The sequence below is a fragment of the Rossellomorea aquimaris genome, from assembly GCF_003315075.1.
In the GTDB taxonomy this organism is placed as follows: domain Bacteria; phylum Bacillota; class Bacilli; order Bacillales; family Bacillaceae_B; genus Rossellomorea; species Rossellomorea aquimaris_C.
Window position 1 is genome coordinate 57,672 of sequence record NZ_QNRJ01000007.1, and the last position, 57,671, is coordinate 115,342.

Sequence of the window (57,671 nt, forward strand, 5' to 3'; positions counted from 1 at the left end):
GTAGCGTTTCTTGAACAAACTTCATGTTTAAAGGCTTCTCGGTCAAGCTGGCATTCACTTGCTCGATCTTCCGGTGGACCTCATCGAGGAGATCCTTGTAATCAGCCGGTAAGCCCGGTACATTACTCTTTGAAATCATGCGGCTCGCTTCAGCCACCTTTTTCTTAAGCTCCTGGATTTTCTCCCGGGTTGCCAGTTCATCCTTACGCAGGTTTTGTAAGTAGATGGAGAACTCACTCTGGTCCCGATTCAGTTCTTCCAGGCCGTTTCTGATTTCTTTCAGCTCATCACTTAGTGAGGAGTACGCCGTTCCATTCGATTCTTCTTTATTCATCAACATTTCGTGACGCTTTGAAAGCTGAATGATCTTCGTCTCAATTTCATACGGTGTATCAAGGTCCGCATCTTGAAGATGGTAGCCTTGTTTCACAAGCGTTACTTCAGATTGTATATCTTCATTATCTTCCTTGGCCTTGATCAATCCTTCAGTCGTTTGATCTTTATACTGTTGGACAAAATGTTTGGCATGTACTTCTTTCTCCAGCAGATCATAAAGGTTCTCGACCTTTACTTTAATTTCCTGAATTCCTTCTTCTACCTCTTCTACCTTCAGCTCTTCAAGGTTTTTATTAAAGTGGAGCAGGGTTTCCTTTAGGGATGCAACCTCTTTCTCTACTTCAATATGATCAAGCATATATCCTTGACCTTTCATTTCCACGTAACCCGCTTCAAGCTCGGACAACTGTGCAGGCAAAAGGTTTTCGCAATCGGTGATCAGTTTCGGAACCGTCTCCATTTTGTAGGAAACATCCTTCATTTCCTGTGCCAGACTAAGGACGATTTCTCTTGCATCCAGATAATTCCCCTGCTCTGTTAAGTCGTTGAATTGAACCATTTGTTCAGAGAGCTTATCCAGGATGTTTTCTATGTACTTAGCGGTTTGACCATATGTATGACGATACGCAAGTAACTGCTTTTTACTGTTCCGATATTCTTCTTGAAGAGATTGAATTTCTTCACGATTCTTCTCTTCACTGCCGATCAGTTCATTTAACTCTGTCAGAATTTGCTCGATCTTCTGTTCTGTTTCAGTCAGAACCTTGTCGATTCGGGACAGGGTCTCTTTTGTTTTCGTAAAACGAAATTTATCGGTGTACTCTTCTGCATCAAACAGTAGTTCTTCAACATCAGGAAGCTGCACAGCAACAATCTCATCCCATCCTTGTCTCCAACCGTCAAACAATTCTTCTGTTTGCCCCGTCATATTCAGTTGTTTCACTTTGGAGAGTTCGTCTGAAACCGGCTTGTTCATAATATCTATTTTCCAAGCTTCATAGCGATCAATTTCAGCGTAATATTTTTTTCTAGAGATAAATCCGATAAGGAATACGATTAAGATAAGTATTATTCCAGCGATGACGTATTGCATCTTAAGCCCCCTGTTCAACTATTCAGTAGACATCTATATCAATTTGAATGTTCATTGTTTCATTAATAAATTCTCATTGTTATAATGATACCATGTTAACGACAATTTTTGACTATTAATTTCTAATTTTTCAGTGATAAAAAGTCATTTTCAGCAAATTCAAGGGGAAATTGACTTTTTTATATGTATTTTTAATATTAGTTTTAATTATTATGGCTAATTTCGTAAAGATTGTTGTTGTTAAACTGAAGCGAGTAGTAGTTGATTTCCGCTACAGGGTGCTCGCTTTCCGCGGGGCGGGCGGTGAGCCTCCTCGGCTTCGCCTGTGGGGTCTCACCTGTCCCGCTTCTCCCGCAGGAGTCGAGCACCCTTCCGCTCCAATCAACTTGACCTTTTATTAACAGAACTTTTTCATACTAATAAAACAAGGAAGTGAAGTCTTTTGGTGAAGGTGGACGGACATATTCATACTCCTTTTTGTCCTCATGGGAGTGATGATACATTTGAGATGTATATCGAGAGAGCGCTCTCCCTGAATTATTCTGATATAACATTTACGGAGCATGCGCCACTTCCGCAGGGATTTGAAGATACAACCCCGGACAAGGATAGCGGAATGGATCCATCGCATCTTTTAAAATATTTTCAAACTCTGGATATCCTTAAGGAGAAATATAAAGATAAAATCACGATTAAGTCAGGGTTAGAGGTCGATTACATTGCAGGCTTTGAAAAAGAGACAGCCGAATTTTTAAATGCTTACGGAGCCCGATTGGATGATAGTATTCTTTCCGTCCATTTTTTACAATATGAGGGTAAATGGGATTGCCTGGACTTCAGTCCTGATGTATTCCAATCTATGATTGATTATTACGGATCCGTCGATGCGATTTACGAACGCTATTATGATACGGTAATAAAGTCGATCAGAGCTGATTTGGGTCCCTTTAAGCCTAAGCGTATCGGTCATATGACCCTCGTGAAGAAATTCCAGCAGCTGTATCCTGCCTCCCATGCTTTTTCTGATAAAACCTCTTTGATTTTAAAAGAGATGGCAGCGAGGAATTTGGAGTTGGATTATAACGGGGCAGGCCTGGTGAAGCCATACTGTGGTGAACCCTATCCGCCAACTGATATCATTCAACAAGCCCTTTCCTTAGGAATCAAAACCGTGTATGGGTCCGATGCCCATACAGCCGCAGGGATCGGTCAAGGCAGAGCAGAGATGCAAGGATAAAAACAAAGAACTCTTCTATTAACTGCGAAGAGTTCTTTTACGGTTTTTCCCTGCTTAGATAATCAGTTCTTTCTTCATGATTTCCTTCGCTTCGGAAACGAGGAGTAAATCAATCCACTGATCAATATTTTTATAGTATTGATCGATAAAATAATATTCCTGTGGGAACATTTGCCACACTTCCCTTAGCTGCTGGCTATTGAGAAACGGCATTGTCAGCATGGATTTAAGCTGAATCACCAAAAAGCTTACAGGCTGTTTCTTCAGAGCATGATCTTTCATCCCCTGTTCAAATAATCGCTTCATATAATGTCTTTCTTTCATTAAGTAGGAAGAAATGATTTCACGCACAACCTGCGAATCAATCGAAACTTCCCTCCAGATGAACCTGGATAATTGGTGATGTTCACTTTGGAATTTCAAGATTTTGTACACTGCCCTCTTCAAGCATAAATCTGCACTAACATAGTTCAAGGCTTCCACTTCTTCCTGAAGAAAGCGCAGATACTGTTCAAAGAAATGAGTGAAGCATGCTTCCAGCACACCCTGCTTCCCTTTAAAATAGTAGGAAATGGTAGCCGGATTGACATTCGCTCTTTTTGCTATATCCCGGACAGAGGTCCCATCAAAGCCATGATCATAAAACAAATACACGGCTGCTTGAAAAATGGCTTCTTTCGTCGTAATGGAAGTATCTAGTTTTTTCATATTTCCCCTTCTTTCAAATATGATAGGCGTATGAAAAAAACAGTGACGAGGATTCACTATATTAAAAATCTTTTGATAAAAAAATCTTAATCATTGAAGGTTTGGGTGAATTATGCTAAAAATGGTTCAATAGATGTTTCTATTATAGTTTGTTTACTCAAAGAATTCGTGTTTTCATGTGGATTTCCTTTAAGTATTTCTCGACAGTATTTGTTGTTTAGAGGGCTCAGGGGAACAACCGGACGTGAAATAACGCACATTTTGTAGAATTGGGGGAGTTGTTGGTGTTTAAAGCAGAAAAATATCAAGGTACAAAGGAACAGGGCTTTGGTCTTGTGACGAAACAACTAAAAGCTCTATTAGAAGGCGAACCAAATCAAATGGCGAATTTAAGCAATGCTTCTGCCCTTTTAAATCAATTTATGGACCGTATTAACTGGGTAGGCTTTTATTTATATGAAGAAGAAAGCAATCAATTGGTGTTAGGACCATTCCAGGGACTGCCTGCATGCGTAAGGATCCCCTTGGGAAGAGGCGTTTGCGGTACATCGGCAAGTGAACAAAAAACACTTCGGATCGAGGACGTCCACCAATTCCCGGGACACATCGCATGTGATGCAGCTTCTCAATCAGAGATTGTCATTCCCCTGGTGAAAGAGGGAAAACTAATCGGGGTACTCGATATCGATAGTCCTGAAAAATCCCGATTTGATGAAGAAGATCAGAAGTATTTGGAACTCTTTGTGGATGAGCTTTTAAAACATCTTTAATACGGAAGCATTAAGATAAGCACCCTGCCGGAAATATGATTTTTCATATTTCCGGCAGGGTCTTTTTTTGGGGGGAATAGGAGGAAAGTTTGAGTTGGTAAAAATTTTACGTTTTTCTTTTGTGCTAAAAGGGAAAAGAGTACCGTAAATGAGAACGTTAAACTGGTACATTCCATACAATATCCAGGATGAATTCCAGCTAAGAAGGGGTGTAAGATGAGAGACAAGAAGAAAGACTTACCCTATTTATTATGTTTACTAGTGATGCCGGTTTTAGGGTTGTTATATAAACTTTTAAATACGGATACCCGTGAAGCGGTCATCCTTTCTACAGATATGGATGCATTGATCCCGTTCGTGCCGGTGTTTATTGTGCCATATATAATCTGGTACGCCTTTATTCTAGGATACCTTTTTTACTTTTGGTATAAAGACATCCCTATATTTATTAAAACCCTGAGTGTGATTGTTATTGGTGAGTTGGTTTGCTTCATAATTTACTTTTATTTCCAGACAACAGTCCCCCGTCCCGACCTTGCAGGAGACGGCGTGTTTGTCAATCTTGTTCGAATGATCTATAGTCATGATCAGCCGTATAATGCTTTTCCAAGCATCCATGTTTTAACGACATTTTCAATCATTCTTGCCAATATCAACATTAAGAATAAACACTCGTTCCACTCTGCCTTTGTGCCATTAATGGGTTCGTTGATTATCGTCTCAACCCTTTTTGTTAAGCAACACTACATTCTCGACATGGTTGGCTCGATTTTTTTAACGGCGTTCATTTATGGCATTATTTTTGAGCTTTATGGAGTAAGTACAAAGAAATCAAATCAAGCCTATTTGAAAGAGTAATAGATCCTCCACACAGAAACAGGAAGGAGCCACTATTCAGGTTCCTTCCTGTTTCTCTTTATGCCTTATTCAACGCCTGTGATAAATCATTCCATATATCCTCCGGTGCTTCCAATCCTACGGAAAGCCTTAGGAGCGTGTCACTGATCCCCATGCTTTTTCTCGACTCTTCTGGTACGACTGCATGAGTCATGGTCGCCGGATGCTGGATTAATGTTTCTGCATCCCCCAGACTTACGGCGATCTTGATCATCTCCAGATCATCCATAAGCTTCTGGGCCTCTTCTTTCGAACCTTTTATCGTAAAGGAAATCATTCCTCCGGCTTTTTTCATTTGTTTCTTCATGACCTTATGCTGCGGGTGATTGGAATGCCCCGGGTAGATGACGGTTTCTACTGCCGGATGCTCGGCTAATAGACCTGCAATCTTCTCAGCACTTTCACAGTGACGATCCATTCGGACGGCCAATGTTTTTAACCCTCGCAATAATAACCATGCATCAAAGGGAGAAATGATTCCTCCAATATCCTTCTGAGTCGTCATGCGAATTTCAGCCATCTTCTCCTCTGATCCCACAACGAGGCCCGCGACCACATCTCCATGACCTCCGATGTACTTCGTCGCGCTATGGATGACAATATCGCATCCCAGTTCCAATGGCCGTTGTAAGTATGGAGAGCAGAATGTATTATCGACCACTACAGGAATCCCTTTTTCACGGGCGACCTTCACGACCAGCTCAAGATCAATTAACTGCATAGTTGGATTGATTGGTGTCTCTACATAAATACAGCTCGTTTGTTCAGTGATTTTCCCCCGGATTTCCTCTTCTGTACTCATGGAAGAAAAGTCATGTTGAATGGCAAATTTCTCTTGAAGCAGTTGAAGTAAACCGAACGTACAGCCATACACCCCTTGAGAGCATAGGATATGATCTCCTGATTTGGTCAAGGAGAATAAGACGGCAGATACAGCTGCCATCCCGGAACCAAAGGCAAGGGCAGACCCGCCTCCCTCTAACGATGCCATTCTGTCTTCCAAAATCGATACCGTCGGATTTCCAAGTCTTGAATATATATATCCTTCCTCTTCACCGGCAAATCGATTTTCCCCTTGTTTCGCATTTGCAAAGGTATAAGTAGAAGTTTGATATAAAGGTGGCGCTAAACTATCAAAATGCTGAGATGATGCATACCCCTCATGAATCACCCTTGTTTCAAAACGCTTCTCTTCTTTCATACAGTATTCCTCCCAGTATTCCCTTTAAGTCTAAGTAACTACTATTCTAGAATATGATAACCACGACAAAAAAGAAAGCGGTTACACTAAAGTGGTAAAGGGAAATGGCCAATAAAGAAGAACCCGGGAGACTCATGTCGGCTCCGGGTTCCTGAACACTATCATTCCATGATGATTCCATCACAATCTTTCACAACCTGATTCTTACCATTATCTTTCGCATGATAGAGTGCTTCATCTGCTTTCTTCACTAATTCCTTTACAGACTTAGGGCACTGGTCGTCCCCTACTCTCCAAGTGGATAAGCCACAGGACAGCGTCACTGAAGGATCTGTATTCACAGGAATCTCTTCGATAATGCGTTGAGCAATTTCATTGCCAGCCTCATGATCAAGAGAAGGCAGATAGACCGCTAATTCTTCCCCTCCCCATCTGGCAACAAATCCATGATGGCTGACGATTCCTTTAATCAGGTTCGCCACCCCGATAATGACTTCATCCCCAATTTGATGACCGTAATTATCATTAATCGCCTTGAAATCATCTATATCGATCAACAGCAAGGTGCCCATTGAATCCTTATTCATCGAGGATTCCATTTCTTCATCAAGATAATTCCGTGCGAATAATTTGGTCATATGATCGGTAATGACCATATGCTCGAGTTTCTCACGAAGGGTTGCATTGGTTATCGCCAGGGTCGAATGATGGATAAACGACTGAAGCAACTTGTACATATCAAATGAAAACATGTACGGTTCTTTATGTAACACTATGCAAAACCCTAGCAGGGCTTCATTTTGAATCATTGGCACAGCCATGACGGAAGGAAAGACCACTCCCATATCGAATCGATCGCTTACATCACCTAAAAAGATGGCATCCCGTTCCTTCTCGATTCTCATCCTTACATAAGAGATATACTTTTCACCTTCTTGTTCAAAAAAAACAGAAGAGCTTTCTTCCAGGATTCTGTATTCCCCTTTTTGAACCAGAACAAATCCGATGGCTGATGCTTGAAAGGATCGTTGAATCTGTTTCTTTAAAAACAGGACCGTATCCGTTAATCGTAAATTCAAATTTAACTGATGGGACGTTTCATTAATAAGCTGCAAATCGGTAATGAGTCTTTTGGATTGTTCATAAAGTTTGGCATTTTCAAGGGCATTCCCTGCCGTATAGGCAAGTAAGCGAATGAATTCGATCTTCTGTTCCGTAAAGGTAAAATGGGCCTTTGACTTCACTTCAAGAACACCATAGATCCCCTGTTTTCCTTTTAAAGGGGCATACAGGACATCCTTTTCCTTCACTTCGATACTCCCATTGACAAATGCCTGCATGGCAGACTCATTGGCACGATCAAAATCAAAGTTTTTAATGGGGAGTGTCCCGAATTCATACCGGTCGTTAGACAATAACAAGTGGAATTCATCGATTGGAAACACCTGCTTCAACGTTTCAATGATCTGCACAAGAAGCGTATGAACATCCCTGGTCGAGTGAAAGATCTCCGTTACTTTAAATAATTCCCTGTACCGTTTTTCATCATCGAGTACGGTCTGGATTCCATCTGTATGCTGTAAAAATTGATTGCTGGCTTCCCAAAAGGACTGGAGCCAGCCAGCGTCTGCCTCTTCTTTGCGATCATCCCTCTTTACTAACAGAATCGCCAGAGGACTTCCATCTTTATTCGTAAAGTGAAAACGGATGGTGAAATCATCCTCTTCCTCAACCATAACAGGACGAACCATGTATTTCTCCTTTGATTCAGCAATCGTCAGGGGAACATCCTCATTGTCACTGGGGTGATATAAGAAATAGGCAGACTCGCTATAAAAATATAAAAATGCCCGATCGATATCAAGGCAGTCTTTAATCATGGTCAGCCACTTTTGCAAATGAGCAGATTGCCCCAATTCAACTGACATTTCTTCATAGATTAAATCAAACAGCTTTGACTTATATTCAAGCAAAGAATTATGAACAACGTACATTTTTCTCACCCACACCTGAAAGGTTTGTGAAACTATTAACATCATTGTCCTTGAGCCAGCACCATATCTTCTTGTAATACCACGAGCCATAAGGACTTATCTGCTGATAATGAATGGACTTCCAAAGGATCAGCTTTTTGACCTGACCAATCCAGTGAAATCGGGTCTTTGTTCTCTTTAAAGGAAACATCTATCACACGCTTATGATCCTCATATTTAAAAGGTTGTTTACTGGAGATCACCGAAGAAGGAGCATCCTTCTTCTCTTGTAAAACCTCTAAAGAGTTCGAAAATAACACCCATTGCTTCTTATCTAATTGGACCCAAATTCCATCTTTATCTTTGGTGAGCCCTATCTTTTTCACTTTTTTCTTTAACGACACACTATGTAATACCTTGAAATAATACTGATTGCTTCTTTCAATTTCATATATAATAAGGACAGGCTGATCTTGAGCCATCTTAGCTACAGCGATGACGGGGTTCTGCTCTCTATTTCCTGCAGTTAATACCTCCGCATGAATCGATTGCCCGGACTCATCCACTCTTTCCGGGGAATCGGAAGAATAAACAAACCCTCCGAAAACAACCAGGACGCACAGACCGATCAATACAAATCGAAGGGTCTTTTCTCTTTTTGATTCTTTCAACGACATTCACCTATTCAACATATTTTCCAACTTTTATTATATCACAAGAAATGACTTTTGGACTATTTTGTTTAGAGAACAACACTTGCAAGAATCTATGAAATCCGTTCATCTTAAAATCCTTCCTTGACTTCTAGTCTCTCCCGTCATATAATATTCTTTGTGTAAAATAATGCAGCTTCAGTGAAGTCCTTTATGTCCGTATTTTGTTCCTCTACATATTGAGGTGTATCTTGTAACCCTCTGCTGCTAGGGCGAAGGTACATGAAAACAAAATGCACATAATTGTTTATTCACAGGTGTTTTTATTTTACAACAAAATAAAAACAATAAAGGAGGAGTCATTCATGGCTCGATATACTGGCCCAAGCTGGAAATTATCTCGTCGTCTTGGAATCTCTCTAAGCGGAACGGGTAAAGAATTAGAAAAGCGTCCTTACGCTCCTGGACAACATGGTCCTAACCAACGTAAAAAAATCTCTGAGTACGGTTTACAACTTCAAGAGAAGCAAAAACTTCGTCACATGTACGGAGTAACTGAGCGTCAATTCCGTAACCTATTTGACCAAGCTGGCAAATTACAAGGTAAACACGGTGAAAACTTCATGGCGCTACTTGAGTGCCGCCTGGATAACGTTGTTTATCGTTTAGGTCTTGCTCGTACTCGTCGTCAAGCACGTCAACTTGTTAACCACGGTCACGTTACAGTGAACGGATCTCGTGTAGACATCCCTTCATTCCGCGTACTTCCTGGTCAAACAATCTCAGTTCGTGAAAAATCACGTAACTTTGACATCATCAAAGAAGCGATGGAAGTGAACAGCTTTGTTCCTGAATTCCTAACTTTCGATGCTGACAAATTAGAAGGTACTTTCACACGCGTTCCTGAACGTTCTGAATTACCTGCTGAAATCAATGAAGCTCTTATCGTTGAGTTCTACTCTCGTTAATCTTTGTAAGAAAAACACTGTCCATTCTATGGGCAGTGTTTTTTTGTGTTCAAATCCGGTACCACAGAAAAAAGCACGGTACCCGCTCCAATAAGAGAAACGGATACCGCACTGTCAGATTCAATACTAGTATTATACGTACTGAATTCTAAAATATTTCTTCTTTCCGCGGCGAATGATGGTAAATTGTCCTTCGATCATATCTTTTTCATCCATCACATGTTGAAGGTCCGTTACACGTTCACCGTTAAGGTATACTGCACCATTTCCGACATCTTCACGCGCTTGTCGCTTGGATGGTGAGATTTTTGCATTTACGAGAAGGTCGATCAATCCGATCTCTTCTCCTTTAGCCTGTTCGAATGATGGAACATCTTTGAATCCTTCCAGTATTTCAGAAGCCGATAAAGATTTGATCTCACCACTGAATAATGCTTGTGTGATGCGGATGGCTTGATCAAGAGCTTCTTCACCATGAATCAGTTTTGTCATTTCTTCAGCCAGTGCCTTTTGCGCCTTGCGAAGGTGAGGTTCCGTTTCAACTGACTGTGCCAGAGCATCGATTTCTTCGTGGGAAAGGAATGTAAAGTATTTCAAGTATTTCACGACATCTGCATCAGCCGCATTGATCCAGAACTGATAGAACTCGTAAGGAGACGTCTTCTTCGGATCCAACCAAATTGCTCCACTTTCGGTTTTACCGAATTTACTTCCATCTGCTTTTGTTACAAGTGGAATCGTGAAACCGAATGCCTTCGTTTCTTCCTCATGGGTACGTCTGATCAGCTCAAGGCCAGTCGTGATATTCCCCCACTGATCACTGCCCCCGATTTGAAGTTTACAATTGTAGTTGTCGTATAAATGATTGAAGTCCAGTGCCTGCAGAATGGTGTACGTAAATTCAGTGAACGAAATACCTGATTCCAGGCGTGACGCGATTGTATCTTTTGCCAGCATGTAATTCACACCCACATGCTTACCGAAATCACGAAGGAAAGTAACGACATCCATCGCTCCGATCCAGTCATAGTTATTCACCATCACTGCACCATTTTCCCCTTCGAAATCAAAGATGCTTTCCAGCTGCACTTTAATGCTCGCCACATTCCCCTGAATCGCTTCAATTGTCTGCAGTTTACGCTCTTCATTTTTACCGCTCGGGTCACCGATCAGGCCGGTTGCCCCTCCCACTAGTACAAGTGGACGATGCCCTTGATTCTGGAAGCGTCTCAATGTTAAAAATGGAAGGAGATGCCCGATATGCATACTGTCTGCTGTCGGATCGATCCCGCAGTAAATGGAGATACTCTCTTTATTCAACAGGTCCTTCAACCCTTCAGCGTCCGTTTGTTGATACGTGATTCCACGCCATTCCAAGTCCTTTATCAAATCCATGTTTTTTCCTCCTTTTTTGTAAAACAAGACAACAAAAAAGTCCCTGCATAAATGCAGGGACGCTGTCGCGCGGTACCACCCAAATTAAGGAATTACATCCTTCACTCATTAAAGATAACGGCTTTAACCGTTTGCTGCTACTAAAGGTTCACAGCAAAAGCTCCAGGATGTAATTCATCTGCCATTTGTGTCAGTTCACAGCAACCACTGACTCTCTTTATAACAGGGAAGGCAGACTACTTGTTCCTCTCATTGCGATCACACGTTCATTTTTTTGTAAGTAAATCCGACTGTAAGTCAGATTGTCATTCTATTCGTTATATAAGGTTTTTACCATATTCTCAAATAATAGTCAACTAAATGCCTGATAAAAGACCTTTTTCTTTGACTTTTTACGACAGCCTTCCTGTAAATATGCTATAATGGGAATGTTCTGGGGGGAATGATTATATGAAGGAAAAATGGAACATATTACTGAAAAAACTAGACCCTGCAATCAGGTTCTTTTCAAATACTGGAGTTCAGAAACGAGCAAGAATTACATACGGAGTATTTTGGAACCTATCCTTGATCCTTATGGTACTATTTGTATTAGGTTTTGTATTTGCAGGAGGAGTTGGAGCGGGATATTTCGCTTCTCTCGTGAAGGAAGAACCGATACGTCCTTATGACCAAATGAAAAAGGACATTTACAACTACGAAGAAACGTCGAAGCTTTACTTCGCCAATGATGTCTATCTGGGGAAATTCCGAACAGACTTAGAACGCGAAGAAGTGAAGCTTGATGATGTTTCAGAAGATCTGCGAAATGCTGTTATTGCCACGGAAGATGAATACTTCAAAGAACATAACGGTGTCGTACCGAAAGCGATCATGCGTGCCGTACTTCAGGAATTCACCAATTCCTCCACTCAATCAGGTGGAAGTACACTTACACAACAGCTCATCAAAAACCAAATATTGACGAATGAAGTATCATTTGAAAGAAAAGCAAAGGAAATACTCCTCGCCCTTCGCTTGGAGCGTTTCTTTGAAAAGGACGAAATCCTGGAAGCGTACTTGAATGTAGCGACACTTGGACGTAATTCTTCCGGTCGGAATATCGCCGGGGTCCAATCTGCTGCCCAAGGGATATTCGGAGTGGACGCCAAGGACTTAACCTTGCCTCAATCTGCGTTCATTGCAGGACTTCCACAAGCTCCATTCTCTTACACTCCCTTTACGAATAGTGGGGAAATGAAAGAGAACCTGGAAGCCGGAATGAGCCGTAAAGATACTGTACTCTACAGAATGCACCGAGAAGGATATATTACAAAGAAAGAGTACGATGAAGCCGTTGCTTATGACCTATCGAAAGATTTCATCAAGCCTAAACCGTCACCGAGTGAACAGTACCCTTGGCTGACTGCCGAACTTGAAAGCAGGGCAGTGGATATCATGACGGATGTACTTGCCGAAAGAGACGGCTATTCAAAACAGGATCTTGAAAATAATGATGAACTTGAAGAAAAGTACCGAACGCTAGCGGACCGCAATGTCCGTCAAAGCGGCTATCAGATTCACTCAACCATCAATAAAAAAATCTATGATCAAATGCAAAAGACTAAAGATGCTTACGAAATGTATGGACCTTCCAAATATGTATCGGCAACTGACCCTGAAACAGGAGAAGAAGTGGAAGTACAGGAACCGGTTCAGGTCGGAGCGATCATGATTGAAAATAAAACGGGACGCATCATCAGTTTCATCGGCGGACGTGACTTTAAAACAGAACAAATCAACCACGCCACCCAGTCCCTGAGATCGAACGGTTCTACCATGAAGCCATTACTTGCTTATGCACCGGCACTGGAATACGGATACATTTCACCTGGATCCCCTATTCCTGACGTTGGTGTAAACATCAATGGCTGGACGCCTGAAAACTACTCGCTTAATGAACGTGGACTTTTCCCTGCAAGATATGCACTGGCAGAATCATTGAACTTACCTGCTGTAAGAACATATGCCAACATCTATAACCGAAATCCATTTAAAGAATTCCTTCTGAAAATGGGCTTTTCATCACTAACCAGCCGGTATGACAATAACCTGTCACTTGCACTTGGAGCCACTACAAGTGGTGTAACAGTCGAAGAAAATGTAAATGCCTATACTACTTTTGCAAATGGCGGGAAATTCATAGATGCCTATATGATCGATAAAATTGTCGATCAAGATGGCAATGTGGTCTTCGAACATAAAGTAGAACCGGTGGATGTATTCAGTCCGCAGACTGCTTACCTTGCCATTGATATGATGAGAGATACCCTGGATCATTCACTGGGTACGGGACGTTATGCGAAGAAATTCCTGAACTTCGGTTCTGACTGGGCCGGGAAATCCGGAACGAGTCAGGAATACAAGGATCACTGGTTTGTCGCATCCAATCCGAGCATTACATTCGGAACCTGGTTCGGATATGACACACCTTCTTCCTTAAATACACCGGGATCCCGGGCACAGTATGGACATTATGGATTACGTAATATCCGTTTATGGTCATACTTATTGAATGACACGAGGGACTTGGCTCCTGAACTGATTGATCCTGATGCACAATTCCAGCAGCCGGAAGGTGTTGTAAGAAGATCCTTCTGCTCGATTTCGGGATTGCTGCCATCAGAAGCATGCAGTCAGGCCGGGTTAGTAAAAAGTGACTTATTCAACGCTAAATATGTACCGACCAAAACCGATGACAGCTTACTCATGAGCCGCTACGTCATGGTAAACGGAAAGAAATATTTAGCTCTGCCTAATACGCCGGAAGAATTTTCACAGCCGGGAGTGATCTTGAACCCTGACTTTGTGAAGAATGTATTTGGATCTGTACCTGGAGATCCAAACAAACTCATTCCGGAAGGTGACAATCGATTCAAAAATGTTCTGATTGCAGAAAACAAAATTTCAGACGATGGAGCAGCTCCAGGAACGGTAAGAGCAAGTGCCAATGGTAATACCATCACTTGGACCCCTTCTGCAAGCGGAGATGTCGTTGGATACCGTGTATATAGTAAATCCGGCGGCAAAGTCGGAAGTGTCAAGTCTGGCGGGAGTTATTCAGTTTCCGTTGGAAATGGTGATTTCTATGTGGTTGCCGTTGATGTAGCCGGAAAACAATCGGCATCTTCCAACACTGTACAAATCGGTAAACCAGAGCCAAAACCGGAACCGAAGCCTGAGAAGCCGGCAACGGATCCGAAACCGCCTGGTGATAAACCGGCCGATCCTCCCCCTAAACCAGACAAGCCTGAGCCACCACCGCCACCACCAGCTGATGATGGCGGTGGCGACGGCGGCGGGGACGATGGAGGAACCGAGCCACCAACTGAACCTGAACCACCTGCTGAGCAGAATTAGATCGCACTATAAAAAACGAGCAAAAGTATTTACTTTTTGCTCGTTTTTTTTGTTGAATGAGGGGTGATGGAGTGGATGGTGACTGCTGGTATGGTGGTTTGGACTCCTTATCTGCCATATAATGATTTCATCTGCCGTTTTTTCAGTTTATCTGCCACTTCTCATTAATCGATAAATTCCGCCCTTCTCCCCAACCACAAAAAAAACCCCACTCACCAAGAGCAGGGGTTCTTCCACCTATTAATCTTCCATTGTACTTAAATCACCAGTAGGAAGGTCTAGTTCCCATGCCTTCAACACGCGACGCATGATTTTTCCGCTTCGTGTTTTCGGCAGCTTGTCCCTGAATTCGATTTCTCTTGGAGCCGCGTGGGCAGCCAGTCCTTTTTTCACGAATTGACGAATCTCTTCTTTCAGCTCATCTGTCACTTCGTAGCCGTCGCGAAGAGCGATGAACGCTTTGATGATTTCGCCGCGAACCGGATCGGGTTTTCCAATGACACCTGCTTCGGCGACTGCCGGATGTTCTACAAGCTTGCTTTCTACTTCAAAAGGACCTACTCGTTCCCCGGACGTCATGATGACATCATCAATCCGGCCCTGGAACCAGAAATAACCGTCTTCATCCATATAAGCTGAATCTCCTGAAACATACCAGTCACCAGGCATGAAGTATGAGTCATACTTCTGTGGATTATTCCAGATCTGGTTCATCATGGACGGCCAGCCTTTTTTGATCGCTAAGTTCCCCATACGGTAAGGAGGCACTTCGTTTCCTTGATCATCCACAATCGCCGCTTTCACTCCAGGGAATGGTTTCCCCATGGATCCCGGCTTGATTTCCATGCTCGGATAGTTACAGATCAATTGACCTCCTGTTTCAGTCATCCACCAAGTATCATGGATGCGCAGGTTGAATACTTTCATTCCCCAGCGGACAACCTCAGGGTTTAAAGGCTCTCCTACGCTCAGGATATGACGGAGGGAGCTTAAGTCGAATTGTTTCACCACTTCATCACCGGCACCCATCAACATCCTGAAGGCCGTTGGAGCACTGTACCAGACCGTCACTCCATAATCTTCAATCGTTTGATACCAGTTCTCCGGCTTGAAGCGTCCCCCAACAATGACGTTCGAGGCACCTGTCAGCCACGGACCGAAGATTCCATACGAAGTACCTGTGACCCACCCCGGGTCCGCTGTGCACCAATACACATCCTCTTCCTGTAGGTCGAGCACCCACTTGGAAGTTTGATAATGTTGGATCATAGCGTTATGGACATGAAGGACCCCCTTGGGTTTTCCGGTGGACCCTGATGTATAGTGAAGGATCAACCCATCGTTCCGGTCTACCCATTCTACTTGCAGTTTATTGCTCGCTTCAGCGAATTTACTCATAAAGTCTACATGTACATCGTCCTCCTGTACATCTTCCCCAATTAAGAAAACATGCTTTAGGTTCGGAAGTTCACTTACGGGAACCCTCTTCAATAGCTCGGGAGTTGTGATCAGTACCTTTGCTTCACTATCCTCTAAACGATCACGAACGGCTCCCTCCATGAATGCTTCAAACAGTGGGCCGACGATGGCACCCAGTTTGATTGCACCTAATACGGAGAAATACAGTTCCGGTGATCTCGGCATGAAGATGAAGACACGGTCCCCTTTTTCAACATCCCCAAAACGCTTCAATACATTTCCTGCTTTGTTCGACATCTTCTTCATATCAGAGTACGTATATTTTTCATCACGTTCTGCATCTCGGTAATAAAGAGCGACTTTATTCTTCCTGAAAGATACTGCATGTCGGTCGATTGCTTCATGAGCCAGATTGACTCGTCCTGTTTCCGCCCATGAAAACTCTTTTTCGACATCTTTCCAATCAAATGATTCATACGTATTTTCATAGCTTTCAAGATTATAGTTTCCCTTGGTTACTGGTAACGCTTCCACTTTCATATACAGCATCCCCCTTATGTAAGAAATTACAATCTTATTATAGTATAAATTTAATATTTTCTCAATTTTTTAAAAAATCTGCCTAAATGTGCTCTTTGCTGTGTTTCTTATAAAAACCCTTCAAACCCTTGTCCCAGATAGGTATTGCAAAATAATTCCCTTGCTTCAAACGTCTGAAAATTTTGTGAAAGCGCTATACAATTATCAATTTCATGTATAATGGACTTGAGGAATATCTTTAGGTGGTGTCCAGATGAAATTGAAAAAAACCTATAATGCAACAGAATTGAAAACAACAAAGGGAAATATCATTATTGAAGGCCCTATTTCCGCTGAAGAATTAGCCAGGCTCGACTTTCACGAGGACTTGGTCGCTTTCAGACCTCCTGCCCAACAGCATAAAGCCCTTGTAGAGATTGCGAGTTTACCAGAAGGCCGAATCCTGATTGCGAGAGATAATCATACGATTGTTGGATATGTTACATATTTATATCCAGATCCCCTTGAACGCTGGTCTCAAGGAAAAATGGATAATCTGATCGAGCTTGGAGCAATCGAAGTCATCCCCAAATTCCGCGGGGCTTCCGTCGGAAAGAATCTATTGAAGGTTTCCATGATGGATGATTATATGAATGACTACATCGTCATTACGACTGAATATTATTGGCACTGGGATTTAAAAGGGACTGGCCTGAACGTGTGGGAATATCGTAAAGTGATGGAAAAAATGATGAACGCCGGCGGATTGGAATATTACGCAACGGATGACCCTGAAATCAGTTCCCATCCAGCTAATTGTTTAATGGCGAGAATCGGTACCAGAGTGGATCCGGATTCCATCCAACGATTTGATCAACTGAGGTTTATGAATCGTTTTATGTATTAATGGAATTCTGACAAGTTTTCTAAAGGGGTGGAGAACGTGATTGTAGAAGAAATTATGAAAACAAAAGTCGAAACATTATGTGCAGACGATACCATTGAAACAGCCATAAAATTAATGCGGGAGAAAAAGATCAAGCATATCCCGATTACCAATCGTGATATGGAAGTGATCGGGATCGTGAGTGACCGTGATGTAAAAGATGGGACCCCATCTATTTTTCATGATGAGTCCTCAACGAGTGAATTGCAGAATCCGCTTAAATTGATCATGAAGAAAGATGTGATCACAGGTCATCCTCTGGATTTTGTCGAAGAGGTTGCGGCACTCTTTTATGAGCACCGGATCAGCTGCCTTCCCATTTTGAAGGAAAAGAAGCTCGTCGGAATCATTACGGAAACAGACCTGTTGTACACTCTCATCCAACTGACGGGAGCCCACCAACCCGGCTCTCAAATCGAAGTGAAAGTCCCGCATAAAGCGGGCATACTTTACGAGGTAGCCGGTATCATCAGAAGGAATAACTCCAATATCCAAAGTGTACTCGTGTACCCGGATAAAAAGGACGAACAGTATAAAATCCTTGTGTTCCGAGTAAGAACGATGAATCCGATGAATGTGATCAATGATCTGAAGAAAGAAGGATATGACGTGTTATGGCCAAACATGCCAGGAATCTCATCATGACCAAGGATGCCGTTTTCATCTATTCAGACGAACTCCTCGGGTATCGGTTCTCTGATGAGCATCCCTTCAATCAAACCCGACTGACCCTGACGATGGACTTACTCAAAGAAGCAAACGCTCTTCAATCAGATGAAATCGTTCCACCACGAATGGCTACCGATGAAGAGTTATTTCTTAATCACGATCCCAACTATGTAAGCGCCGTCAAACGAGCGAGTGTCGGCCAACTCTCTCAAGATCAGGCAGAAGGGTTTGGAATTGGTACAGAAGATACCCCGATGTTTCAAGGAATGCATGAAGCGAGTGCTTATTTGGTAGGCGGGACGTTAACGGCCGTTGATCTTGTCATGACGGGAAAAGCGAAGCATGCCCTCCATCTCGGCGGTGGTCTGCATCATGGTTTCAAAGGAAAGGCATCAGGATTCTGTATTTATAACGACAGTTCGGTGGCGATCCGCTACTTGCAGGAAAAGTACGGGGCTCGGGTCCTATACGTCGATACAGATGCTCATCACGGAGATGGCGTTCAGTGGTCCTTTTATGATGATCCCGACGTGTGTACCCTTTCCATCCATGAGACGGGTCGTTACCTCTTCCCAGGGACAGGCAATATTAATGAGCGCGGTCACGGAAAAGGTTATGGGTATTCGTTCAATATCCCCCTCGATGCCTTTACAGAGGATGAATCGTGGCTCGAAGCTTACGAAACGTCCTTTCGTGAAGTGATTGAATTCTTCAAGCCGGACGTCATATTGACTCAAAACGGGGCAGATGCCCATTATTATGATCCACTCACCCACCTTTCCGCTACCATGAATATATACCGGGAAATCCCGCGTATCGCCCACGAGTTGGCTCATGAGTACTGCGGGGGTAAATGGATTGCCGTCGGGGGCGGGGGCTACGACATTTGGAGAGTGGTTCCGAGAGCCTGGGCCCTGATTTGGATGCAAATGACCGATCGATTGGACCGCACCTCTTCATTCCCTGCTAAATGGACGGAACGCTGGCAAAGTAAAGCAGGGGTCACCCTGCCATCTGAATGGTGGGATAGACCTGACATATACAAGCCTATCCCAAGAAAGGGCGAAATCACGGAGAAGAATAAACAAACCGTCGAGAAAGCCCTATACTCCATCCGACAGCAGCTCAGGCAAAAACCTGGTAGCTAAACAGAAAAGCGGAGGCGGCTCTTTCAGGCCCGACAAGCATAAGACGAGAACGCCGGAAAGGCGCCCTTTGCCTTTTTGGTGTTCTTGACTTATGACCTCGAGGGCCTAGCCGCCGGAGCTGGACAATCGAAAGGCGGAGGCGGCTCGTTCAGGCCCGACAAGCATAAGACAAGAATACGAAAAAAAAACCAAGGTACTCTCATCCCATTGAGAAGTCCTTGGTTTTTATTGTTCCTCGTATGCAGGATCTGTTATGATCACTTCCACACGCCTGTTCTTTTGAAGATTTTCCCTTGTGTCATTAGGTGCAATGGGTCGTGTGTCCCCATATCCGACGGCAATGAAACGCTTCGGATCTAAGTTCTCGGTTTGAACGAGATACCGGATCACACTGCTTGCCCTTGCAGAGGAAAGCTCCCAGTTTGATGGAAACCGATATGTACCGATGGGACGATTATCTGTATGTCCCTCCACTTTCACGAAGTTTGGGATTCTCGATAAGAGATCGCCCACTTTATTTAAGAACGGATAAGCTTCCTCAAGGACCGTTGCTTCACCTGAAGCAAACAGGGCTTGCTCCTGTAGGACCAGCACGACCCCACGTTCGGTTCTTGTGGCCACTACAACGTCACTTAGTTTGTTTTCATTTAAGTAGCTTTGAATATCGGCTAAAAGTTGATTCAACTCTTTATCGGTTCCCTCACTGCCCTGAGGCTGAGTTTTCTCCCTCTCCATTTCAGGCTCGGCAGAGGGATTCTCGAATGGGATGACAGAAGGATAAAACTCGAGTATTTGACGCTGCTGAAAGGAATCAGCGATGGTCCTGAATTTCACAATATCAATTTGAGACATTGAAAATAGTAAAATAAAGAATACGAGAATAAGAGTAATGAGATCAGAAAAGGTTACCATCCATTTCGGTGCACCCGTGGGCTGAGACGCTTGTCTTCGTCTACGCTTCATCGAGTGCTGCCTCCTCTTGTTTCCTGCTGAAGTACATTTCCAGTTCCTCATTGGATAAGAACACTCTTAATTTCTCTTCCAATATTTTCGGATTTTGACCGGATTGTACCCCGACGACACCTTCAATCACGATTTGTTTCATAAACACTTCTTTTTCTGTTTTCATCGCTAATTTCGATGCCATGGGCAGGAAGACAAGATTTGCAAGAATCGATCCATATAGAGTCGTTAATAAGGCGATGGCCATATTAGGTCCTAATGACGCTGGGTCATTCAAATTCTTCAGCATCAGTACGAGACCAATCAAGGTCCCGATCATCCCCCAGGCAGGCGCATACTCCCCAGCCTTATCCAGTAAACTTTTATTTTTACGATGCCGCTCTTCTAAAGCGATGATTTCGGCATTCATGATATCGACAATCACGTCCTGCTCAATTCCATCGACGGCTAACAGGACTCCTTTACGAATGAAAGGATCCTCGACCTCTTCCACTTCCGCTTCTAATGCGAGAAGACCTTCTCTCCTGGCTTTTTCTGATAGCGTCACAAACGTGCGAATGAGGCCTTGAAGATCGTATTCCTCGTCACGAAAGGATTCTCTCATCACTTTCCCCAATTGCTTCAATTCCTTAATAGAGAAGCTGACCAGCATGGCAGCGATCAAACCGCCTATCACAACAAACATGGACGGCACATCTACGAAGGAACTGAAGCCTGTAATACCAGCGTTCGTGATGATGGCGAAAGCGACGAATAGAAACCCAACTACAACCCCGATCGGTGTAAGAACATCAAGCTTTTTCATTTTGACTCTCCCTACAAAAATAAGTTCTGTTTGTCTTTACCTTTTATATCGACAAACTTCTTATTTTGTTGAGTTCCGATGTTCAAGTCGATGAGGAAGAACAACTGTGGATTCTTCAACCGTTTCTTTGTTCATATATTTCGTTAGTAATCTCATCGCCACAGCCCCGATATCATATAAAGGCTGAACAACGGAGGTTAACTGTGGTCGAACCATAAGCGCCAGTCTTGTGTTATCAAAGCTGATTACTTCCACTTCATCAGGAATGGACACATTTTGATCCTGAGCGCCGTGAACGACTCCAAGGGCCGTCTCATCATTTCCGACGAATATAGCGGTCGGCTTGTCCCCAAGCTCAGAAAACTTCTGCCACGCTTCAAGTCCTGAGTCATAGGTGTACTCACCTTCAACAACCAGGTCGTCACTATATTCCACTCCGGCTTTAGCGAGGGCTTCGCGATACCCTTCTAATTTAAACTTCATGTTGATTGTATCGTGGAAAGGTCCGCTTACAAATCCAATACGCTTATGTCCTTTTTCCAACAATTCCGTAACAGCATCGTAGGAAGCCGCTTTGTAGTCGATATTAACGGAAGGAACCTTGTTTGTTTCTTCCACTGCTCCAGCCAATACGATCGGAACCGGGGAACGCTCGAATTCCTGAACGTGCTCTTCGGAAATGTGCCCGCCAAGGAACAGGATTCCGTCCACTTGTTTACCAAGCATCGTGTTAAGAAGATGAAGCTCCTTCTCCACATTTTGATCCGAGTTACTTAAGATGATATTGTACTTGTACATCGTTGCGATATCTTCGATTCCACGTGCCAATTCAGCATAGAAAATATTAGAGATATCAGGGATGATCACTCCGACCGTTGTTGTTTTCTTACTTGCAAGTCCCCTTGCTACAGCATTCGGACGGTATCCAAGGCGGTCAATGACCTCCAGTACTTTCTTTCTTGTTGCCGGCTTAACATTGGGATTTCCGTTGACCACACGTGAAACGGTTGCCATGGAAACATTTGCTTCTCTTGCTACATCATATATTGTAACGTTCATAGCTAACTCTCCTTTACTCTTCTACTCATTTATTTATCTTATTTTACACTAAATAAACCTAAAGAAAAAAGCGATTACAATAGTTTGTTAAAAAATGCACATATTTATATTCACATTAGTGTTTTTTCAATGTATATAGGTTATTTATCTGCAATTACCTTGATAATCATACGACAGTCTCTATATTCGTGCAACGACTCCGCCTTTGCTTGATAAAAAGTTGATTATAACATGCAGAAAAAGCGATGACCAGAATACATGCTTACGGGGTGTAGAGGATGCGTTTCGCCGTTATATTTGGAAATTCGCCGTTATAATCAGAATTTCGCCGTTATAATCAGAATTTCGCCGTTAAATGTGAGATTTCGCCGTTATAATCAGAATTTCGCTGATAAATTGAATTTTCCGCTGATATCCTCAACAAAAATCGTATTGGTCACCTGAACTTCACTAATTATTTGATCCGTATGCTGCTCATCAATATAAAACACTCCAATTGACAGCAAAAAATCATTTTAAAAATCAAAAACAAAGGGTTGAACCCCATAAACAGGATCCAACCCTTCTCTTATATATATTATACTTCGATCGTTCTTCCTTTTAACAGTTCCTGATAGAAATGATCGAATTGATCTAAATCCATTTGTTGGGCAGAATCGGATAAGGCAACGGCAGGATCAGGATGAACCTCAGCCATTACACCATCTGCACCGATCGCCAGTGCTGCTTTCGCCGTTGGAAGCAACAGATCTCTGCGTCCGGTTGAGTGCGTTACATCCACGAATACTGGCAGATGCGTCTCTTGCTTAAGAATCGGGACAGCTGAAATGTCCAATGTGTTTCTTGTTGCTTTCTCGTACGTACGGATTCCACGCTCACAAAGGATAATGTCTCCATTTCCTTGTGAAATGATATATTCTGCAGCGTTGATGAACTCATCGATTGTTGCAGCTAAACCGCGTTTAAGTAATACAGGCTTCTTCACTGCTCCTGCTGCTTTTAACAGCTCGAAGTTTTGCATATTTCTCGCACCGATTTGAATCACATCGATGTATTCCAATGCGGGTTCGATATCGGCGGGATTCACGATTTCACTGACGACAGCCAGATCATATTCATCTGCCACTTTTTTAAGAATTTTCAAGCCTTCGATTCCAAGACCCTGGAAATCATAAGGTGACGTTCTCGGTTTGAACGCTCCGCCTCGAAGTAATTTAAGCCCTTTTGCTTTGACGGCTTTGGCCACTTCTGCCACTTGCTCATAAGATTCAACCGCACATGGACCGAAAATGAAGTGAGGCTTTCCGTCTCCAATTGAATCTCCGTTGATTGTTACAATCGTATCATCCGGTTTCTTTTTACGGGAAACCAGCAGTGCTTTACGGTGATCATCTTTTTGAAGCTCCAAACCGGCTTTAAAGATTTCTTTAAAAATATGTTCAACGGTCGAATGTTCAAATGGACCATTATTATTTTCTTTGATCAGATTAAGCATGCCTCTTTCTCGAACAGGATCATAGCGGTATACTCCTTGAGTTTCCTTGACACGCCCGATTTCCTGAACTAGTTTAGCACGTTCATTAATGGTGTCTAATAGTTTTAAGTTCATCTCGTCTACTTGTTTTCGTAATTGATCGAGCTCTTGATTACTCACAATACAGCACCCTTTCTTTTTTTATCCTGTTCATACGTAAAAACTGTTATAGTTTTAAGAAAGTATGATACATTTTTGATATTGAAACTTATTATAATAGAACATATCCAAAATGTCACGATAAAATTCTTTATTAATTAGACGCTTTTAAGCGCTAAAGTATTTAGTATTGTATGAGAATAGGCTAAAGTGGGTGAACACTAATTGAAAAATACGCAAAAAATATTTGCATTGGACATCGGAACCCGATCAGTCGTCGGGATTATTTTAGAAGAAATAAACGGAATATTTCAAGTTTCAGATATTTTAGTAGAAGAGCATAAAAAGAGAGCCATGCTGGATGGTCAGATTCATGACGTTCCAGCAGTTGCCGAGGTCATTTCCTCCATTAAAGCACAATTGGAGAAGAAACACGGTCCCCTTCATAAAGTGTGTGTTGCAGCTGCCGGAAGAGCTCTAAAAACGGAAACGGCAGCTTCCACATTAAGTATAAAAGGGAAACCCCTTCTTCAAAAAAACGATATCCTCCATCTCGAATTAAGTGCTGTCCAACAGGCTCAAGCATTGGCTGCAGAGAACGAAAATGATGCGAAGGGCTATCACTATTACTGTGTTGGTTATTCTGTCCTTTTTTACCGTTTGGATGGTGAGGAAATCGGCAGCCTCATCGATCAACAGGGGGAAGAGGCCAACGTCGAGATCATCGCAACCTTCCTTCCACGTGTCGTGGTTGAATCCCTGATTGCGGCATTGAACCGGGCGGGCCTTGAAATGGAGGCCCTGACCTTGGAGCCTATCGCTGCGATCAATGTGCTGATTCCGGAATCCATGAGACGACTCAATGTTGCACTCGTTGATATCGGAGCAGGAACATCCGATATCGCCATTACCAATCTGGGCACAGTCATTGCCTATGGAATGGTTCCGACAGCCGGCGATGAAATAACAGAAGCCATCAGCAATGAACTGTTGCTGGATTTTCCTTTAGCCGAGCAAGCAAAGAGGGAGCTTCAGTCCGGAGAGGAGATTACGGTTACCGATATTCTTGGTTTTGAAACGAGTTTCCCTGTACTGGAGGTCGTGGAGAGAATTGGATCAGCTGTCGATCGTTTAGCCGGGGAGATTTCTAAGGAGATTCTCCGTTTGAACAATGGGAAGCCTCCACAAGCTGTCATGCTTGTAGGAGGAGGCAGCTTAACACCTGAGCTGCCGGTCAAGTTAGCCTCATCCTTACAACTTCCACACAACCGGGTCGCTGTAAGAGGCGTGGAGGCGATTCAGAATGTAACCATATTGGATGAAGTGACGAAAGGACCGGAGCTCGTTACACCTATCGGAATCGCCATTGCCGCTAAACAGACACCTGTTCAATACGTCACAGCCCATGTGAATGATCAACCGGTCCGATTATTTGAAGTAAAGGACTTAACGGTCGGGGACTGTATATTGGCTGCGGGCTTAAAACTGAGTAAGTGGCACGGGGTTCCAGGGAATGGTTTCTTTGTAACCGTCAACGGCCAAGATATATCCTTACCAGGAGGTCACGGTCAGGCACCTCTTATTGAAAAAAATGGTCAGCCCAGTGCACTGGACGAAAAAATCAACCATAATGACATGATCATTGTTCACAAAGGCGAAAACGGGACTTCACCGTGTGTAACGATTGGAGATCTATTAGACACCTCTTCTAAACAGATTGTGATAGATGAGAATCCTTTTTTACTAGCTCCACTCGTCTACAGAAATGATCAACCTGCATCTCTTGAGGAAATCATTCAGGACCGTGATTCTATCCGGATCGAATTAATGGAATCACTCTTCGACGTGTTAAAGCATTCAGGCTATGAAGAATGGTTAGAAAGCACTAAGCCCTATCGTATTTCCATCAATGGTAAAGACACCTTCTTCCCTGCTTATAGTGGAAAGCTGTTCATCAACGGTTTTGAGGCGAAGCTTTCATCAAAGATTCAACAGGGCGATATCATTTCATATAAACCAGGCTTTACTCCAACGGTAAAGGAGCTTCTCGCCAAGAAACAGCTCACCACAGGGGCTACTATCACTATTACTTTTAACGGAAAGAAAGTAGAGCTTATGAAAGAGAGCAGCCGTGTTTATCGAAATGGCAATAGAGTTGGAATGGATGATCATTTATTTGCGGGGGATTCGATTGAAATGGAAGAACAACAAATAAGCTCATTTATTTTTCAGGACTTATTTAACACTGTCGAAATCAACATGCCATCTCATGCTAACGGGAGCTTCGTGCTCTTGAAAAACGGAGAGGAAACCACCTTTTATGAAGAAAAAGAAATTCAACAGGGGGATGAACTCGAAATCGTCTGGCCTCAGTCGACACGCTGAATGAAAGAATAGCAGACAGCAAAAAAACTGGCATTTACGCCAGTTTTTTGTTTATGATCCAACTTGTCCAGGTACGCTGCTCGTACGATTCGTTGGATGGATATTGTTGTTATTATCGTTCGCAGATGTTGAACTTGTTGAAGTCTGTGAGCTGTTTACTGAAGAAGTCGTGTCCCCTGTCACTTCATCACTTGCTTCTTTCACTTTACCGCCTATATCCTTCAATTCCTCTGCCGCTTCCTTTGTTGTAGCGATAATTTCTGAAGAATCTTCCTTTACTTGATTCACTTGATCGATTACATCATCATTCACCTTTTCATAAAGGTTCTGTGCGTCGTTGATCGCATCCTTTAATACAGTGGAAGCCGTTTTAAGGCGATCCTGCCAGTCGTTCACAACTCCCGACGGATTCTCCCTTACCTTTGCCACCATCCCCATTGTGGAGTCCTTCACATTGGTCGTTCTTGATGAAACTCTTTTTCTCGTTGTTTTATCAAGCATAGCCAGTGCGCCGCCTACTACAGCTCCCACCACCATGCCTTTTAGCAACTTACCATTCTTCTCACCGGAAGTGCCGTTCATTGCAGTCGTATTAGTCGTATTGCTCGTTTGAGTATTATAAGGTACAGTCTGTGTCATGAATCGTTCCTCCTAATTTACTTTAAATAAATTTTATTCTTACAGAGTAAATTCCCTCTATCACAGAAAATAAACACTTGGGAGGGAATTACCAAAAATTATTAGAAATCCCATTCCGAAAACATCAATCGGGGCAAATAAAAAAGAACCCTGTATAACAGAGTCCTTTCCCTTCTACAGCTTATTCAATTCATTCTCAGTAATATTCCAATGTGAAGCATTCCAGCCCGGTTTTCCTTCAATAAACAAGAAGGCTTGGGGTGATTCATGCTTGATGCCGTATTTTTCGGCAATATGATTGGATAGCTCCCTTGACTCTTGAACGGCTAAATAGTAGCCGTCTTCCTCTTCATGCTTGTTCAAGAAGGCCTGGTATTCGTTGAAAGCATTTGAGCTCACCGGGCAGGTTAAGCTGTGCTTCATAAAAAAGAAGCGGGAATTCGTTTCGGAAAGCTGTTCAAACTCTTGAACGGTTTCAATCTTTTGCATATCATTCATACTCCTTTACTTAAAAATGTGCATTATTAATTTGCCGGAGACAGACGTGTCTCTTAGCATTTTTATTCCAACAAAAAAACGGTGAAGTAATCATATCACTTCACCGCCCTTGGAATCAATTATTATTGTTTGTATGTTTTTTCAGTTTCGTCAAATGCCTTTTTTGTTTCTTCGAGCTTTTGATTCACATCTTCTGTCTCTTCCACAGGTGTTGTTTCACCCACAGCAACAGCTTGAAGTTCATCGTTTGTTTCTTGTAGCTCGTTATTATTTGAGCGGTATGTTTTCAGCTTTCCAACGACATTGTTGGATTGCTCCTGTACTGATTTTGAAAGTGCAGATGATTTTTCTTTTGCTACTGCAGCAAGCTCATTGCTCTTTTCTACAGCCGTGTCTTTCCACTGACCTGTCTTTTCTTTCAGCACGCCAGCCTGCTCATTGATATCATGGCGAAGGTCTTTACCGGATTTAGGAGCCAGAAGAAGAGCTGATGCCGCCCCTACGATTCCTCCGATCAGTGTTCCGATCATGAAGTCCTTTGAATTGATGTTGTTGCTGTCATTTGTTTGGTTCTGGTTCTGGTTCTGATTTTGATTGTACTGTTGTGTCATGTTTAAAATTCCCCTCTCTAATTGTTATAAGATCTTGCTCTTTTAATCAATTTTTCTCGAGATCGAACTTCTTTGGATGCTTGGTTATGAACAGCTGCATCAGGTTGACTTGGCTGTTTTCCCTGTTTTTGTTTCCATTTGTCCTTTAACTCGATAAAGGCATTTCCCCACTGAACCACCTGTGAAATCTTCCCTTGATTGCGTTCAAGTTCAGTTGAAATGGAAGTACTTACTTTTTTAACCGAGTTATTAAGGTTCTGGATGGAATGCCCTACATCTCTTACTGCATAAACAACAGTGTTCAGATCCTCAGATTTCTTCTGGATATCCTCGGCTAATAAATTTGTTTTATGTAGTAATTCAGTAGACTCTTTGGTTACTCCCTGAAGCTGACCCTCTAGACCCGTCAATGTCGTCGAAACACTGTCAAGGGTAGAGCCTAAAGACTTCAAGGTCTTCATGACACTCATAACTAAAATAAAAAATGCAACTGCTATCACAGCCACGCTTAGATAAAGAATGATTTCCATATGCCACACCTCCATGTATAGAGATTCTTTACCCTTATCATAAACAAATAAACATTATACTAGTATTTCTTCTTTTCCCTTGAATTCTCCTGCATGAAAAAATAAAAATATTTCTTGTTTTAGCATTTCTCATTTTGTTTCTTTCATCCATTAATAAATGTTTTAGGGTACAATAAAATGGACTATACAAAAGGGGGAAGATAATTTGAAAGACCCACGCATAGAAAAACTGGCAAAAAATTTAATTCAATATTCCGTTCAGTTACAACCTGGAGAGAAAGTATTGATTGAAAACTTCGGTTTGCAACGGGAACTGGTGACGGCACTCGTAAAAGAAGCATATGCAGCCGGGGGATATCCTTTCGTATCCATTAAGGATCACGCAGTCGACCGCGCATTATTGATGGGGGCACAAGAAGAACAATACAATATGATCGCAAGCTTCGAGGCGAATGTCATGGAGCAGGTGGATGCGTATATCGGTTTGCGTGCAGGTGATAATATCAGCGAGCAATCGGATGTACCTGACGAAAAAATGAAGATTCATGGAAATACGATCGGTAAAAAAGTACATAGAGAAATTCGCGTCCCTAAGAAAAAATGGGTCGTCCTGCGCTATCCGACTTCGTCCATGGCACAGCTTGCCAATATGAGTACAGAAGGCTTCGAAAACTTCTACTTCGACGTCTGCAACCTGGACTACAGCAAAATGGACAAAGCCATGGATAACCTGGTTGAGCTCATGAACCATACGGATAAAGTCCGCCTTGTCGGAGAAGGGACGGACCTTACATTCTCCATCAAGGACATTCCTGCAGTGAAATGTGCGGGACGCCTGAACATTCCCGATGGAGAAGTATACAGTGCACCTGTAAAAGATTCAGTAAATGGAATCATTTCCTACAATACACCGTCACCTTATAATGGATTTACCTTCGAAAACGTGAAATTGACATTCAAAGAAGGTAAGATTGTAGAGGCCACTGCAAACGATACAGACCGAATCAATAAAATCTTTGATACGGATGAAGGGGCAAGATACGTAGGAGAATTCGCCATTGGTGTGAACCCGTACATCCAGCATCCGATGCAGGATATCCTCTTTGACGAAAAGATTGATGGCAGCTTCCACTTTACACCGGGCGAATGCTACGAAGAAGCTTACAATGGAAACCACTCGAATATTCACTGGGATATGGTGATGATCCAGCGTCCTGAGTATGGCGGCGGAGAAATCTATTTTGATGATGTGTTGATTCGAAAAGATGGACGGTTTGTCATTGAAGAACTTGAAGTGCTGAATCCGGAGAATTTGAAATAACAATGAAGAGTCACTGTCATGAATCATGACGGTGACTTTTTTGTTTGAGGGTGCAAGAAAGATAGTGTGTCAGATATTCTCCTGCTGAATAACTTCCAAATTTCAACTGTTGATTTTCGCATCATATTCTCCTGCTGAATATCCCTCTTTTTTTAACAGGTGAATTTCTACAAATATTCACCTGTCAAACCAACCTCAAAACAAAAAAACCGGCTCCCAAAGAACCGGTTTTTCCACATTAATTTTCTGCTACCTGTTCCTTCAGCGTTTTTTCATACGCTTGTTGGAACTTTTGTACATCTCCTGCCCCCATGAAAATCAGCACTGCGTCTTCATGTTTAAGTAAAGCAGTCGTATCTTGTTCATCTATAATCTCGCATCCTTCAATCTTGCTTCCAAGATCGTTAATCGAAAGTTTCCCATGATTTTCACGTGCGGAACCGAAAATTTCACATAAGTACACTTTGTCTGCAAGACTTAGGGTTTCTGCAAACTCAGAAAGGAAGGTTTGCGTACGTGTAAATGTGTGAGGCTGGAAGACAGCGATAATTTCTTTTTCAGGATATTTCTGTCTTGCCGAATCTACGGTTGCTTTGATTTCAGTCGGATGATGAGCGTAGTCATCGATCAGGATTTGATTGCCCACTTCTTTTTCAGAAAAACGGCGTTTAACCCCTTTGAATGAGCTTAATCTCTCCTGGACGATGGCTGTATCAAGCTCTTCGTAATGGCAGATGGCAATGACGGATAAAGCATTCATGATGTTATGGTCACCGAATGTAGGGATTTTGAATGCCGCATAAAATTCATTACGGACAAACACATCGAATGAAGTGCCGGTTCTGTCCCTTGTTACGTTTCTCGCCTGGAAGTCGTTCTCCTCAGCGAAGCCATAAAATACGACTGGCACTTGAGCCTGGATTTTCTGTAACTGTTCGTCATCTCCACATGCAATGATTCCCTTTTTCACTTGCATTGCCATCTCCTGGAAGGCAGAGAAAACGTCGTCCACATTGGCAAAATAATCGGGATGATCGAAATCAATATTTGTCATGATGGCATAGTCAGGAAAATAAGACAAGAAGTGACGGCGATATTCGCACGCTTCAAAGACAAAGTATTGAGCATCCACTTCCCCTTTCCCTGTTCCATCCCCGATCAGGAAGGATGTTGGCTTTGCGCCACTGATGACATGTGCCAATAATCCGGTTGTAGACGTTTTTCCGTGTGCACCGGTTACCGCTACACTTGTAAATTTCTGCATGAAGTCTCCAAGAAATTTATGATATCTAGTGAGGGGCAGACCTTGCTCTACAGCTGCCTGAATTTCTTCATGTGTATCTGGAAATGCATTTCCTGCGATCACATGCATATCCCCTCCGATGTTTTCTTTTTGGAAAGGGAGAATTTTAATATTTGATTCATCCAGAGCTTTCTGAGTAAAGAAATATTTATCTACGTCAGATCCTTGGACCTCGTAGCCCATATCGTGGAGTATTTGGGCTAACGCACTCATGCCCGACCCCTTAATTCCTACGAAATGATATATAGTCATAATAGAACCTCCAACAATCGTCTATCTAAAAGCATTATATGAAATGAATATTATTTTGCTATCTGTCTTTAGCTTTTGATATTGAGTATAGAAAAAAGCGAACTTCCTTCAACTTGAAACATTATATCATTTTTTAAAATCCCTGACCATGCACAAGCTACGAAAGACTGGAGATCATGAAGTTTGGCGCTTCTTCTTTTAAATAGGTTCTCCATAATACCCCAGTTTTTTGATTCATTTGACCATAATGATTTTTCATATCTATTAAAATTTCCTTTGATTCAACGGGGAAAACAGGACCTAAGATCCACTGATGGGTTACTAATGGGACTTTTCTCATGAAATAGACCCCACCCTCAACGATTCCCTTTTCTTTACAACCAAGGTTTGTTTTAACAGAAACTTCATCATCCTGAATCACATTTTGACAAGTAAGGATACTGTGTTCATTCTGGGTATCGATTTTTCTAATGATGACGGGTTCCCACGCTGCAGTCAGTACGATGGCACCAAGCAGTTTGACCGATTCATGCAGGGAATGGGACTGAAGGAATTGAAAGAACAGAGTTTGGCCTTTAATGGTCTTATAATCAAACAAAAACCATTCATGAAAAAGCTTATCGACTTCTCCATCCGCTTGCATCTCATCCTGTAATAGGAAACGTTTAGAGAAAATCATCTTGGCCCGTACCTTTTCTCTGATATTCGTTTCCTTTAAAGCGTACACGGACGCTTTTCTATAGAGGCCCTGTATATGTTCCTCGGCCATTCCCTGCTTTTTTTGTCTATATTGCTCTAGATTTAAAAGGCTTTCTGGTTCTTGCATCCTCTCACCTATTCGAATTCTACTTTTTCCAGGCGGGGGTTTGGACGGAGCTTTCTTCCTGCCTTCGCTTCAGGGGAACCGTCAATTACGACGTTATCTCCTGTAAACCCGACATGGATCTTAAGAAGGCTGCTTCCCACTCCATACATATCGACTGGAACCTGATTTTCCTCAAACTGGCGGATACGATCTTCGTTAAATCCACCTGACACCACAATCTTGACGTGGTGGAACCCCTCTTCATCCAAGGCATGTCTTAATGCATTAATCAGTTGCATGTTAACTCCCCGGGGATCAAATGTTCCAAGCACATGTTGATTACGCAGGAAGTATTTATCGATCATCATTCGTGATGTATCTACCCTTACCCCTTTTAATTCAGGGCCAAACTCCCGTGCTACCTTTAATGAGTCTGTAATGGCATCATTATTGTAGTCTACCAGGGCAATGAGCTCGTCTTCAGGAAATGTTTCCTGATAAGCTTTCGTGGCTTCCACGATATCGCCATTGAATAATTGGATCAGGGCGTGGGGCATGGTTCCCATCCCTTTCTTTCCCCACCATTCGTTCATGGCATGGGTAGCCTGAGCTGTGGATCCCCCGATAAAGGCTGCATATCCATCCCCGGCCTGCTGGGTAAAGTGATCATCCCGATCCCCCATGAAGATGACGGGCTTTTGTTTGCCTGAAATAGAGGCAGCCTTCATGACATTATAGACACTCGTCGCCACTGACGTTCTTCTTGCCAGGATGCCATCTATGATTCCTTCTAAATAACCAAAATCCTGGTAACGACCCTTGATGGTGAGAACCGTTTCAAAGGGTGAGATTTGATCTCCATCTTTTAAGGAATGGATTTCAAGATTTTCCGGATTATCAGCGAAACTATGCAGAAGTGCAATCACTTCATCCGTTCCGCAGATAACGGCATGGTTCTTTTGGAAGAATTGCATGGTGACAAAGGCATCCGGTTTATACTTTTTGGCAATTTCCTTCGTTTTCAAAAAATAAACCGCTGAAAACCAGCCGTCCTTGATTCTTTCGTCAAACTTAAATGTATGATTGGTCAATCTGTTGAGTTTTCCTTGAAGTTTCAATTCTATTTCTTTCATCATTAAAGCTCCTTATGGCTCTTCCTACATAAAAATAGGTATTCTGTTTACTGAATCCTAAAAGGACACATATAAACAGAATACCATGTATTAAATGATTCTACTAGTCTATGCCAGAGTCTCCAATTCACTTTCCGAAATCAGGACATCCCTTGGTTTACTGCCTCTGGACTCTGAAATGATTCCATTACTCTCCATCATTTCCATCAATCTCGCCGCCCGGTTATAGCCGATTCTGAATCTGCGCTGCAAGGCCGAGGCAGAGGCACCTCCCTGGTCGACGACAAACTCACAGGCTTCTAAAAATAATTCATCTTCTTCCTCGGTAACCTGTGCTTTCTTGATCAATTCATCCTGTTGGAAGAGATAATCCGGCTCTCTTTGCTCTCTTACATGGTTGATGATGTCATCGATTTCGTCATCTGACACGAAGGTTCCCTGCAAGCGGACCGGTTTTGATGAACCATTTTCCAGGAAGAGCATATCTCCCTTACCAAGAAGCCTCTCCGCACCGCTTCCATCAATGATCGTCCTTGAATCGACGCTTGATGATACGGAAAACGCCACTCGTGTCGGTACATTGGCTTTGATCAAGCCTGTAATGACATCGACTGAAGGCCGTTGGGTCGCAATAATCAGGTGAATCCCACATGCACGGGCCTTCTGGGCGATCCGGCATATCGCTTCTTCAACATCTGCAGGCGACATCATCATCAAGTCAGCTAACTCATCAATGACGATGACTAAATACGGCAGCATATCGCTGTATTGTTTATTCCGTTTGGCCAGTTCATTGAAGCGTTTAATATCCCTTACACCTGTATGAGCGAATAATTCGTATCTTCTTTCCATTTCCTCGACAGCCCATTTAAGAGCTGCAGTAGCTGCCTTCACATCTGTTATGACCGGACTGACGAGATGTGGAATCCGGTTATAGGGAGCAAGCTCTACCATCTTCGGATCAATAAGAAGCATCTTCAATTCATCGGGTGATGCTTTGTACAAGAGACTCACCAGTATCGAGTTGATACACACACTTTTTCCCGATCCAGTAGCACCGGCGATGAGTCCATGTGGCATTTTACTTAAATCAGTCACGATCGGCTGTCCGGAAATATCGAGACCAAGAGCTGCGGTCAGAGGGGAAGTTGGCTCTTGAAACTCAGGACTTGCAATCACTTCACTAATGCAGACAGGACGGCTCTCCCGGTTAGGCACTTCAATACCAATCGTATGCTTACCGGGAATAGGGGCTTCCATTCGAATATCCCTTGCAGCCAGGCTCAGCTTAATATCATCTGATAGATTGGTAATCTTATTCACCTTCACTCCAGGTTCCGGCTGAACCTCGAACCTCGTAACGGATGGACCTTGTGTGACATTCACCACTTTGGCCCTTACGTTAAAGTTATGAAGGGTTTCGTCCAGTAATATTCTTTGGGAATCGAGCCACTCTTCGCTCATTTCCTTTGATACAGGAGGCATTAGATAATCCATTTCAGGAAAGACATAGTCTCTTGTCCTTTTGGAAGATGAGCTTAATTCGCTGTAACTCTTTACCGCCTCTTCTCCTTGAACAGAACTTTGCTCGGACGCTTTTTGTTCAGGATGATGAGTGGATGTCGCTTCTTCCACTTTTTCTTGCTTTACTTCACGTACAGGTTGTTCCCTCTTCCCGGGTTCTGCTTCAATCTGGGTTAATGTTTCGCCCTCACTTTCCTTGCGGGTGGGAGTCGAATCATTAAGAGCTGATCGTTTTCGCGAATCTAACTGTCGCTTATCCTGTTTCAGCATCAATACGTTAAAAGGAAGGTGAGACCTCTTTCGTCTCTGAGGTTCTTCCTCCCTCGGCGCATGTTGGGAACGGGCAGGTTCTGACTTTTCTTCTACTCGTTTCTCCTCACTCGTGGATTCACTTTGTACAACGGGTTCTTGAACCGGTTTCTCTTGGACCTGTGTCTCTTGAACAGGATGAACGGGTTCCTGGACTTGTTCTTCATTTTCCGGCGCAGAATGGACGGGTTGTTGTGGCTCTTCTTGCACAGAGTGATTAATAAGCTCTTTCTCTTTATGTGATGAAAACTCTGGTGCTGGTTGCTCCGTTTCAGATATAAGTGAAACACGTTCATTTGGCTTCTGGGAAACTTCTTCGGTGAGCTCCACTTTTTGATCTGGATCTTCAACTGGAGTGGTTTCATTGATGTCTTCAGACTCAACCATTAGCGTATCTTCAATCAGAGATTCTTCACGTTTTTCTTCCGGGAAATTCATCATCATCCCAACAGGTTCATCGTAAATAGGCTTTTCCGATTCAGTCGTTTCAACTTCGACAATGGATGCTGATTCATTTTCCACAGGAATTGAATTCTCTACTACAGATAGAGCCTCATGATCAGTCACAGCTTCTTTGCTCTCTTCTTCTTCTTTATGTAAAAATTTCTTAAGCTCGTACTCTACCTGGTCTTCTTTTTTTACCGGTCGTCCTCTAAAACCATAAATAGGCGAAGGGATTTCCGTAGGGGTGAACGGCCTGCTGTTTCCTTTTTCCACTTTAGGAGATTTCTTCGGTTGGACTTTAGCCGCCGGTTTTTCTTCTTTCCACTTTCTATTTTTAGAAGAGTGGTCCTGATTCTTATGTTTTTGTTCCTTAGCTGGCTCTTCCTTTTCCTGACTTCTTCGATTTCTATTCGTTCGTGGACGATCTATGTTTTCTCCATCCGATATGAGGGGAAAGCGAAAGGTCCCTTTAGGATATTGATACGTCATCCTTGCTTCTACATCACGTGAATGATTGGGCCCTACTATATTTTTACGTTCAGTCTTTTTACGTTCAACATGCTGAACTTCATCATTAGTTTCATCATAGTACTCTTCTAATTGATCATCATTATCTGATAATTTACCAAATATTTTTTTAATCCAGCTCACAAACATCACTCTTTCTTTCATACTTATTATTATTTTATCAGTTAAAGAGAAAAATTCGAGTCCTTTCGATAGAATAAGAGAATTGTTAAAGGATTGTGTCGAAATAAAAATAGGTGTAAAGAGAATGTAATACGTTTTGGAAGGTAACTTTCGGTACTTTGTTGCCTAAGCGAGTAGTGGTTGATTTCCGCTCCAGGTGCTCGCTTTCCGCGGGGCGTGAGTTGAGCCTCCTCGGGCTTTGCCCTGCGGGGTCTCAACTTTCCCGCTATTCCCGCAGGAGTCGAGCACCTTCCGCTCCAATCAACTTATAAAGATCCCTTCATTTTCCAGTAATCAATGAGAAAATCTTAATCAAAAACTACTATGAATAAGTTTCAATAAGTTTTCAATCGTATGACCTCTAACATTAATAAAAACAAAAATACCTGAGCCCACACTCCGGACTCAGGTATATATTTTTAAGCTGTGAATGGTTGACCCACTTGGTAAGTGTCTTCAAGAACGAGGATTCCTTTTTCTTGAGGAGCATCAGGAAGTGCCAGTTCTTTGGCAGAACAAATCATGCCTGATGATGCCACTCCGCGAAGTTCTGCATCTTTGATGACCATTCCGCTTGGCATGACAGCTCCAACTTTCGCAACAACGACTTTTTGTCCTTTGTCAACGTTAGGAGCACCACACACGATTTGCAGGGTTTCATCCCCAACATCCACGGTACAAATGTTCAATTTATCTGCATTTGGATGCTTTTCTTTTTCAGACACAAATCCTACCACGAATTTTGGTGAAAAGTCTGCTTCCAATACATCATCGAAACCGTTCTTCTTGATGGCTTCATTGATCAATTGGAGCTTCTCTTCATTCATTTCGACAGGTCCCACTTCACTTAAATCCATATACTTTGATGCATGGAATAGGTTATATCCAAGTGTTTTCCCTGTTTTCTCATCATACAAACGTGCAGCGTCTTCTTTTCTTTCGTGTAGAACTTCTCCTTCAAACCCCGGTTCCATTGTAACGATCAGGGTATCACCAATACCTTCTAAGTTATAAAATACGTTCATTATTTCTTCTCCCTTTCCTTTTTGCGGTTTTTTGCCAAAATGAAGATCGGTTCCAGTTCCCCTTCTTCATACACAAAGGATAGTGCCGTAATCGGAACATTTCCTGTCGTAAAGAAGCTCATCGTCAATTGGGCAAGAACATCATAGCCCGTTTCATTACGAATATCCCCGATGACCAAAACATCCTGATGAGGTACGGATACAGTCATTTCACCCTGAACATCCTTGCTTACCTGTTTTAAGAATGCATCATTCAAAATACGACTTGCATCATATCCATCATTATTATTTAGAAAATAGAAGATGTTTCCTGCCACTTCATCCTTCTTCATTTCAGTTGGTAGGCTTCTGACATTGAATAAGGCGGTCTCCTTCATTTGCTCGTGAGACCATCCTTCATCCTTTAGCATATTTTCATCTAATAGGCGGTAGGTTTTCCCAAGGTCAACAGCATAATAGATCCGTGTTTCAGCTGTATGATCATCTGTAACGAGGGCAACCCCTTCATTGGATTCGGTGGCAAAAGAAGTGGAACGGATCACTGGAAACACCTTTTTCTCTTTGTTCCCAAGATCTGCTCCGGTACCCATTACGTTTAAAGCTTCTTCCACGTAATAAACCACTTCATCGATAATGGACTTATTGTTTTCTTTCCATTTGGATACAATCGGTGGCAGGGCAACGGTAATCCCTTTTTTTGTATCGCTGTTCTCAATTCTCAGTGAATCCTTATCTCGATCATATGTAAACGTACGATTCGGTTTCTCTAATCGTTCCTGGAGTATACCTTTTAGCTTTTTTATGTCCAAATCTGATCCTCCTTAGGTGGTACTATTATAATAGAAAGTATCGATCCATTTCTTATTCATTCACTTATAACATTTTACATCAAAATGCTTAGAATACAAAAGGAACCTGTTTCATTTAGGCAAAAAAAGGGATCCCAAAATATGGAGATCCCTTTTTCATCCTGTTATGAAGATAAACTGTTCATGAAGTTCTCGATTTGTTCTTTTGTTTTACGGTCCTTATTCACAAATCGTCCAAGCTCACGACCGTCTCCGTATGCCAGAAAGCTTGGAATTCCGAAGATGTCCAATTCAATGCACAGATCAATGAATTGATCTCGATCTACGTATAGGAATGTGTACTCTGGGTATTGGCTCTCGATTTCCGGAAGGATCGGCTCGATGATCCTGCAATCCGGACACCAGTCAGCTGAAAACATAAATACATGCTTACCGCTATCTTTCAACTGGTGAAACTCTTCCACTGTTTCAAGTTTACGCATTTTATTTGCCCCCTGTTTCTATCGTCATTTGATTAGGTTTGATCCAACCTAGTTTACGCATATATTCAGATATTAACAGGCTTATGAATGCAGGTCCAACAAAATGCAACAGCAGGATTCTCAATGTTACATCCCAACTGAATCCCATCGTTTTAAAGGTCATGATTTGACCGACGAATCCGCTCGTTCCCATTCCGGCCCCGGCAGCATTGTTTTCCATCAACCAAATCGTGGTTCCGATGGGTGCGAGTATCATACCCGCAACGGTGGGAGGAATGAGAATACGGGGATTTCGGACAATATTAGGTACTTGAAGCATGGAAGTACCTATTCCCTGAGCCAATAATCCACCTACTTTATTCTCCCTGTAACTGATGACAGCAAATCCTACCATTTGAGCAGCACATCCAATCGTTGCGGCTCCGGCAGCGACTCCATTCAATTCAAGCATAAGGGCAATGGCAGCACTTGATATCGGCGCCGTCAAAGCAAGACCCATGAGGGCAGCCACCAAAACCCCCATGATAATCGGGCGTTGCTCAGTCGCCCAGCTGATCCAACTGCCAAACATGCTCATAAAGTCGGCAATCCCCGGTCCTATAAAGTAAGCTATCGTAAACCCTGAGAAGATGGTGACGAATGGAGTGACAATGATATCCACTTTCGTTGATTTGCTGACAAGCTTACCGATTTCCGTGGATATGACAGCTGCTACATAAGCTCCCGCCGGTCCGCCTAAGCTTGCGCCTGCTGCTCCCGTAACCACCGCAGCAAACAGGACAAGTGGAGGCGCCCCAAGACCAAAGGCAATGGCTGCCCCGATCGCAGGACCCATCAAGCTGATCGCCAGACCGCCCATCTCAATGAAAAATTCACTTAACCCAGGGGAAAAAGGAAGCTGTTCCCCAATCGTCTTAATGATCAATCCGATGATCAGCGAACTGAACAAGCCTAAAGCCATATAGCTTAACGCATCTATGAAATACACCTTTGCAGATAATGTAATGCCTTTACTCTTTAAGAATTCTCTCACGTCGTTTCTCTCCTCTGTGTTAACCTTCTTCCTTTTACTAGTGTAAAGACACTTGTGTATTTTGTCTATATATTTCACCTCTACCCGGCAATCAATTTCCTCCTATTTTCCTTTTAATCAAGAGTACCTATTCACATATAATAAAATTGGCTCTTTTCGCAAAGATTTTTGTTTTTAACATTAAATCTACTTGGGCTCTGTCAATTAGTGTGTGCTGGATGGTGCGGGGAACTGCTCCGCTTTCCGCGGACGTTCGGCCAAGCCTCCTCAGCTTCGCTTCCGGGGTCTTGGCACGCCCGTACTTCCGCAGGAGTCTACGCAGTTCCCCACACCATCTAAAAAAATTTTCGTGACAGAGCTTAAAGGTAGCAAAAAAGACAAACTAAAGAAACAACATATCTTCTACACAAATAATTGGCTTTATAAGAGATGGTTTTTCAAAAATTTTATTATGAATTTTCAGTTTGTAATCTAAGGCAGTCGTAAATTCTGCCCAAGTTCAATTGAAATAGACTTGAATATGTCTAAGAATGAATAACATGCGTTTGATAGATTTCGTTTTCAGCTTTCCATCAAAGTATATTTACAAAAGGAGCTATTTTGTGTTTGTGTATCCTTCATTAGGCAGTTAGAATATAGAAGCACAGAGTGGATTGGAGCGGAAGGCACTTGACTCCTGCGGGAAATAGAGGAAAGGTCGAGACCCCACAGACGGGACGTCGAGGAGGCTCGACTTCCTCCCCGCGGAAAGCAAGTGCCTGGAGCGGAAAGGAACGGTTCCTGTTTTCACACTACCACTCATCTAAAACACAAATTCATTTTTCAGGAAGTTATGCAAAGCCCAAATGTTTACGAAAATAACCTAAAAAAAACCAATTTTCCACATAGGTGGAAAATCGGTTTCTATCGTTATGATTTATGTTTAACTGAAGCTGCCATTTTCATCATCATCTCTGCATGATCTGCCAGATCATCTAATTCCGCCTGTGTCGTTACCTTTGTTCCACCCACTCCAACAATAAGTTCGTATTCTTCCGTATCGGGCAGTTTCTTAATGACATAGTATCCTAAGCGATTGTCCTCTTTAAAAGTCCCGTGTTTCAAGAGATTTTCATTGTCACTAATGGCCATTTGATATAGAAGTTCACTATCCTTATTTTCTTGAGGGTTTGTAAAAAGAATAAAAGTATCAGAGCTTTTTGAAATAATGATATTATTGGGTGATTCTTTTTCTATTTTGGCTCCAAATGGAAGATAAAAATTGATGTTTCCAGCCTCTTCTTTAGCTGCCTCATTTGAGCTTAGTGTGTTCTCCACCACTTTGGCTGTCTCTTCTTTTTCTTGATCGATCGTCGTGTTGCATCCGGCTAAAATAAGCACAAGAACAAAGAAAATGACTGTGTGTTTGATTTTCATCCTATACTTATCCTCCCTTTCATGCTTAGGACCTACGCTTATGATACCCTCACAAAGTCCTATCTGACAACCCTTTCAATCAGAAATCCTGCCTTTTTAATGGGAAAACAGGTTATTTTTAACTCACATAGGGTATTTATGATAAAATGACTAAAAACAGGAAGGTGAAAATCATGGAATTCACAGTGTATCTGGCAGGGGAAATACATAGTTCCTGGAGAAACGAGCTTAAAGAGAAAGCAGAAGAGCTTCGTCTCCCTCTATTTTTCGTCGGTCCAATGGAAAATCACGAACGTTCCGATGCAATCGGGGAAGAAATTCTTGGAAAACAACCAAATAAAATACTTCGCGATGAGGCAGCATCGAGTATTAACAATCTTCGAACAGAGTTACTGATGAAAAAGGCCGATGTGGTGATTGCCTTGTTTGGAGAAAAATACAAACAGTGGAATACTGCTATGGATGCGAGCACCGCCATCACACTCGGAAAGCCTCTTATCCTTATTCGTCCTGAAGATCTGCATCATCCGTTAAAAGAACTTTCAAACAAGTCAAATGTCACCGTGACAAACATAGATCAGGCGATTAAGACGTTATCCTATGTTTTTGAAACAGAATAAAATCATGAAAATAAGCATGCCGTCCAATGTTGACGGCATGCTTATTTTTTATGATCATTACAATATCCCCGGAACTTTTTTACTATTTTAAAATAACTTAATATTGGCAATCTAAAGACATTTTGTGTTATTATTAACAATTTATAAACTTTTTTTGACTTTATGAAAATATTAAAATATTATAGTAAAAGAATAAGGGAGGTAGTAACATGTCATCAATGAATAAACAGAAAATTGTGGATAGTGTCCCTCAAAAAGGTTTCTTTGGACATCCGAAGGGATTATTCACTTTATTCTTCACAGAATTTTGGGAGCGCTTTTCCTACTACGGAATGCGTGCCATCCTCGTATTCTACATGTACTATGAGGTTTCAAAAGGCGGACTGGGCCTGGAGCAAAACACAGCTTTAGCAATCATGTCTATTTATGGTTCACTTGTATATATGTCCGGAGTAATCGGAGGCTGGTTGGCAGATAGAATATTCGGAACTTCGAAAGCCGTCTTCTACGGTGGAATATTCATCATGTTTGGTCATATTGCTTTATCATTTCCAGGAAGTTTAGGCATGTTCTTTGTTTCGATGGTATTGATTGTTGTCGGAACAGGATTATTAAAACCGAATGTTTCAACAGTTGTCGGTGAAATGTACAGCGAAAGTGATACTCGCCGAGATGCAGCTTTCAGTATTTTCTACATGGGTATCAACTTAGGTGCATTCATTGCTCCACTAATTGTCGGTAAGCTTATGGAAACAAAAGGATTCCATTGGGGATTTGCGGTTGCAGCCATCGGAATGTTCTTAGGTCTTGTTGTGTTCATGCTAACAAAGAAAAAGAATCTTGGTCTTGCCGGTACCTATGTTCCAAACCCGCTTGCGCCGGCTGAAAAGAAAAAGTATGGTTTAATCACAGGATTAGTTGTAGTTGGTCTTGCCATCATTTTAGGTATTACGATTCCTGCCGGTCTATTTACATTAAACGTATTCATTAATTTAGTAGGTATCTTCGGTATCGTCGTTCCAACCATTTACTTTATCGTGATGTACTATAGTCCAAAAACAACAGAAACTGAACGCTCAAGAGTCATCGCTTACATTCCATTATTTATTGCAGCGGTTATGTTCTGGGCAATTCAAGAACAGGGTTCAACCATCCTTGCAGTCTACGCAGATAAGCGAACTGACCTGGAATTCATGGGAATCAGCATCTCACCAGCCTGGTTCCAATCGTTAAACCCATTATTTATCATCCTATTAGCTCCAGTATTTGCCTGGATGTGGGTGAAACTTGGTGATCGTCAACCATCGGTTCCGAAGAAGTTTTCATTCGGTCTATTGTTTGCCGGTTTATCCTTCTTAGTGATTCTATTACCTGCATACTTCGGAGGAGAAGATTCACTTGTAAGTCCATTATGGCTTGTGCTTAGCTATTTGATCGTTGTACTTGGTGAGCTATGCTTATCACCAGTCGGTCTTTCAGCGACAACCAAATTAGCTCCGGAAGCTTTCTCTGCTCAAACGATGAGTCTTTGGTTCTTAGCTTCTGCTGCTGCACAGGCGCTGAATGCACAACTTGTCCGTTTCTACACACCAGAAACAGAAACGCTGTACTTTGGGGCAATCGGAGGAATGGCAATCGTATTGAGTATTGCATTATTCCTGCTTTCACCTAAGATTCAGGAGTTTATGAAAGGTGTAAAATAATTGACTTAACCCTCTGAAATTTTTCTAAGGGGTTCCGTTTTGGGAGAGAAAATTACAAATATCATTATAAATAGCAGGCTAATTCGCATATGAATTAGACCTGCTCTATTTATTGTTATAACAATGTTTTCACTCGATTTTGGGTTGATTAGCACTTCGAATAGCACCTTAATTAACAAGTGTACAATAATTATTGTGCAGATAAAAAATGAGATGCTAATTGGGCTGCTAAACGACTTGCCAATCAGCAACCTGTTCTTGCGGAGCTATGAGCAGATACGGTATATGGGAAGATGAAGATTGAGTAACCAGTGATAGAAATAAGCGGAGATTTTACTGTTAGATGCAGACTAGAAGTGGTTTTTGGGGAAAATAAGAGGAGTTTTTCCCTCTATACAAAGCAAAGCTGCCTATTTTCACGTTTTTCGAGTCGAATAAGAGGAATTTCTCCCTCTAATTAAGCTGTTTTCAGTACTATTTGCTAGTTAAGGGGAGTTTTTCCCTCTATAAATCTCAATCAGCAGAGAACCTGCTGTTCACCTATTCAGCGATCGGGGTAATAGAATAAGAAGTTTATAAAAAGCAAAAAACCCGGATCTTTTTGAATCCGGGTTTTTTGCTGTTAAATACAGTGTTATTTCTGCTGCTAATTTGGGTTTTATTTAAGGATTTCCCTCCCTTAACGGAACCCCTTAAAATTTTTCAGAGGGTTTTTTATATAACTGAAGGGATTTACTTTTATCCATCCTGCCTAGCATAAGAAGAACTCCGCTTCAAAACGGAGTTCCATTCTAACTATTAGAAAGAGCCACAGCCACATTTTCTTCTTGGTCTTCTTCTACGGTTATCTTCAGCTCCCAAGACATTGTCATCTCTTCTTCTGCGGCATCTTCTACGATCATCATCATCTCTGCGGTCACGTCTTCTTCTGTCACCAAAAAGCAACTTATTCCAGTCACAGCATCTTCTGTCATCCCGACGGTCATCACGACGACCCCCAACTCGGTCATTACAATAATGGCATCCCATAAATTCTTACCTCCTTAGAAAGAATTTATCAGATAAAATTAAGTCTGATATACTCCATCCTATGAATATCAGGTAGATTTGGTATGGGCCAAGTACCCTCTAAAGGTAAAAGTCTATCGATTATAAGTCCTGCTCTTTGTTTCTTAACTGCCACTGGCCTATTAAGAGCTGAACCACGTGCAGAAACATAGCCTCTCTCGTAATGAGTCCATTCGTAAACACGCCCACTGCGCCTTCTTTTTTTCTTATCCCGATGGTTTGAGTATACTCATCCATCAAGGGTCCAAGCTCTTCCCCGGCTTTTAACTGACTGCTGATTTCTTTAGGAAGAGGGATTCTGGCTCCTCCACCAATGATTTCGTTGCCGCTCCGATCCACGAGTGCCCCCCAGTTACAGACAAACATTCCGTAAAGTGATTCCGTCACTCCTCCTTCAAGACCGATCCCAATATCGCTATCTGTTGCCCGCAGGACGTTCTTGGCCCGGTTTAACGCACCTTCGATGGTCTCTTGATCAGAGATTGGCTGCTCACCTACATTCGAATCTGTTTTGTGACACTCGAACTCGACGTCCTCATAGTGTTCCTCAAAAGCTTGTTTAATGGCTTTCACCTTTGCGGGATTGGTTGTTCCAATTGCTATTTTCAACAAATTAATACCTCATTTCTAAGAGAGAATCACTCCCTTTTTTGTCTCTATAAAAAGACTGTCTCAAGAAGTTCATAAATGAGACAGCCTTTTTGGTCTATTTTTTTAGGAATGTGAATTATCCGTTTGATTTAATGGATTCAATTGTGGCACGGTCACATTGCTTGACTAATTTGACAATCAGTTCTTTCGCAGCCGCATAATCATCTACATGGATCATGGATGCATGTGTGTGAATATACCTTGAACAGATACCAACAACGGCACTTGGGACCCCTTCATTTGACATATGTACTCTTCCGGCATCCGTTCCGCCTTGAGAAACAAAATATTGATAAGGAATGTCATTTGATTCAGCTGTATCAAGAACGAATTCCCTGATGCCTCTGTGGGTAACCATTGAGCGGTCAAGAATGCGAAGGAGAGCACCTTTACCTAATTGGCCAAATTCATTTTTGTCCCCTGACATATCATTTGCCGGACTCGCATCGAGGGCAAAGAAAATATCCGGATTAATCATATTGGCTGCTGTCTGGGCACCGCGTAATCCTACTTCCTCCTGAACCGTGGCTCCGGAATATAGGGTGTTGGGAAGTGTTACCCCTTGCAGCTCTTTTAGCAGCTCAATGGACAATCCGCATCCATAACGGTTATCCCACGCCTTCGCAAGTATTTTTTTCTCATTCGCCATTGGGGTAAACGGACAAATCGGTACGATCTGCTGTCCCGGTTTGATCCCGATTTCCAGTGCATTGTCCCGATCATCAGCACCGATATCAATGAGCATGTTCTTGATTTCCATCGGCTTTCTACGCTGTTCTTCTCCGAGCAGGTGAGGAGGGATGCTTCCGATCACACCTGTAATCGGACCGTTATCCGTTATGATTTGAACACGCTGAGCAAGCATGACCTGACTCCACCAGCCTCCAAGGGTTTGAAAGCGGATCATTCCATTGTCCGTAACAGACGTGACCATAAATCCTACTTCATCCATATGCCCTGCAACCATCACAACAGGATCCTGATCATTGCCTTTTTTCACTCCAAATACCCCGCCCAGACGATCCTGCACGATGTCATCTGAGTATTGAGACAATTGTTCTTTCATAAATTTACGAACCGCATGCTCATTACCGGGTGCTCCCGGCAATTCAGTCAATGTCTTAAAAAGTTCCAACGTATCTTGTTTCATGTCATATGCCCCTTTTATATAAAATCTACTTTATGTATAATCTTATTTTACAGAACTTTCGAACGTCTTACCACCAATTGAGAAGAAAATGAGTTCTCTTTTTTATTACTTCTTTGATAGAATGTACCTATAGATGGAAAATAATCGCGAATTAATGGGGAGATAGCGGGAAGAGCATGCTATCCCTTGCGTGTCAGAGAAACATCAAATACTCATTGCCTGTGGAGGGAATAAAAATGAACTGGAAATCTTTCATGATCGGAATCGGAATCGGAGCAGCAGGAGGATATTTTCTGAAAGAAAAACTGGATGATTCAAGCATGGTTTCTGCCGAAAAAGTATTAAAGGACGTCAAACTTTCATTTAAAAAAGAGGGGAACATCGATGGTTCCTGGATCGGAATGAAGCCCGAAGACTATCAGAAGCACTCGGTCACAACGAAAGTTTATAAAGGTGGCGTATCCAGAAGAAAAGACGGGGAACTGGAGCAATATGAGTTTTTAGCAGATGCGTATACGGGCACCGTTGTGGATGTGTATCCTTTAGCTTAAATAGACTAACCGCATCATAACAAAGGATGATCCCAGGGTCTTGGGACCATCCTTTATTTAGTCATTATTATTTTTCTCTCAGTACGTGATCAACGATTTCTCCATCTGTATTCCACTTGATCCCTCTATAAACTGCATCATGATAGAAAAGGAACCAGTATTCTCCTTCAATCGCTTGATTGATCCACTTATATTTGGCATCGATGGACGTCATCGGATAGTCGTCATAAGCCAGTACCCATAGCGGATTTTTGTGAGCATGAGTAGGCATGATATCTGCCATATGGATGAATTTCTCCCCGTTATGCTCTAGAAGGATAATCGAGTGCCCATCACTGTGACCTCCCGTATGCACCATTGTGATTCCAGGAAGTACTTCCTTTTCTCCTTCGAACGTTTCCACTTGAGATTGAATGCTTTCCCAATTTTCTTTCCAGTATGTATTACGGGAGCGCACATTCGGATTTCTCATTTCATCCCATTCCACTTGGGAGGTGTAAATGGTTGCATTCGGGAATACAGGAACAAGCTTATCCCCCTCATATTTTGTTAAGCCGCAAGCGTGATCGAAATGCATGTGAGTCATTAACACCACATCAATATCATCTGGCTTCAAGCCCAGTGTTTCCAGTGATGCCTCGAGATCCGACTCTTCATGCACACCGTAGTTACGCTTTTGTTTATCATTCAGCTTCCCTTTACCAATACCGGATTCAATTAATACTTTCTTCCCTTCCCATTCGAAAAAGAGCGGATCTGTTCGTAATTCGATTTGATTCAAGTCATTCACGGCATATTTTTTTGACCAAAGAGGCTTTGGGACCACTCCGAACATAGCTCCCCCATCCATGTGAGTGACGCCGCCATTCAGCCAATAGATCGATATATCTCCAACCTTCAACGTTTCCATTTTGACTCCTCCTTTGTTCATTCCCTTTTATTTTATCAGAATTTATGGACAACTTATAGGTCGACGCTCGGAACGCTCCCAAACGAACATGAAAATATAAAGCTCTATTCGTAAAGATTGTTGCTATTTCATGGAAGGAAGTAGTAGTTGAACTAGAGTATGAGTGTAGGGACAAAACGTGGACCGTTCCTTTCCGCTCCAGGCACTTGCTTTCCGCGGGGAGGAAGTCGAGCCTCCTCGGGCTTTGCACTGGACCCATAAAGTTGGACACTTATTTGTTAAGCAGCTAATTCGGTACTGACTCGATAAGCTACTGGACTTTTCCGTTTCAATCTTGATTTAATTCTCAGATGATTGTAGTAATACATGTATTCTTTCAATTCGTCTTTAAAGTGCTCGATACTATCAAATTCTTGTAAGTACAGGAATTCAGATTTAAGTATCCCAAAAAAGTTCTCCATGACGGAGTTGTCATAACAGTTTCCTTTACGAGACATGCTTTGTGTGATGTTATGTTCTTTCAGTGTGCCTCGGTACTGGGCCATTCGATAATGCCAGCCCTGATCAGAATGAATTAAGAGCTCATCGCCCTCATTTACATGTTTTAACCCTTGTGCCAACATCGTTTCGACCAAATCAAATGTCGGCCTTGATTGGAGCGTATAGGTAATGATTTCTCCGTTATACAGATCCAAAATCGGGGATAGATAGAGCTTCTGACCGAACAGTTTAAATTCCGTAATGTCCGTCACCCACTTTTGATTGGGTTTCTCGGCTCTAAAATTACGGTTTAGGATGTTGGGAGCTGCTTTTCCAACTTCCCCTTTATATGATTTGTACTTTTTCATTCGTACAATGCATTTAAGTCCTAGTTCTCTCATGATTCGAAGTACTTTCTTTTTGTTGACATCGTATCCTTTTTCCTGAAGGACGTCAGTAATGCGACGGTATCCCAAGCGTCCTGAATGCTTATGGTAGATGAAATTGATTCGTCTTTTCCATTTGCGGTCAGGATTTGGTTGGTTCCACTTTTTTATGATGTCATAGTAAGTGCTTTTAGGCATATTCGCTACTTTTATCGTTCTAGTCACCGGGAATTCGTTCCTTAGTTCATATACTACTTTCGCTTTGATTTCGTTGGTGATGGTTCTTCCTGAACTAAGGCTTTTAGCTTTTTTAAATACGCATTCTCCATACGAAGGTATTCCAGTTCTTTTTTCATATCCTCTACCGATTGGTTGGATGAATGGTCCTTGATCTTCTTTTTCTTTTGATTAGGTGTCATAGTAGAAGGCCCCTTTTCTTTAGATTCAAGGGCATCTTCTCCAGCTATCTCCCACTTCTTCTTCCACCTACGAACCATACAGGGATCTGGGATATGAAAAATGGCTGATGCCTCTCGAATGGAGTAATTCTTTTCCGTAATAAAATGAATTACCCTCAGTTTAAAGGCTGATGGATAGTTTGTATAGGGAAAGACAAATGCTTGGTCACCATGATGACGAACTAACATCACCCAGTATCGGAGAACAGAATCATCTACTCCTACTTGATTCGCAAGGTCTCGATAACTAACTAATTCATTTATATAACGTTTGGCTACTTGAAGTTTATATTCCTGAGTAAACTTGGCCATTTGTGCCGACCCTCCTATTGTTGGATGGTATGTCCAACAATAGGGGTGCAGCTCAGCTTCGCCCTGTGGGGTCTCGACCTTTCCTCTATTTCCCGCAGGAGTCAAGTGCCTTCCGCTACAATCCACTCTGTGGTTCTATATTCCCACTGCATAATGACGGATAGAATAACAAAAAAAGCCTATTGTAGACAGTTTGTTCCCAAAAACAAACTGTCTACAAGGGAGCACAAAATTAACCTCATTATGATAGGTAAAAAATCAGTTATTAGTCATATGTTTATCGTGATTACTCACGGAGGATTTAGCCTGTCTATCCTCATTTAATTTACTTTTTATAGAAAGTAGTGGTCAATTTGTGATTGTATATGAATGAAAATCTGTTTTTAAACTATTTTTTGACTCTTTTTAGCTCTGTCACGAAAATCTTATATAGATGGTGAGGGGAACTGCGTAGACTCCTGCGGAAGTACGGTCGTGCCGAGACCCCGGAAGCGAAGCTGAGGAGGCTCGGCCGAACGTCCGCGGAAAGCGAAGCAGTTCCCCTCACCATCTGAGCACATACTGATTGGCAGAGCAGAAGCAGAACCTGTAAAAAACAGTCTTTACCAAAAGGGCTGAAAAAAATAGCCCCACAAAATTGCAGGGCCATCAAATAATACTTATTGATTTTGATATTGTGCTTCAACCCGGTATATTCTTTGTCCTTTGGCTGAAAATTTCTCTTCATATTCAGTCATGATATTTCCTTCAAAATCGCTTTTGTGAAGATCCAGACTCAAGAAATTCAGGTGGAGACCATACCATGAGAAGCTCTTTAATGAGTACTCGAATAAATCTTGATTGTCTGTCTTAAAGTGGATTTCCCCGCCTTTGATCAGCACATCTTCATATAGCTTCAGGAAATCTTTATAAGTCAATCGACGTTTTTCATGACGGTTTTTCGGCCATGGATCAGAGAAATTCAAGTACACTCGGCTTACTTCTTCTGATGCGAAGTATTCAGTCAGATTCTTTGCATCGACATTTAATAGCTTGACGTTAGGAAGCCCGGCTTCAATCAAACGATCAAGAGCGGTTACAATGACGCTTTCATATAACTCGATTCCAATATAATTAACGTCCGGATTGGCTCTGGCCATTTCCGTGACGAATTGACCTTTTCCAGTTCCTACCTCGATGTGGATAGGATTGTCATTACCAAATTCTTTATTCCATTGACCTTTTATCTCCTGGGGTTCTGCCACAACATACTGTGGATGGTCACTGATTCTCTCAGAAGCCCACGGTTTATTACGTAAACGCATGTAGACACCTCTTTTTTTATTATCGAAAAAAACATACCACGACTATCCGTCCTGTGCAAGAGCCAAAATAGAGCCAATCCCCGCTTCAGATCTTCTGGCTGATGTGCCCTTTTTGAGGTCCGTCCCTCAAAAAGCGCGCATAATTGAAAAAGGAATTCACACACTATTAGTGAATTCCTTTTTCGGGTCTGGTCATTTTGAAGGGCTGAAAAAGTACGTGTTTCTTTAAATCTTTATAGAAGAAAATGAAAGGGTGTACTCTATGCCTTTAAATTCACAGAATCAAATGCAGTTACTATCAGATATTTTAAGCAATCACAGTGCGGATTGCTGCGGTTCGGTTTCTGAATGTGAGCAAGTTGAACGATTGGTGAAGTCATTAATGGTTAATGCTGATATTCACGAAAACGTAAAGCCTGTCCTGCAGGAAATTTATCAGTATAGTCAAAGCGGGATATCCTCAGCTGACCTATCGAACCATATTACGTCCAATCAAGAAAACTTGTCCCAATGGGTTACGGATATGAACACCTATTCTTAATGAATCAGATCACTTTGTGCAGATATTCAATCCAATGATTCATTTCGTGAAATCGGGCTTTTCCTTTATGCCACTGAATGGATAATATCGTTTGTGCAACCACATACCATTTCATTCTCAGCTTTAAGTTATCGGTCAACTCAACACCATATTGAGTTAACCAGCTCTCCCATTGGTCTTCAGGGATATACCAGTATAATAAAAGCCCTACGTCAAAGGCCGGGTCCGCAATCATGGCACCGTCCCAATCGATTAAATACAACTGGTTGTAATCAGACAGCAGCCAGTTGTTATGATTGACATCACCGTGACAGACTACATATTCTTCCTGCTGAACTTCCAAGAGCTCTTTTTGAAGAAATAATAGCGCCTCTCTAATAACAGGCAATGAAAGAAGATCGAATTCTAAGCCTGTTTCCACTTCCGTAAGCATATGCTCCGGCTGAAACGGCTCTTTTCCTAACCGCTCAAGCATGGTTGAAAGCGGCTTTGAGGAATGAATCTTGTTAAGCAGCTTAGCCACTCGTTCATCCATCATTTCTTCCGGCTTTAATTCTCTTCCATTTAACCAATGTTGTGCCGTTATGACATCCCCGTTTTCCAGTCTTTTGGTCCAAACTAGCTTGGGTACGATTCCTTCTGCAGACAATACAGCCACAAAAGGGGAGGAATTGCGTTTCAGAAATAACCTTTGCTCTTGGTACTGAGCAAAGAACGCTTCTCCAGTAGCACCGCCTGCGGGGACTATTTCCCAATCTTGGTCAAATAAGTGTTCCAATATATTCACCTTCTATTGGTCCTTTGTCATGTTTATATGTTCATTTACGTTAAAGTTTGGATTCATTCACTACATCAAAAAAGTCTTATAAAATAAAAAAGACAGCTATTGGGCAATACAATCAATAGCCATCTGTTTAAGATTTTATCGTCATCTTGCGTTTTCGTCAAGCACTGGAATGAACTGTTACCTTACAAATACATAGGAAGAGACAGGTTCAAGGGTTATGGTTGACTCTTTTACCCCATAAAGACCGTTTACATTTGCACGATTTCCGTCGGACAAACAAATCCAATCTTTTCCTTCGGGGAGGGGATACTGACACTTTTTCGAATCGGAATGGAAGACCATGAAGATATCGTTCCACGGACCATACGGGTGGACATTCCGGTAGCGGACCACAACAAGATTTTCAATGCTATGAGAGACTTCCACATGCTCCCTGATCAGGCCGCTCTTTTGAAATCGGAAGGCACCGTGACTTTTACGGATTTGAATCAGTGCTTTTACGTATTGAACCACATCATCGAATTCTTCTCTTCTTACCCAGTCTAGTTGATTAATTTCCACAGGAGAATTGTAGCTGTTTTCAATCCCCTTTTTCGTTCGGTAAAATTCCTGTCCTGCATGAATAAAAGGGATCCCTTGAGATAGCAGCACCATCGTGGTTGCTAATTTATGGCGATTCATAAGGGTTCCTTCATCTTCATTTAAACAAGCTTTCATTTTATCCCATAGGGTGTGATTATCATGGGACTCCACATAGTTGACGGATTGAGTCGGCTCTTTAAAGAGTCCTCTTTCTCCACTTTTCATCCCGACACTTCCAGTCAGGACGAGTTCCACCTTTTGTTCCAAGTGACCGTGACCAAGGGCAAACCCTTTGTCATATAAGTTAAACGTACTTCCTTTAATGGTGTCCCGGAACCAGTCATTGAATTGACCGATCCCTTGAAGCTGATGGGCGTTACGCAGGTTGGCTTTTTGATGGGGGGGCAGGGGTGTATTCAGGTCCCAGCCTTCTCCTATGATGATCGCTCCCGGCAAAACCCTTTCCACTTCTTCACGGATTGTCGTCATGGTCTTAATATCAAGAATTCCCATCAGGTCAAAACGGAAGCCGTCGACACCGTACTCTTTTATCCAATAAAGAATCGAATCCACGATAAATTTCCTGGCCATCAGGCGTTCGGAAGCAAAATCATTTCCCACTCCCGTCCCATTCGAAGGTAAGCCATTTTCGTCGTGACGGAAGAAATAGCCGGGCACGAGCTTTTCAAAGGACGATTCCTCCCGAATGAACACGTGGTTGTACACCACATCCAGTATGACCCTGATATTTTCTTCATGAAGGCTTTGAATCACGCTTTTCAGCTCACTGATCCGTTCATAGGGATCTTCAGGCTTTAAGCTGTAGCTCCCTTCAGGCGCGTTAAAAAACAGTGGATTGTATCCCCAATTATAACTTTTATCGGTAGGGTGATCCGTGACCCCATCGAAATCATTGACAGGAAGCAGCTCAACATGGGTGATGCCCAGCTCCTTTAAGTACTGAATTCCACTACTGAATCCTTTCGGTGTAGAGGTCCCTTTTTCTGTAAAGGCACGATATTTTCCTGCGAATTTCATGCCGCTTTCTTTTTGGGCTGAGAAATCACGGACATTCAACTCATAAATGACAGCATCTGCAGGGGAAGTTAATGGTGCCAAGGAAAAAGGACCTTCCCCGCGTCCAAGGTTCACAATACATCCCCACTCACTGTCGTAGGAAACCGATTTAGCATAGGGATCGATCAGTTCATCCCAAACCAGGTTGATACACGTTAGAATGGTATAATAATAACGATCTACATCGGTATTCACCTTACATTCCCATACGCCGTTCTCAACTCTGGAGAATGGGTATTGTATCTCTTCATCATCAGGGGACTTCAGCTTTAATCTTACCTCTGTAGACGTCGGAGACCATACTTTAAACACGGTGCACCCCTCTTGGCAGGTAACACCAAGGTCATCCCCGTCATAATAATAGCGTTGATCAAACTCTTCCGTTCTAATGACCGCTCCGATTTGCAGGTCTGTCTTTGTGTTATGCTCATCGACGACTTCATAGACTTCACCCAGGACAACCTTCTCACTCTGGATCGTCGTGACATATTTCATCGCATCATTGAGGGGAATCTTTTCTTCAATGTGAAGAGCTATTTTTTCACTACCTTTTATGAGAGAGAAGTGACTGGAATTCCCATCATGATAATCGTATGGAAGAATCAATGTAACCGTATTGAACGTATCTAAAAACGCATCGTAATGCCTACTAATGACTAACACTTCTGCCACCCACTTCTGTTTAACATTTTCCAACTTAATGGAAGAACATTCACCTTCAATTCATTCCCCTTCTTCAGTTCTTCAATTGTGTCTCCGTCTGCGTGCACGGGTATATCCTGACCCGATCGGATGGTCATGGTTGTTCCTGAACACGTGCTGACTTCATTGAAAGCCGTATGTTTTCCGAAGAAGACAGATAGAAAGACCAGGAGTAATTTCCACCTAGATAACCCATGGACGAGGGTCATATCGAGAGATCCATCATGAGGACAAGCCTGAGGGGCGATCTTCATTCCTCCACCAAAAAAAGGCTGATTCGAAACAGTCACAAACCATACCTTGTGAAACACCTGCTCTTTCCCATCAACATCTATCGAAAGGGAAAAGGGTTTATACGTAAACGCTTCCTTACAAAGGAGGATAGGATAGATCAATTGTCCAAGGGACCATTTGTTCAACCACTTTTTAAAGGATGAACGATTGGCCTTACGGGCAATTTCCGCATCAAATCCTATCCCTATATTATTCACGAAATGCCCATTTGGTCCGCTGCTCATGGTAAATTGACCTGAATCCAGGGTCACGAAATCTTCTTTTTTCAAACCTTCCTTTATTAAGGTATATGCTTGTTTTTTATTGTTAGGCCAATTATAGCCCCTTGCAAAATCATTACCACTTCCTGATGGAATATACCCTATAACGACCTTGTCAAAACCGATTGTTCCACTCACCACAGAGTTCATGGTCCCATCACCACCTACCCCCACTACCAGGAGCCAGTCGTCTGGAGATTGGTTGACGACACTTGAAACAATGTTCTTCACGTCACCGGGGTGACCTGTCACAAAAATCTCATGTGGAATATCGATGGTTTGTCTAAAATGATTCCACGAAGATAAGGAATGATGATTCTTTGCTGAAGGATTCACGATGAAAATCGACTTCATTGTTGGTTCTCACCTGATTCAACCGCCTGTTCTCCCCATTGAAGCCTCTTGAATGAAGTGGTCTGGCAATACTCCAATATGGCTTGTGCCGCTTTCAGCTGGACACTCTTGATCGGAGAAGTGCTTGAGCGCTGCTGCTGGAACCATTCATTGTGGAGCCGCTTGTCAAGAAACTGAATGCCCACCGGAGCCTGTGGGTAATCTATGTATCCATTTCTGCTTATCACGCCTTTATGTATAGGAAGGTCGACACCTGCATATTGAATGATTTGATGGAGTATTCCCTCCATCCTTCTCAGTCCGATTAGAGGGTTTAATACCTTCGTCTCTACATCTCCCCATTTTTTCAACCAGAATCGTTCTCCTGAACCGATGTAGGCAGTTCCCTCTTCAAATTCGAGAAAGGTTAAGCACCAGATCCCTGTTGGGGTGATCAGAATGGTTTCGAGTTCTACAGGGGCATGTTTAATCTTTAGTATCGGGTTGTACATCACCAATATGTTATCTGGAAAACGCTGAATCAGGTAACGCAATCGTTCGTCATAATGATAGCTGTTGTCTACATAGGATTTCTCCATGATCGTGGAGCTTGCCCATCTCAACTGAAAATCAAATACAAGGTCCAGGAAGGAAACCTTCAATTCTTCCTCCGTAGAGATATCCTGGTTTGAATCCATTTCAAATGCAATTTCTTCATCATTTGGCTGAATGGAGTTTGAGAGCTCCTCCTCTTCAGCTTCTTTCTTTTTGAACAGTGAAAAGAGCTTCTCCTTCATGGAGTTCCTTTCCTCTTCTTGTTGTTCCACCTTAATGATCGGTGAAGCGGGAGGAAGATCATCGTTTTCCCAATGTTGTTTCATTTTTTCCCATTGCTGCTTTTTTAATCGGACAAATTGGGAAGGATATCTATATAAATCTGTTTCGTACCTGGAAACGTAATCTTGAAGTTTAATCAGCTGTGCCATATGGATCGATCCTTTCATGACGGTCAATTTGCATGTAACGGTTTGGTGTAAATGGCTTCATACTTTGGCAGTCTGTCTAAGTGAGTTTGATATAACACGATTTCTCCTGCTGTGAAAGAATGGGTGTCCGTTGGCTGAAACGAATTCAACCACCCGGAAGTAAAAGGAAAATCTCTATTCCACTTTCGCCCTACGGTGATATGTGGAGAAAAAGGTCTCTTATCTAATGGAAAGCCCGCTTCTTCACAAGCACCATACACACTTTCCCGAACCCGTTGTAAGATTTCAGAAGGCTGAATGCCCATCCAAAGAATTCTGGGTGAATCACTTTTTCCAAAGGTACCGTAGTGATCAAGGGTTAATGAAAATGAAGGACATTCAAGCGCGTCTACTCTATGGATCACGGGTTGAAGTTCATCCGCACTTCCTAAAAAGGCCAATGTGATGTGATAGTCCTTCGGGTGCACCCAGCGCTGAAAAGAACCCTCATCCATCATTGGCTCTGTCCACTTATGTATAAGGTGTTTCGTTTCTTGAGATAAAGAGAGTGCAAAGAAATAGTGAGCTTTCAACATATCACTCGTCCTTTCATTCGTTACTACCATTTTAGCAAAATGTGTCATGAGAGAGAATGACTAGAAGGAAATGCAATAAAAATGAAATACAAAGCTCATTTATTTGATAAGATTTATCTGAATTAGTACGATAGAAGAAGAACGTTTTCTGAAAGGAAGTTGACTATGAAAGTTGTACAAAATATCGCTGAACTGATCGGGGACACCCCCCTTGTCAAATTGAATCGACTCAATCCTGCTGACGGAGCGGATGTATATGTTAAATTGGAATTCTATAACCCGAGTAAAAGTGTGAAGGATCGCGCAGCCTTTCAAATGATCGTTGAAGCAGAAAAGGAAGGCTTCTTAAAAGAAGGCTCGACCATCATAGAGCCCACAAGCGGAAACACGGGTATCGGACTTGCCATGAATGCAGCAGCAAGGGGATATCGCGCAATCCTGGTCATGCCCGATACGATGACTCAAGAGCGTATTAATCTGTTAAAAGCATACGGTGCTGAAGTAGTCTTAACACCTGGAGATGACAAAATGCCAGGTGCCATTGAAAAAGCGAAAGAATTAACAGAGCAAATTCCCAATAGCTTCATGCCGATGCAGTTCGAAAATGATGCGAACCCGGATGCCCACCGAAAGACGACGGCCCTCGAGATTGTGGAGGCCATGAAAGAAATCGGCAAGCCCTTATCTGCATTTGTTGCGACTGCCGGAACGGGCGGCACGATTACAGGGACTGGCGAAGTGTTAAAAGAGCACTATCCGGACCTCGCCGTTCATGTGGTGGAACCGGCGGGATCCCCGGTTCTATCCGGAGGTAAGCCAGGGAAGCATAAATTAGTAGGAACGAGCCCAGGGTTTGTTCCTGATATCCTGAATACCAGTGTCTACGATGAAATCCACAAAATCGAAGACGAGCATGCCTACGATATTGCCCGCAGAATGGC

Annotated in this window: 50 protein-coding genes and 1 other annotated feature (2 of these 51 cut by a window edge); of the genes, 15 read left to right on the forward strand and 35 right to left on the reverse strand. The window is 42.4% G+C overall.

The window, feature by feature from the left end; all coding sequences use genetic code 11:
- Nucleotides 1–1,429 carry the 5' portion of a septation ring formation regulator EzrA gene (ezrA, locus tag DET59_RS11165; RefSeq protein ID WP_113969763.1) on the reverse strand. 266 nt of this gene lie to the left of the window's left edge, so the window shows 1,429 of its 1,695 coding nt (coding positions 1–1,429); its start codon is at nt 1,427–1,429; its stop codon lies beyond the left edge, outside the window.
- Nucleotides 1,430–1,874: 445 nt separating this feature from the next.
- On the opposite strand from ezrA, the gene hisJ reads away from it, so the two are divergent.
- Nucleotides 1,875–2,666, forward strand: coding sequence for a histidinol-phosphatase HisJ (hisJ, locus tag DET59_RS11170; RefSeq protein WP_113969872.1), 792 nt, complete (start codon nt 1,875–1,877; stop codon nt 2,664–2,666).
- A 54-nt stretch (nt 2,667–2,720) separates the two neighbouring features.
- On the opposite strand, the gene refZ is transcribed toward hisJ, so the two are convergent.
- On the reverse strand, nt 2,721–3,374 hold the full coding sequence (gene refZ, locus DET59_RS11175) for a forespore capture DNA-binding protein RefZ (RefSeq protein ID WP_113969764.1): 654 nt from the start codon (nt 3,372–3,374) through the stop codon (nt 2,721–2,723).
- Nucleotides 3,375–3,658: 284 nt separating this feature from the next.
- Here refZ and DET59_RS11180 point away from each other — a divergent pair, with 284 nt between their 5' ends.
- The gene (locus DET59_RS11180; protein ID WP_113969765.1) at nt 3,659–4,144 is read left to right on the forward strand and encodes a GAF domain-containing protein; all 486 of its coding nucleotides are present in this window, start codon (nt 3,659–3,661) and stop codon (nt 4,142–4,144) included.
- Nucleotides 4,145–4,360: 216 nt separating this feature from the next.
- Nucleotides 4,361–5,002 (forward strand): phosphatase PAP2 family protein, encoded by a 642-nt coding sequence (locus tag DET59_RS11190; RefSeq protein WP_113969767.1) that lies wholly within the window; start codon nt 4,361–4,363, stop codon nt 5,000–5,002.
- Between the two features lie 58 nt (nt 5,003–5,060).
- Here DET59_RS11190 and megL read toward each other — a convergent pair whose 3' ends face one another.
- From megL to DET59_RS11205, 3 genes are all read right to left on the reverse strand, one after another.
- Nucleotides 5,061–6,242 carry a methionine gamma-lyase gene (gene megL, locus DET59_RS11195; RefSeq protein ID WP_113969768.1) on the reverse strand — a complete coding sequence of 394 codons (1,182 nt, stop codon included), beginning with the start codon at nt 6,240–6,242 and terminating at the stop codon, nt 5,061–5,063.
- Between the two features lie 161 nt (nt 6,243–6,403).
- Nucleotides 6,404–8,236 (reverse strand): sensor domain-containing diguanylate cyclase, encoded by a 1,833-nt coding sequence (locus DET59_RS11200; RefSeq protein ID WP_113969769.1) that lies wholly within the window; start codon nt 8,234–8,236, stop codon nt 6,404–6,406.
- Between the two features lie 41 nt (nt 8,237–8,277).
- Nucleotides 8,278–8,886, reverse strand: coding sequence for a hypothetical protein (locus tag DET59_RS11205; protein WP_113969770.1), 609 nt, complete (start codon nt 8,884–8,886; stop codon nt 8,278–8,280).
- Nucleotides 8,887–9,233: 347 nt separating this feature from the next.
- Between DET59_RS11205 and rpsD the strand changes: the two genes are divergently transcribed.
- Nucleotides 9,234–9,836, forward strand: a complete 603-nt coding sequence (gene rpsD / locus DET59_RS11210; RefSeq protein WP_113969771.1) for a 30S ribosomal protein S4 — start codon at nt 9,234–9,236, stop codon at nt 9,834–9,836.
- Nucleotides 9,837–9,968: 132 nt separating this feature from the next.
- Here rpsD and tyrS read toward each other — a convergent pair whose 3' ends face one another.
- Nucleotides 9,969–11,231 (reverse strand): tyrosine--tRNA ligase, encoded by a 1,263-nt coding sequence (gene tyrS, locus DET59_RS11215; RefSeq protein WP_113969772.1) that lies wholly within the window; start codon nt 11,229–11,231, stop codon nt 9,969–9,971.
- Nucleotides 11,232–11,283: 52 nt separating this feature from the next.
- Nucleotides 11,284–11,493: a binding site (T-box leader), on the reverse strand.
- A gap of 188 nt (nt 11,494–11,681) precedes the next feature.
- On the opposite strand from tyrS, the gene DET59_RS11220 reads away from it, so the two are divergent.
- Nucleotides 11,682–14,630: a transglycosylase domain-containing protein gene (locus DET59_RS11220; protein WP_113969773.1), complete on the forward strand. Its 2,949-nt coding sequence runs from the start codon at nt 11,682–11,684 to the stop codon at nt 14,628–14,630.
- Nucleotides 14,631–14,870: 240 nt separating this feature from the next.
- On the opposite strand, the gene acsA is transcribed toward DET59_RS11220, so the two are convergent.
- Nucleotides 14,871–16,589: an acetate--CoA ligase gene (gene acsA / locus DET59_RS11225; protein WP_113969774.1), complete on the reverse strand. Its 1,719-nt coding sequence runs from the start codon at nt 16,587–16,589 to the stop codon at nt 14,871–14,873.
- Nucleotides 16,590–16,842: 253 nt separating this feature from the next.
- Here acsA and DET59_RS11230 point away from each other — a divergent pair, with 253 nt between their 5' ends.
- Genes DET59_RS11230 through DET59_RS11240 form a run of 3 tightly spaced genes read left to right on the forward strand, consistent with a single transcriptional unit; the run spans nt 16,843 to nt 19,331 of the window.
- Complete coding sequence (locus DET59_RS11230) at nt 16,843–17,475, forward strand: GNAT family N-acetyltransferase (RefSeq protein WP_113969775.1); 633 nt, start codon at nt 16,843–16,845, stop codon at nt 17,473–17,475.
- Nucleotides 17,476–17,511: 36 nt separating this feature from the next.
- Nucleotides 17,512–18,159, forward strand: a complete 648-nt coding sequence (locus tag DET59_RS11235; protein ID WP_113969776.1) for an acetoin utilization AcuB family protein — start codon at nt 17,512–17,514, stop codon at nt 18,157–18,159.
- Nucleotides 18,156–19,331 (forward strand): acetoin utilization protein AcuC, encoded by a 1,176-nt coding sequence (locus tag DET59_RS11240; RefSeq protein ID WP_113969777.1) that lies wholly within the window; start codon nt 18,156–18,158, stop codon nt 19,329–19,331. Before DET59_RS11235 ends, DET59_RS11240 begins: the two co-directional genes overlap by 4 nt.
- A 225-nt stretch (nt 19,332–19,556) precedes the next feature.
- On the opposite strand, the gene motS is transcribed toward DET59_RS11240, so the two are convergent.
- From motS to DET59_RS11260, 4 genes are all read right to left on the reverse strand, one after another.
- Nucleotides 19,557–20,294, reverse strand: a complete 738-nt coding sequence (gene motS, locus DET59_RS11245) for a flagellar motor protein MotS (RefSeq protein ID WP_113969778.1) — start codon at nt 20,292–20,294, stop codon at nt 19,557–19,559.
- A complete protein-coding gene (motP, locus tag DET59_RS11250) occupies nt 20,284–21,099 on the reverse strand; it encodes a flagellar motor protein MotP (RefSeq protein ID WP_113969779.1) in 816 nt (271 codons plus the stop codon). The genes motS and motP overlap by 11 nt, the downstream gene beginning before the upstream one ends.
- A 60-nt stretch (nt 21,100–21,159) precedes the next feature.
- Nucleotides 21,160–22,158, reverse strand: coding sequence for a catabolite control protein A (ccpA, locus tag DET59_RS11255; RefSeq protein ID WP_113969780.1), 999 nt, complete (start codon nt 22,156–22,158; stop codon nt 21,160–21,162).
- 577 nt (nt 22,159–22,735) lie between these two features.
- Nucleotides 22,736–23,812: a bifunctional 3-deoxy-7-phosphoheptulonate synthase/chorismate mutase gene (locus DET59_RS11260; protein WP_113969781.1), complete on the reverse strand. Its 1,077-nt coding sequence runs from the start codon at nt 23,810–23,812 to the stop codon at nt 22,736–22,738.
- Nucleotides 23,813–24,016: 204 nt separating this feature from the next.
- Here DET59_RS11260 and DET59_RS11265 point away from each other — a divergent pair, with 204 nt between their 5' ends.
- Complete coding sequence (locus DET59_RS11265) at nt 24,017–26,176, forward strand: cell division protein FtsA (protein ID WP_113969782.1); 2,160 nt, start codon at nt 24,017–24,019, stop codon at nt 26,174–26,176.
- A gap of 51 nt (nt 26,177–26,227) precedes the next feature.
- On the opposite strand, the gene DET59_RS11270 is transcribed toward DET59_RS11265, so the two are convergent.
- The 4 genes from DET59_RS11270 to DET59_RS11285 all read right to left on the reverse strand — a co-directional run bounded on the left by DET59_RS11270 (nt 26,228) and on the right by DET59_RS11285 (nt 28,454).
- Nucleotides 26,228–26,815, reverse strand: coding sequence for a YtxH domain-containing protein (locus tag DET59_RS11270; protein ID WP_113969783.1), 588 nt, complete (start codon nt 26,813–26,815; stop codon nt 26,228–26,230).
- A 174-nt stretch (nt 26,816–26,989) separates the two neighbouring features.
- The gene (gene ytxJ, locus DET59_RS11275; RefSeq protein ID WP_113969784.1) at nt 26,990–27,304 is read right to left on the reverse strand and encodes a bacillithiol system redox-active protein YtxJ; all 315 of its coding nucleotides are present in this window, start codon (nt 27,302–27,304) and stop codon (nt 26,990–26,992) included.
- 131 nt (nt 27,305–27,435) lie between these two features.
- On the reverse strand, nt 27,436–27,924 hold the full coding sequence (locus DET59_RS11280) for a YtxH domain-containing protein (RefSeq protein WP_113969785.1): 489 nt from the start codon (nt 27,922–27,924) through the stop codon (nt 27,436–27,438).
- Between the two features lie 17 nt (nt 27,925–27,941).
- On the reverse strand, nt 27,942–28,454 hold the full coding sequence (locus tag DET59_RS11285) for a DUF948 domain-containing protein (RefSeq protein WP_113969786.1): 513 nt from the start codon (nt 28,452–28,454) through the stop codon (nt 27,942–27,944).
- Between the two features lie 205 nt (nt 28,455–28,659).
- Here DET59_RS11285 and DET59_RS11290 point away from each other — a divergent pair, with 205 nt between their 5' ends.
- Entirely contained in the window at nt 28,660–29,775 is a 1,116-nt protein-coding gene (locus DET59_RS11290) for an aminopeptidase (RefSeq protein ID WP_113969787.1), read from the forward strand.
- 238 nt (nt 29,776–30,013) lie between these two features.
- Here the strand turns inward: DET59_RS11290 and murC are convergent, their stop codons facing one another.
- The 9 genes from murC to DET59_RS11335 all read right to left on the reverse strand — a co-directional run bounded on the left by murC (nt 30,014) and on the right by DET59_RS11335 (nt 41,000).
- Nucleotides 30,014–31,330: a UDP-N-acetylmuramate--L-alanine ligase gene (gene murC, locus DET59_RS11295; protein WP_113969788.1), complete on the reverse strand. Its 1,317-nt coding sequence runs from the start codon at nt 31,328–31,330 to the stop codon at nt 30,014–30,016.
- 157 nt (nt 31,331–31,487) lie between these two features.
- Nucleotides 31,488–32,156 carry a hypothetical protein gene (locus DET59_RS11300; RefSeq protein WP_113969789.1) on the reverse strand — a complete coding sequence of 223 codons (669 nt, stop codon included), beginning with the start codon at nt 32,154–32,156 and terminating at the stop codon, nt 31,488–31,490.
- Nucleotides 32,157–32,164: 8 nt separating this feature from the next.
- On the reverse strand, nt 32,165–33,268 hold the full coding sequence (locus tag DET59_RS11305; protein ID WP_113969790.1) for a nicotinate phosphoribosyltransferase: 1,104 nt from the start codon (nt 33,266–33,268) through the stop codon (nt 32,165–32,167).
- A 108-nt stretch (nt 33,269–33,376) separates the two neighbouring features.
- A complete protein-coding gene (locus DET59_RS11310) occupies nt 33,377–36,196 on the reverse strand; it encodes a DNA translocase FtsK (protein ID WP_258549649.1) in 2,820 nt (939 codons plus the stop codon).
- A gap of 458 nt (nt 36,197–36,654) precedes the next feature.
- Entirely contained in the window at nt 36,655–37,260 is a 606-nt protein-coding gene (gene ytpR / locus DET59_RS11315; protein ID WP_113969792.1) for a YtpR family tRNA-binding protein, read from the reverse strand.
- Nucleotides 37,260–38,069, reverse strand: a complete 810-nt coding sequence (locus tag DET59_RS11320) for a DUF1444 domain-containing protein (RefSeq protein WP_113969793.1) — start codon at nt 38,067–38,069, stop codon at nt 37,260–37,262. The genes ytpR and DET59_RS11320 overlap by 1 nt, the downstream gene beginning before the upstream one ends.
- Nucleotides 38,070–38,233: 164 nt before the next feature.
- Nucleotides 38,234–38,551 (reverse strand): thioredoxin family protein, encoded by a 318-nt coding sequence (locus tag DET59_RS11325; RefSeq protein ID WP_113969794.1) that lies wholly within the window; start codon nt 38,549–38,551, stop codon nt 38,234–38,236.
- A 1-nt stretch (nt 38,552) separates the two neighbouring features.
- Entirely contained in the window at nt 38,553–39,584 is a 1,032-nt protein-coding gene (locus DET59_RS11330) for a PTS sugar transporter subunit IIC (protein WP_113969795.1), read from the reverse strand.
- Between the two features lie 909 nt (nt 39,585–40,493).
- Complete coding sequence (locus DET59_RS11335) at nt 40,494–41,000, reverse strand: hypothetical protein (RefSeq protein WP_113969796.1); 507 nt, start codon at nt 40,998–41,000, stop codon at nt 40,494–40,496.
- A gap of 173 nt (nt 41,001–41,173) precedes the next feature.
- Between DET59_RS11335 and DET59_RS11340 the strand changes: the two genes are divergently transcribed.
- The gene (locus tag DET59_RS11340) at nt 41,174–41,620 is read left to right on the forward strand and encodes a YtoQ family protein (RefSeq protein WP_113969797.1); all 447 of its coding nucleotides are present in this window, start codon (nt 41,174–41,176) and stop codon (nt 41,618–41,620) included.
- 209 nt (nt 41,621–41,829) lie between these two features.
- On the forward strand, nt 41,830–43,323 hold the full coding sequence (locus DET59_RS11345) for a peptide MFS transporter (RefSeq protein WP_113969798.1): 1,494 nt from the start codon (nt 41,830–41,832) through the stop codon (nt 43,321–43,323).
- 791 nt (nt 43,324–44,114) lie between these two features.
- Here the strand turns inward: DET59_RS11345 and DET59_RS11350 are convergent.
- The 3 genes from DET59_RS11350 to DET59_RS11360 form a co-directional block, all read right to left on the reverse strand.
- Nucleotides 44,115–44,333, reverse strand: a complete 219-nt coding sequence (locus tag DET59_RS11350) for a hypothetical protein (RefSeq protein ID WP_113969799.1) — start codon at nt 44,331–44,333, stop codon at nt 44,115–44,117.
- A gap of 139 nt (nt 44,334–44,472) precedes the next feature.
- The gene (locus tag DET59_RS11355) at nt 44,473–45,003 is read right to left on the reverse strand and encodes a DUF84 family protein (RefSeq protein WP_309472472.1); all 531 of its coding nucleotides are present in this window, start codon (nt 45,001–45,003) and stop codon (nt 44,473–44,475) included.
- 115 nt (nt 45,004–45,118) lie between these two features.
- A complete protein-coding gene (locus DET59_RS11360; RefSeq protein ID WP_113969800.1) occupies nt 45,119–46,192 on the reverse strand; it encodes a M42 family metallopeptidase in 1,074 nt (357 codons plus the stop codon).
- A gap of 236 nt (nt 46,193–46,428) precedes the next feature.
- On the opposite strand from DET59_RS11360, the gene DET59_RS11365 reads away from it, so the two are divergent.
- The gene (locus DET59_RS11365; protein WP_113969801.1) at nt 46,429–46,743 is read left to right on the forward strand and encodes a PepSY domain-containing protein; all 315 of its coding nucleotides are present in this window, start codon (nt 46,429–46,431) and stop codon (nt 46,741–46,743) included.
- A 67-nt stretch (nt 46,744–46,810) separates the two neighbouring features.
- Here DET59_RS11365 and DET59_RS11370 read toward each other — a convergent pair whose 3' ends face one another.
- From DET59_RS11370 to trmB, 3 genes are all read right to left on the reverse strand, one after another.
- Entirely contained in the window at nt 46,811–47,653 is an 843-nt protein-coding gene (locus DET59_RS11370; RefSeq protein WP_113969802.1) for a YtnP family quorum-quenching lactonase, read from the reverse strand.
- A gap of 278 nt (nt 47,654–47,931) precedes the next feature.
- Nucleotides 47,932–49,289, reverse strand: a protein-coding gene (locus DET59_RS11375; protein WP_258549650.1) for an IS3 family transposase whose coding sequence is annotated in 2 segments (ribosomal slippage) — nt 47,932–48,818 and nt 48,818–49,289 — 1,359 coding nt in all. Because the reading frame shifts where the segments join, the coding sequence is not laid out codon by codon here.
- Nucleotides 49,290–49,948: 659 nt separating this feature from the next.
- The gene (gene trmB, locus DET59_RS11380; RefSeq protein WP_113969803.1) at nt 49,949–50,593 is read right to left on the reverse strand and encodes a tRNA (guanosine(46)-N7)-methyltransferase TrmB; all 645 of its coding nucleotides are present in this window, start codon (nt 50,591–50,593) and stop codon (nt 49,949–49,951) included.
- A 262-nt stretch (nt 50,594–50,855) separates the two neighbouring features.
- On the opposite strand from trmB, the gene DET59_RS11385 reads away from it, so the two are divergent.
- Complete coding sequence (locus DET59_RS11385; protein WP_113969804.1) at nt 50,856–51,134, forward strand: YtzH-like family protein; 279 nt, start codon at nt 50,856–50,858, stop codon at nt 51,132–51,134.
- Nucleotides 51,135–51,138: 4 nt separating this feature from the next.
- Here DET59_RS11385 and DET59_RS11390 read toward each other — a convergent pair whose 3' ends face one another.
- From DET59_RS11390 to thpR, 5 genes are all read right to left on the reverse strand, one after another.
- The gene (locus tag DET59_RS11390; RefSeq protein WP_113969805.1) at nt 51,139–51,912 is read right to left on the reverse strand and encodes a phosphotransferase family protein; all 774 of its coding nucleotides are present in this window, start codon (nt 51,910–51,912) and stop codon (nt 51,139–51,141) included.
- A gap of 186 nt (nt 51,913–52,098) precedes the next feature.
- Complete coding sequence (gene pulA, locus DET59_RS11395; RefSeq protein ID WP_113969874.1) at nt 52,099–54,243, reverse strand: type I pullulanase; 2,145 nt, start codon at nt 54,241–54,243, stop codon at nt 52,099–52,101.
- Complete coding sequence (locus DET59_RS11400) at nt 54,237–55,190, reverse strand: diacylglycerol/lipid kinase family protein (protein ID WP_113969806.1); 954 nt, start codon at nt 55,188–55,190, stop codon at nt 54,237–54,239. Before DET59_RS11400 ends, pulA begins: the two co-directional genes overlap by 7 nt.
- Nucleotides 55,187–56,155: a nuclease-related domain-containing protein gene (locus DET59_RS11405; RefSeq protein ID WP_113969807.1), complete on the reverse strand. Its 969-nt coding sequence runs from the start codon at nt 56,153–56,155 to the stop codon at nt 55,187–55,189. Before DET59_RS11405 ends, DET59_RS11400 begins: the two co-directional genes overlap by 4 nt.
- A gap of 23 nt (nt 56,156–56,178) precedes the next feature.
- Entirely contained in the window at nt 56,179–56,730 is a 552-nt protein-coding gene (gene thpR, locus DET59_RS11410) for an RNA 2',3'-cyclic phosphodiesterase (RefSeq protein WP_113969808.1), read from the reverse strand.
- A 165-nt stretch (nt 56,731–56,895) separates the two neighbouring features.
- On the opposite strand from thpR, the gene cysK reads away from it, so the two are divergent.
- Nucleotides 56,896–57,671: the 5' portion of a cysteine synthase A gene (gene cysK, locus DET59_RS11415; RefSeq protein WP_113969809.1), read on the forward strand. The gene runs 154 nt beyond the window's last position; 776 of the gene's 930 nt are visible here — the first part of the coding sequence; it begins with the start codon at nt 56,896–56,898; its stop codon lies beyond the right edge, outside the window.

Bases quoted from the DNA above. Each gene is read 5' to 3' on its own strand.
- megL (WP_113969768.1), bottom strand. From the start codon at position 6,242: ATGAAAGAAGAGAAGCGTTTTGAAACAAGGGTGATTCATGAGGGGTAT.
- thpR (WP_113969808.1), bottom strand. From the start codon at position 56,730: ATGTTGAAAGCTCACTATTTCTTTGCACTCTCTTTATCTCAAGAAACG.
- refZ (WP_113969764.1), bottom strand. From the start codon at position 3,374: ATGAAAAAACTAGATACTTCCATTACGACGAAAGAAGCCATTTTTCAA.
- ytpR (WP_113969792.1), bottom strand. From the start codon at position 37,260: ATGAACGTATTTTATAACTTAGAAGGTATTGGTGATACCCTGATCGTT.
- DET59_RS11285 (WP_113969786.1), bottom strand. From the start codon at position 28,454: ATGGAAATCATTCTTTATCTAAGCGTGGCTGTGATAGCAGTTGCATTT.
- ytxJ (WP_113969784.1), bottom strand. From the start codon at position 27,304: ATGCAAAAGATTGAAACCGTTCAAGAGTTTGAACAGCTTTCCGAAACG.
- ccpA (WP_113969780.1), bottom strand. From the start codon at position 22,158: ATGAACGTTACAATATATGATGTAGCAAGAGAAGCAAATGTTTCCATG.
- DET59_RS11340 (WP_113969797.1), top strand. From the start codon at position 41,174: ATGGAATTCACAGTGTATCTGGCAGGGGAAATACATAGTTCCTGGAGA.
- DET59_RS11240 (WP_113969777.1), top strand. From the start codon at position 18,156: ATGACCAAGGATGCCGTTTTCATCTATTCAGACGAACTCCTCGGGTAT.
- acsA (WP_113969774.1), bottom strand. From the start codon at position 16,589: ATGAAAGTGGAAGCGTTACCAGTAACCAAGGGAAACTATAATCTTGAA.
- murC (WP_113969788.1), bottom strand. From the start codon at position 31,330: ATGACTATATATCATTTCGTAGGAATTAAGGGGTCGGGCATGAGTGCG.
- trmB (WP_113969803.1), bottom strand. From the start codon at position 50,593: ATGCGTTTACGTAATAAACCGTGGGCTTCTGAGAGAATCAGTGACCAT.
- tyrS (WP_113969772.1), bottom strand. From the start codon at position 11,231: ATGGATTTGATAAAGGACTTGGAATGGCGTGGAATCACGTATCAACAA.
- DET59_RS11345 (WP_113969798.1), top strand. From the start codon at position 41,830: ATGTCATCAATGAATAAACAGAAAATTGTGGATAGTGTCCCTCAAAAA.
- DET59_RS11360 (WP_113969800.1), bottom strand. From the start codon at position 46,192: ATGAAACAAGATACGTTGGAACTTTTTAAGACATTGACTGAATTGCCG.
- DET59_RS11200 (WP_113969769.1), bottom strand. From the start codon at position 8,236: ATGTACGTTGTTCATAATTCTTTGCTTGAATATAAGTCAAAGCTGTTT.
- DET59_RS11400 (WP_113969806.1), bottom strand. From the start codon at position 55,190: ATGAAGTCGATTTTCATCGTGAATCCTTCAGCAAAGAATCATCATTCC.
- motS (WP_113969778.1), bottom strand. From the start codon at position 20,294: ATGAAGCGTAGACGAAGACAAGCGTCTCAGCCCACGGGTGCACCGAAA.
- DET59_RS11335 (WP_113969796.1), bottom strand. From the start codon at position 41,000: ATGAAAATCAAACACACAGTCATTTTCTTTGTTCTTGTGCTTATTTTA.
- DET59_RS11305 (WP_113969790.1), bottom strand. From the start codon at position 33,268: ATGAAAGAAATAGAATTGAAACTTCAAGGAAAACTCAACAGATTGACC.
- DET59_RS11385 (WP_113969804.1), top strand. From the start codon at position 50,856: ATGCCTTTAAATTCACAGAATCAAATGCAGTTACTATCAGATATTTTA.
- DET59_RS11270 (WP_113969783.1), bottom strand. From the start codon at position 26,815: ATGACACAGACTGTACCTTATAATACTCAAACGAGCAATACGACTAAT.
- DET59_RS11325 (WP_113969794.1), bottom strand. From the start codon at position 38,551: ATGCGTAAACTTGAAACAGTGGAAGAGTTTCACCAGTTGAAAGATAGC.
- DET59_RS11220 (WP_113969773.1), top strand. From the start codon at position 11,682: ATGAAGGAAAAATGGAACATATTACTGAAAAAACTAGACCCTGCAATC.
- DET59_RS11370 (WP_113969802.1), bottom strand. From the start codon at position 47,653: ATGGAAACGTTGAAGGTTGGAGATATATCGATCTATTGGCTGAATGGC.
- motP (WP_113969779.1), bottom strand. From the start codon at position 21,099: ATGAAAAAGCTTGATGTTCTTACACCGATCGGGGTTGTAGTTGGGTTT.
- DET59_RS11280 (WP_113969785.1), bottom strand. From the start codon at position 27,924: ATGACACAACAGTACAATCAAAATCAGAACCAGAACCAGAACCAAACA.
- DET59_RS11190 (WP_113969767.1), top strand. From the start codon at position 4,361: ATGAGAGACAAGAAGAAAGACTTACCCTATTTATTATGTTTACTAGTG.
- rpsD (WP_113969771.1), top strand. From the start codon at position 9,234: ATGGCTCGATATACTGGCCCAAGCTGGAAATTATCTCGTCGTCTTGGA.
- DET59_RS11365 (WP_113969801.1), top strand. From the start codon at position 46,429: ATGAACTGGAAATCTTTCATGATCGGAATCGGAATCGGAGCAGCAGGA.
- DET59_RS11230 (WP_113969775.1), top strand. From the start codon at position 16,843: ATGAAATTGAAAAAAACCTATAATGCAACAGAATTGAAAACAACAAAG.
- DET59_RS11405 (WP_113969807.1), bottom strand. From the start codon at position 56,155: ATGGCACAGCTGATTAAACTTCAAGATTACGTTTCCAGGTACGAAACA.
- DET59_RS11300 (WP_113969789.1), bottom strand. From the start codon at position 32,156: ATGCAAGAACCAGAAAGCCTTTTAAATCTAGAGCAATATAGACAAAAA.
- DET59_RS11350 (WP_113969799.1), bottom strand. From the start codon at position 44,333: ATGACCGAGTTGGGGGTCGTCGTGATGACCGTCGGGATGACAGAAGAT.